Genomic DNA, 54693 nt, shown 5'->3' on the forward strand with positions numbered 1-54693 from the left:
GCGGCCTGGATCGAGGGCGCCACCGAGCAGACGGCCCTGGGGGACATCGGCGCGGTCCTCTCGACGGTGGCCACCGCCGCGGGCGACGTCCTCACCCGCGAGGTCCTGCTCCAGCTGCCGCCCGGCTACGACCTCCTCTTCGGCCACCCCCAACCCTCCTGACCACACCCTCCTGACGTTCACCCCTCCTGACGTTCACCCCTCCCGACCCTCGACCCAGCTGTCCCCGCCCCTGATCGCCGTTCCGGCCCTTCGAAGAGAAAGGCATCCACAGCCATGTACGACCAGCCTCGACCCGACCGGCCCACCCCCGCCATGACGTTCGAGCAGATGCTGGAACGCGTGCGCTACGAAGGCGCCTACCCCACCCGCGAACGCGCGGAAGAAGCCGTCCGCACCGTCCTGGGCGCCCTCGGCCGCCAGCTGACCGGTGACGAACGCGTCGACCTCGCGCAGTGCCTGCCCGTCGAGGCCGCCCTCCCTCTGGCCGCTCAGATCCCCGACGCTGAACAGCTCACCGGTTGGGGATTCGTGAAGGACCAGGCGGCCCGTACCGGCGTCAGCCCGGCGGTCGCACGCTGGGACACCGGCGCCGTCCTCGCCGTCGTCACGCGCCTGGCCGGCCCCGACCTCCTCGCCCGGATCCTCCGCCAGTTGCCCGACGGCTACGCCCTCCTCTTCGGCCAAGCCCAGCTGCGCCAGCGCGAGAACGCCGCCGCCTGACCGGCACCCGCGGCGCACCCGACCGTGCGAAACGGGGCCGGGCCGCTGTTGCGGTCCCGGCTCCGTCGCGGGAAGGCCGGTGCCTGAAAGTGTCCTTGATCTTTTCCTTGGCCTGTCGGGCAGCGCCCTTGGCCTGCTCCGCGTGGTCCTCGGCAGTCAGCCGCTCGTTGCCCGTCCGACGGCGAGCGGTCTCCTCCGGCTCATACCGAACCGGACTTCGATCGGGGAACACCCGCGGTCGCCCCCCCCGGCTGGCCCCGGGCCCGGCCCCGATCGGCTGCCCGGCCGGTTGCGGCCCTTCTGTATCCGCTGCGGCGGTGTCGTCCGGTATCACGGGGCGCCTGCGGCGTCGGGAGCCGCGGTCGGTCGATCTGGGGGACCTGGCTGGGGGGCCGCTGTGGGGATCTTGATGGCGGTGGTGCCCTGCACCGCCGAGCATGCCGAGCTCATCGTGACCAAAGCCGCCCGCACCGCGGGCGCGACACCCGCCCAAGCCGCGGCCGCGGTGACCGCCACATGTACCGGGGACACCGCGGTGCCCCCGGTACTCGAACGCGCCCTGCGTACCGAAATGGACGCCGCCCGCCGACCGCCGACCTACCCCGCGAACCTGCTCCTCCCACCCGCCGCGATCCCGCGCCAGCACCTGACCCACCGCGGGCCGCCCGCTGGCGCGCCCTAGCCGCCCCCAACGACCCCAGCCTGCGCGCGGTGCCGGCGGACGCCGCCCACACCCTGTGCGTCCTGATGGGCGAGCGCACCGTCCACGGCGCACTGACCACAGCCGAGGAGCGGGTGGCGCTGCACCGACTCGCTCCGGAGCGAACCCGGCACCTGCCTCGTAGCGTGTGCGCGCGGACACGGGCCTCGGGCACCTATGCCCTTCTCCGATACGAGCACAAAGCTGAACACTTCCTCGCCTTCGCCGGCATAGTCACAGCCCTCATCTGCCATCGCAGACTCGTCCGGGTGGACGGGCAGGAACAGTCAGCGTGAGGCCCCGACACCGGCGACCCAGACACCGAACGTCATGATCTCCGGCTCGGTCCCGGCTTTCACCGAGACGCTCTGCACGTCGTCCAGACCCGACCAGGCGATGGAGCCCGGCTCCCTGTCGGCCAGAAAGCCCTCGACGACCGGACCGAGGTCGTCGGAAGCCACATAGGTACCGCTGAACGGCAACGCATCCGGGGGCACAGAACCGGTCGAGCACCGAAGCTGCCCGGCCTGTTTGTCGTGCCACACGTAGAACGTCGCAACACCGGGAAAGCCCAGATCGCGAACGCGTTCCCGGATGGCAGCAGCAGTCCGCTCGAAGGCGGCCACCACCGCGGCGACGGACAACGAACTCCTGTCCTCGTCCGCCGTACTCAGCGACCAGGTGTTGGTCTCCCACTCCACCCGCCGGTCAGCCGGCTCCAGGACCAGGGGCTCGGCCGCCACCTCAGCTATCCACGTCAACAGCACCCCAGCAGTATCCTGCACAGCCCGACCCGAGAACCACCAAAAGAAACGACGTTTTAGGGCGCGGGGCCGGGTTGGTTCACGCGCGGGGTACGGAGCTGGAGCTAGCGTCGTGGGTGGCCAGGCGAGGGCGTGGCCCGGGGGAGTGAATACCGGCCACCTTCGTAGTGCCGGGGGCCGGGCGCGGGCCGCTCTACAGGGTGTGGGCGGTGGGCAGGCGGCACCCCAGGGGGGGAGGGGGGTGCCGCCTGTGCTCACCATCCCCGGTGGGCGTCCGCCCTTGGCCGCCGCACCGTCGTGACCCGTCTGCTCCGGGAACCCCACGCCAAACCTGCTGCGCGGGAATCTTTCTGACGAGCCGCCTGGCAGGTGGGAACTCGGTGGGCCCTATGGGGAGGGCGGGGGAGCGGGAGATGACACTGGCGGGTCTCCCACGCGTGCAGGACCCGGCCGGTGCCCGTAGTCACGGCCGGGCTCTGTCACGACCGCCGCTCGACCCGACTTCGAGGGCGCGGAGCCGGTCAGCAGTGAGGAGGCACCGAACGTGGTGCTGGTTCCGCCGATCACTGCGATGCTCGCGCAGGCCGCCGAGACGAACCCGCCCGCGCCCAGCAACCTGTCCACCCGGCGGGGCCGACCGCGGTGGAGATCGTCTCGGTAGTCACCGGCGAGGGCCCGGCCGCACTGGGTGGACGGGTTGCGGCTGGCTGCTGTACGTCTGTGACGACCATGAGGTCGAGGACGCCCGGGAGACGGCCATGACCGTCGGCCTGTAGTCAGCTGGCGAACTCGCGCAGCTGCCGCACGACGACCCCGCCCGCATCACCGCCTACACCACGCTACGCGCCTCGCACGCGGTGCCGGAGCGGAGCCCTCCCCTCCAGGGATGGGGTCAGGGCCTGCACGCCGGTCTCGAACGTCGCCGCGGCCCACCCGGCCGCGGCCCCTGCCTCTCCAGGCGGCTTCTTCGGCGCGCGACGGGCTGATGCCCGCAGCGCCTTGGTGACGCCGAGTTCGCCGAGCAGGCGTTGCTGCTCGAAGTTGAGCCGGTCCCAGCCGTGTCGTTGGGTGGAGAGCGGCGTCTGATGTCCTCGCCGTGCCGACTGCCCCCCCCGGGGGGTGATGTCCCGCAGCCGCGCCCCACCGGCGGGTGTGGGGAGGTAGGCGTAGTGCCGCTGGCAGTCGACGGTCCACCGAGCTCGCGCGGGTCCCAGTCGTAGTCGATGCGGCGAGTTCGCTGGCCCGGGTTGCGGTCGCCCTCGCAGCATCCTGGGGAGGCTCACGTGTGGTCCGCGCGACCGAGCCGACTCCTTCGGGGCTAGCCCGCGCCCGGCCCCTTCCGACATCGCCGCCCGGGCGGTACAGCGACGGGGCGGGGGCGACAGCCGAATGGCTGTCGCCCCCGCCCCGCGGTGGCGATGTACCCGTCCGTCAGAGGTGGTGCGGGCCTTCGTAGTAGCCGCCGACCTGGCGGTGGTAGTCCGCGTTACCCAGGTGCTTGTCCTTGTCGAACTCGGGAGCGTTCTTGATCTGCTCCTTCGTCCGGTCGACGTAGATCTTCTCGTCGGCCGCGTCGACCCGGGAGACCGTGCCCGCGGGCAGGAGGACTTCCTTGCCGAAGATCCACGGACCGGTGTCGACCACGATGTAGGCCGATCCGACCTCGTCGGAGTGCTTGTCGACCTTCCCGATGGAACCGTCCGTCGCCTCGACCTTGTAACCCGTCAGATCCGCACCGGCCAGGTGGCCGGACGTCCCGCGGTAACCCCACACATTTTCAGTCATGCGATAAACAACTCCTCCGGTCAACGGGAGGCGGAAGGGGGAAACAACTCCCTGCCGCTCTTGCCCTTTTTCCGTACTGCGTGCGCGGCGGGAACCTTGCTCCGCCAGATCTTCGCCTGCCCCGCATTCGGACCCGCACACACCCCGTTCGAATTGGATACCGGGACGGCCGTCGATCGTTGGAGGTGAGCAGGTTCCCTGCCGCGTCACGGCGACCGCCCCAGCGCTATACCGGCTACCCCCTATATTCGGTTTCACCCGGTATCGGCACATCAGGGTCAGCGCACGGCGGCACGCATGGCTGTGGCCTGCCATCCGCCAGTCGGGGGTGGCAGGCCACAGCCATACCGCATCTGAACTGCGTGAACATCAGGTGGCTACCAGCGATACCAGCGGCCGCTCCCGCCCTTCGGACGGGCCACGAAACCGACCAGCCACAGCACCAGGACCGCAATCGCGACCCACCAGAGAATCTTCAACGCGAAACCCGCACCGAAGAGAATCAGAACCAGCAGAAGAACAAGAAGCAGGGGAACCATAGTTATCAACCTCCGAAGCACCGCATGCCCCACCACACGCTGGACATGCACACGCAACTTACCTGTTTCTTATCGACGCAGGCGGGAACACGCATGCGCCAATCGGAGCACTCCCCAGCCCAGCCCGTCCGCATAGGGGGAAACCAGGGACCAGGCCGCCGATGCCCGCCTCTCTGCCACCTGCCATCCGACAGATCGGGCTCCTTGCGGTGGGGCAGGGCTGCGCGGCCCTCCTGATGGCGCCTGGCTCCACGCCACGTTTTCAAGCGGACCCTGCGCGGGCCGATCGCCAAGGTCGCATGGCAGGCCGTGCTCGGGGCAGTAGCCGGGTGACCGGTGCGAGCGGCTGCGTTGCACGTCGTACGCCGGTGCCGCCGTCACGGCGGTCGACGTGTCCTGGGTGGTTGCGCCGACCTGTGCCGGTCCATCGGCACGGTAGCTCCGAGCCAGGGGGACCGTAGTGGACGAGTGGGAGGTGGGTCCGTTGCTCGGTTCCGGCGTTACGTCAGCGAGCTGACGGGGTGCCCAGCGGGCGGACGAGCGGTCCCGGTCCTCGCCGAGCAGGTGGTCGAGGAGATCCTCGCCGGGCAGCCCGATCGCCCGGTGGACGGCGTGCATGGAGACGCGGTGTCCGGCCTGGCGCAACGCTTCCCACCAGGAGGTGATGTGCAGGTGGTCGGTGTCGGTGAGGGTGCCGTCGACGTCGAAGAGGGCCGCGCGGTTCATGGGTGACTCCGCACAGCTTCCGTAGTGCGGGCAGCGGTTCCGCTGTCGCTCACGGGAGGTAGCGGAAGGTGGGGCAGGTCACGTACGTCGTCAGCGCGATCAGGGGTGCTCGAAGATCACGGAGAAGCCGAATCCGGCCCGCTCCGCCCCACCATGGGGACACCAGATCGCGTGCACCTGCTGGCTCGATCATCATCGTGTACCCGATTCGCACCATACCCGGCGCCTTGCCGCGGACCGGGATCCGAAACCCCTCCCCGCACGTGCGTGATGGCTGTGGCCTGGCACCCTGCTCGACAGGGTGCCAGGCCACAGCCATCACGCGTGCGAGCCGTGCGCACGGCGGACAGACCCAGCTACCAGCGGTACCAGCGGCCGCTGCCTCCCTTCGGCCGGGCGACGAACCCGACCAGCCACAACACCAGGACTGCGATGGCGACCCACCAAAGGATCTTCAACGCGAAGCCCGCGCCGAAGAGGATCAGAACCAGCAGAAGTACGAGAAGAAGGGGAACCATGTCTACCGACCTCCAAGACCCGCATGCCCCATCACCCTGCGAACATGCACGGCCTGTTGTCGTCTCCGCGTGTGGAACGCGTTGGGATTCGTCGTCAGGATTCCCCCTCTCCCACTTCGCGCTCGCGGCTCTCGCGCCGCGTCGCGTCGGCCCGTTGCTTGAGTTCCTCGGGGCTCACGCCCCCGGCTCCCTCTCGGCCGGCTTCCGGACCGACGGAGCCTTGTCCAGGGCGGGCCGTGCGCTCTTGTTCTTCGCGCCCCTTACCCGGCTCCTGGTGCTTGTCCCGCATTCCACCCATGGGGGCCGCTCCTTCATGATGACCTTCATGTGATGATCGAAGGCGATCGGCGGGGCGCAGCGTCCGCAGGACGCCGGCCGTGGACGGCGTCGTGTGCCCGGGGCTGCGCCCCCAAGTTCCTCGCTTTGCGCGACTACCCCGCTCCTTCATGATCACCCCGCACCATGGCCGCCACACCGACCCACGGCGGAAAGCGGCTGCGGCCGACCTGGCCCGTGATCGGCTCGGCCTGAAGTGGCTGGGCCGGCGGCATCCCCGGCTGGCGGGATGGGACGGGCGTGACGCCTGCTGCGCGAGGTAGGCGTCGGACGAAAGCGCTCACTCAGCCGAGCCAGTGGACAGCACGCCCTGAGGCCGCTCCCGAGGATCCGGTGGCGATGCCCCGCCCCCGGGGCCAAGACACTGCGGCGGGGCCGGTCATCCGGCGAGGGCGGGCAGCACCTTCTCGCGGTAGGCGGTGAAGAAGGCCTCTTGGTCGGGGCCGATCTGTCCGACGTAGACCTCTTCGAAGCCCGCGTCCACGTAGGCCCGTACGGCGGTGACGTGTTCTTCGACGTCGTTGCCGCAGGGGACGTCCTGCGCGACCTGGTCGCGGGTGACGAGCTGGCTCGCCTGTTCGAAGTGGGCCGGCGTCGGGAGTATCTGGGCGAGTTCGCCCGGGAGGTGCTCCGTGGGCCAGATCCGGTGCGCGGTGTCCACGGCCCGGTCCCGGTCCGTGTCCCAGCACACCTTGAGGCCGCCGAGCACGGGCTTTCCTTCGCCGCCGGCGTCCCGGAAGCGGCCGATGGCGTCCTCGTCGGGGCCCATGGTGACGAACCCGTCGCCGATGCGGCCGGCGAGTTCCGCGGCCTTGGGGCCGAAGCCGGAGACGTGGATGGGCAGGCGCCCGTGGGGTGTGGTGTAGAGGCGGGCGTTGTCGACGGTGTAGTGCGGGCCGCGGTGGCTGACCTGACGGCCGGTGAAGAGTTCGCGCATCACCGCGACGGCTTCCTCCAGCATGTCGGCGCGTTCGTCGAAGGAGGGCCAGCGGTCGCCGAGGACGTGTTCGTTGAGTGCCTCGCCGGTACCCACGCCCAGCGCGAAGCGTCCCTCCAATAGCCGGCTGGAGGTGGCTGCGGCCTGGGCGGTCACGGCGGGGTGCAGGCGCACGGTGGGGCAGGTGACGAGGGTGGTCACCGGCAGGTCCACGGTCTGGGACAGGGCTCCGATCATCGACCAGACCAGTGGACTGTTGCCCTGGGCTTCGTTCCAGGGATGGAAGTGGTCGGAGATGGCGAGCCGGGTGAAACCGGCGTCGGAGGCCCGGCGGGCCTGCTCCAGCAGCTGGGCCGGGGTGAATTCCTCGCAGGCCAGGAAGTACCCGAACGACGACATGGACCTTGCACCTCCCAAGGGACGGACAACCCCCGGTCGGCAGCTGCCCGTGGCGCCGCGGGACAAACGTCGCGGCGGCCCGGCCGTTTGACGGCGAACCGTGCGGTAGGCGGTGCCAGGAGGTTCATCCAATACCCCAGACCAAGGAACGACACGGCATTCCGCCTTCTACGAGCGCTGTTCCAACCCGCTTTCGGCTGTCCGCGCGAGGGATGCGGCGCCGGACAAGGATCGGTTTTCAGCGCGTCGTACCGGGCACCCGCTCCGAGTAGGCGTAGGCGTAGGCAGAGGAGTGGACACGTGGGCAAGAAGCAATCTGCGGCGGGGCAGGCGAGGCGTCCCGATCGGGGGGACGCGGTGGACGAGCACGGCCGCCCGCCGGGCGTCCCGTCCCGGACGGGCACGGGGGATGGTCCGGCGGCCGACCCGGACCGTGTGGACCGCGCCCGTGGCGGCGCCGTGCCGCCCGGGCGGCGCCAGGAGACCGAACCGGTGGATCGGGCGGACGACCCTGCCCGGCGTGATGAGCCGGCCCGCGGGCAACCACGAAAGCGGGCGCGGCCGGGACAGGCAGCGGACCGCATTGGCGAAGGAGAGGACGACCAGGATGAAGGATGAAACCGTCAGGAAGACCGCCTTGGTGACGGAGGAGATCAAGAAAGCTGCTGGGGAGGCCGTACGGGCCGTACACCACGCTGCTCCCGCCGCCCTGGCCGAGGAGGGGACACAAGTGGCCCGGGTGGGGCACGCCGGGCGAGGGCCGGTCTTGGCCGTCGGCGCCGCATTGCTTGTCCTCCTGCTGGCGCGCCGCCGCCGTGAACGCCGATGAACGTCTCCGCTGTGGCGTACAAGCCGGTCGGGTTCGTGCTCGGAGCCGCCGGCGGCGCGATCGGCGCTGCCGTGTTCCGTCAGGCATGGAAAGCCGTGGAGGGCACGGGTGACGCACCCGATGCTACGGACGAGGAACGTACCTGGCGCGAGATCCTTCTCGCTGCGGCCATCCAGGGGGCGATCTTCGCCGTCGTCAAGGCGATCGTCGACCGCTCCGGCGCCGTCGCCGCCAGGCGCCTGACCGGAACCTGGCCCGGCTGAGACCGGCCCGCGCCCCGGTTCGTTTTCCCCGGCCGGGAACGGGCAGCCGCCAGGAAAGGCAAGGCGAGATCGGAGGCAGTCATGGATGAGCAAGGTGGTACTGGCGGCGTACCCGAGCACGATGTAGGGAGCTCACGGCCGGCCGGTCGGCGACACGCGCCCCGTGCTGACGAGGGGACCGCTGCGGCCGATACGGACGAGGCGAGCCGACTGGACCGGCCGGTACCCGCACCGGGCCCGGCGACGGGACGTCGGCGCTGGGTCGGCCCGGAGGGCCGGCGCGGCGCGGACGAGGAGAAGCGGAATGTGAACGATGAGTGAGGCGGCATCTGGGGCTACGGCTACTGGGCGCAGTCGCGCAATGAGCGGTGCACCGTCCCCCGCAAGGCCACCATCGCCGTAGAGGGAGCGAACGTCGCCACGGCAGGGGGAAGGAGAATAGCCGGCCGCGGTCCACGCCACCATGGCGCCACGACCGTTCGCCCCCAGGAGCAGTCCCCCTCACCGCCGGGGGTGGTCCGTGCGGAACAGGTGGCCCTCCGCCGGCCCGGTCGACCGCTACCACGAGCAGGGCGCGGCACCACGGCGTCAGGCCCGGAGCCTGCCGGCCGGCTGCTGTTCGACGACCGTGGCCAGGCGGGCCAGCATGCCTCGGTGCCGGAGCTGGAGGGCCGCCTCGCTGACCGGGTTGTGCAGGACCCCGCCGAGGCCGCGCAGGGGGTGTTCGTCGCAGATGACGAGGGTCTCCTCACCCCAGGGCCTGAGCTGGAGGAAGATCCGCGCCGTCCCGAGAGACTTGAAGGACGCCTCCAGCTCCAGCTCCCTGCCGGTCTCCCGGTGGCGGACGGTCGTGGTTCCCTGAGTGGACCAGGGGCCCAGCCGGATCGTGTAGCGCAACCGGGAGCCCGGTGCCGGCCAGTCGTGATCGAGAGGTGTGGACTCGGACGGGCCCACGACCCACTCCCCGTACAGCGTCGGATCTGCGAGCACGGCCCAGACCGCACCGGGGGGCCGGCGGATGAGTTGATGACGGACGGCCACGAGGACCCCTCCTGCTGTCGTCTCCTGCTGCCCTGGTGCACGGCTCGGCACCGCTCAGCACGGAATCGGCCGGGCGAAGAACATTGCCTGTCCCGTCCAGCTCGGCTCAGTGGCCGAGGGCGTTCTTGAGCTGCTGCTTGCTCATGGTCGAGCGGCCCTCGATCCCGCGCTTCTTGGCTTCCCGATACAGGTCGTCCTTGGTCCGCTCGGACGAGTTGCCGCCACTCCGGGACTTTTCGCCGCCGCGCTGTGAAGCGGACTTGCCCCGGGTCGAGGTGCTGCTCGCGGTCTTGCTCTCACCTGATCGGGCACGCTCCTTGTTCACGGTTCGGGCGGCCATCTCCGTGGCCCGTTCCTCCGACATTCCGCGCTTCTCTCCCGACTCTTTGATGTGCTCGTACTGGCGCTCGCGTTTGGCACCGGATCCTCGCGGCATGACGTCACCCTTCGTAGACGGTGCGGTGTCACGGTCATGGTGCGCGTACCCCGGTTGGGCCGCATCTCACGCGGTCTGCCGGGTCGGGTCACGGCCGGGCCTCGCCGGCTCAGGCGAGGAGCTTGCGGACGGCCTTCTCCACGACGCCCCTGGTGGCGGGCTGGCCGTACTCCACGTCCTTGCCCAGTCGGTCCAGAACGGGGGCGATGGTCGTGCCGCTCTCGAAGAGCTCGACGACCCGGGGGCTGATGTAGGAGGCACGGCACACCGTCGGTGTGTTGCCCAGGTAGTCGCTGACCTCACGGACGGCGCGCACGACGGCACGGTGCCTGCGCGTCGCTGATTCGCCGACGACCTCCGTGGAAACGGCGAGGGCCACGGAGGCGAGGACGGTGGCGTGCCACGTCCGGAAGTCCTTGGCCGTGAGGTCCGTGCCGGAGGCGCCCCGCAGGTACTCGTTCAGCTCGGCCGCCTGGACGTCGTGCCAGGCCCCGCCCCGCCAGTAGGCGAGGAGCTGGGGACCGTCCGCACGCCGCCGCAGGAGCGCCGCGATGACCGCGTACGCATCCGGGTCGACGAGGGTGAGGCTCTGGTCCTGCCCGGATTTGCCCCGGTAGCTGAAATGGATCTCTTGGCGGCCGCAGGTGACGTGCTCGCGCAACAAGGTGGTGAGGCCGTACGACTCGTGGTCGCGTCGGTACGCCTGCCCGCCGGCCCGGAAGAAGCCGAGGTCCAGCAGGCGTGCACCGCAGGCCAGTACACGATCGCGGCTCAGCCCGCGCCCGGCCAGGTCGCTCTCGATCTGCCGGCGCAGGCGGGGCAGCCGCGCGGAGACCGCCAGCACGTGCTCGTGTTTGGACGCCTCCTGCTGCTCCCGGAAGCGGGAGTGGTAGAGGTACTGGCGCCGGCCCGCGGCATCGGTGCCGATGGCTTGGACGTGCCCGTTCGGCCAGGGACAGATCCATACGTCCTCCCAGGCGGGCGGGATGACCAGGGCCCGGATCCGATCCCGGTCGGCCGCATCGGCCAAGGGCTTCCCGCGCGTGTCGACGTACCGGAATCCACGGCCGTGCCGGACCCGGCCGAAGCCCGGCCGCGCGGGGTCGCTCGTCCGCAGCCGCGCGGTCACCGGGCTCTTCCCTGCCCGCCCCGCCGGGCGGCGTCGCCCCCGCAACGGGAACCTGACACCTCAGGGCTCGACTTCGCCACGGCGGCCGCCTTCGTCTGCCGATCAGCAGGACCGGATGCCTCCACGGTAGGCCCGGCGCGACCGGCGCACCCCTCGGGTGCTCATGGGCACGCTGTGGGGCGTACCGCGCGGGTCGGGCCCGGAGCCGCTACACCGGTTCGGGGTCTGCCAGACGGGTGGTCCGCGGGGGCAGGGCAGGTGCCCGGCCGTGGGCAGGGCATATATGGGCAATGCCGCTGTCGTGGTACCCCCTGGGATTGGGCGCCGACCCGGATCCGCCGTGCTCGGTGTCGCCGACGGGGCGAACGAGAAAGGGGGCCGCCGTCCGCACAGCACTGTGCGCGGGCCTGGTGGGCGTGCTCATCGGTGGGTGCGGGGCACCGACGGCCAGGGTCGACGGGGCTCGGACCGCCGGCGACGCCTTCGAGCGGGCCCTGGCCTCCGGGGACGGGACATCCGCTTGTGGGCTCCTGGCACCCGAAACGCTCGGTCAGCTGGAGCAGGACGAGCGGAAGTCCTGCGCGGTGGCCATCGCGGCGCAAGGGCTGCCGAGGGCGGGTGCGGTGCGCGCGATCGAGGTGTACGGGCGGCAGGCCCTGTTGCGCCTCGACGGGGAGACGCTGTTCCTGTCGCAGTTCGCTGCGGGATGGAAGATCGTGGCGGCCGGCTGTACTCCTCAGCGGGAGCGACCCTACAAGTGCGCGCTGAAGGGCGGCTGAGGATGCGCTTCCTGTTCGTGACCTGCCTCGTCGTCGTGGTGGGCGGGCTCGCCTACTTCACTGCCATCGGGGCGATGCACCTATGAGCGACGACACGCGTGAGAAGCAGCGGCGGGGCGGGTTCTGGCGGGACAACAGCCTCACCCTGGCGTTCGGGACCGCCTTCCTCATGGTCCTGGCCGCACAGGCGCTCGTCGGACACGCCGAGTTCAACGACCAGCTCGCCATCGACGGCCTTCAGCGGATCGGCCTGGGCGAGTACGTCACGACCTCCGACTTCGCCGTCGACGTCACCGAGAACTGGCAGTCGGAGTTCCTGCAGTTCTCGCTCTACATCATCGGCACGGTGTGGCTGGTCCAGCGAGGTTCCCCCGAATCCAAGGAACTGCACAAGTCCGGTACCGAATCCGATCGGGAGCAGCGCCTGGGCGACCACGCGAAGGTGGACTCACCCCGCTGGGCCGGCACGAAGGACTGGCGCCAGCGGCTGTACTCCTCCTCGCTGGGCCTGGTCATGGCGCTCCTGTTCGCCGGGTCCTGGCTCGCCCAGTCAGTCTCCGGCACGGCGGCCTACGACGAGCAGCGGCTGCGGCAGCTCCAGGATCCCGTCGGCTGGGGCACGTATCTGACGCTGCCCGACTTTTGGAGCCGGACCCTGCAGAACTGGCAGTCCGAGCTGCTGGCGGTCGCGGCCATGGTCATCCTCTCCGTGTACCTGCGCCAGCGGGGCTCACCCGAATCCAAGCCCGTGGGCACCGCCCACACCTCGACCGGAGTCGAGGGCTGATGCCTGCGGTCCAGGTTGGTGCGGGGTCGGAGAAGGTCAGAGCTCTCCCGGATCCAGCTGTTCCAGGGGGTCGAGCGCCGGTCCCTGGAGGATGTCCCCGTCGATACCGAAACGGGAGCCGTGGCAGGGGCACTCCCACGTCCGTTCGGCGTTGTTGAAGGCGACGAGGCATCCCAGGTGGGTGCAGACGGCGGATACGGAGTGCAGCCCGCCCCGGTCGTCGCGGTGCACGGCGCAGGGCTTGCCGCCGGCCCTGACCACCGTCCCTTCGCCCGGCCGCAGGCTCGCCACGGGGCCGTTGCTGCCGCCGCCGAGCGTATCGAGGCGGTCCTTGACGAAGTGCTTCCCGGTGTCCCACTGGGCCTTGAGGAGCTCTGGGGCGGAGCGCAGCGCGGAGCCGACGCGTGCGGGATCGTACAGTCCGTCCCACGGGTCCTCTTCGCCGCCGACCAGCGAGGCGATGACCGTTCCGGCCAGGACCCCGCCCGTCATGCCCCAGCCGGCGAACCCCGTGGCGACGTAGACGTTCTCGCCACCGCCGGGCAGTCGGCCGATGAGCGGCAGCGCGTCCGTGACGCTGTTGTCCTGTGCCGCCCACCGGTGGGTGGTCGTGAAGCCGGGGAAGCGCTGCTCGGCCCAGGCCTGCAGCCGTGCGTACCCGGCTTCGGTGTCTTCCCCCTCGCCGGGCGTGAACGCCTCTCCCGTGACGATCAGGAGGCGGCTGCCGTCATCGAGCGGCGCCGTGCGGACCGACCGCTTGCCGCCCTCCTCGGTGATGTACATCCCCCGGGGGTCGAGGTCGGCGGGAACGGGGCCCGCGATCACGAGGTCGCGGTGCTGGCTCAGCCGGGCGGCGAGCAGGGCATGGTCGAAGACGGGGTGGTGGGTCGCCACCACGACGTGCCGGGCGGAGACGGTGGCACCCGATTCGGTGGTGAGACGGCAGGGATCGCCGTCGTCGAGGGCGGTCACGCGGGTGCCCTCGTGGATGCTGCCGCCGAGCGCGACGATGTCGTGGACGAGGCCGGACAGGTACTTGAGCGGATGGAACTGCGCCTGGCCCTCCACCCTCACGGCTCCGGCGACCGGGAACGGAAGACCCGTCTCGGTGACGAAGGAAGCGCTCAGGCCTGCTGCCCGGGCCGCCTCGGCCTCCGCGCGCAGGGCGTCCACCCCGCTGGGATCACGGCTGTACGTGTAGGCGGGGCGTCCCTCCAGTTCGCAGTCGATGCCGAGTTCCGCGGCCACGTCGGACACGTGACGCAACGCCGCGCTCTGGGAGGCGGCGTACCGGCGCGCGGCGTCTTCGCCGTGCTTGGTGCGGAGCGTGTCGTACACGGCGGTGTGCAGGGCGGTGACCTTTCCCGTCGTATGCCCGGTGACGCCTCCCGCGAGCCGATCCGCTTCCAGGACGACCACACTGAGCCCCGCGCGGGCGAGTTCCCATGCCGCGCTGAGCCCGACGATGCCACTGCCGATCACCGCCGCGTCAGCCTCCGCCGTCCCGGAGAGGGGAGCGAAGGACGGCATGTCGGCCGTCCGCATCCAGTACGAGCGGCCGTCGTTCGAAGGTCGGTTCATGTCCGGCGACTGCCCCCCGAGCGGCCACTGATGCGCGGACGTTCCCGTTGGTGACGAGCTGTGTCGGTCCGGGCACGGGGGTGGACACGTCCGGAGGTGACTGCTTGATCCGGACGACCCGGGGCACGTGCATCTGAGGAAGCAAGGTCGAGAGGGGCCTGCGGGAGGCGGCATGAGAGCGGCACGTGGTCATCGGCGAGCTCGCGCGGACGGCTCGCGCTCTGGCCGCCGAGGCCGGGAAGACGATGAGCGAGCCGGTGCTGCACGAGGGAGCACGCCCGGCCCTTGTAACCGGAGGCGGGCGGGCGGGCGGGCGGTGCGGACGCGCCGCGGGCGGGCTTCGGGGGCCTGCTCCGCCCGGTGGAGCTCTCGTGGTCGGGGCCGGTGGGCCGGCCGGAGGTGCGGCAGCACTTCCGGCCATTCGCCGAGCCGGGTGCGGGGGCGCGTCGATCGCGGGACCCGCACGAGCGGGCCCGCCCGGGGCCCGGCGCCAGCAGCAGGCTCACCCGCCCCGCCCCGCCCCGCCCCGCCCCGCCCCGCAGTCGAGCCCCCGACAGGCGTATCAGCCCGCTTCCAGCTCGTGCGGCATCGAGGACAGCGAGGGCGGTCGCCGCAGCACGAGGGCCCCGTGCGCGAGGTCCCGGCCGAGGCCGGAGCGCCCGACGCCGACTCCCGTTCTGCGACCCTTCCGCAGACCCGATCGGAATCCGAGAAGATGCTGCTCCAGCCCGGAGGCCGGACCCGCACCGGCCGCGCCGGCCGACCGAGCCGCCCCGGCGGACACAGCGCCGAGGATGGTGGTGCGCCACGTCCGGAAGCCCTTTGGCCGTGAGGTCCGTGCCGGAGCCGCTTCGCAGGTATTCGTTCAGCTCGGCCGCGCGGACCTCGTGCCGGGCCCCCGCCCCGCAGGTGGGCGGGGGACCGCATGCCGTCGTCACGTCGCCTCAGGGGCGGACCGGCCACCGCCCACCGCGTACGCCGCGGGCCGGGAGGGCCCGGGCTCCCGCCCCTTCAGCTCTGGCGGCCCGGGAGGATCTCCTTGACCTTGGCCACGGCGAACCCCCAGCCCTGTGATGCGGTCGGCCGTCCGGGGACGGCCACCTCCTCGGGGTTGGTGAGGACGTCGAGCACCACGGGGCCGGGCGTATCCAGTGCTCGGCGCACTCCGTCGTGCAGGTCGGCCGGGTCGGTGATCCGGATTCCCGTCAGGCCCAGGGCCGTCGCGACGGCCGCGAAGTCCGGATTGTCGAGCTCGGTTCCGAACTCGGGCAGGCCCGTCTGCTCCTGTTCCAGCTTGACCATGCCCAGTCGGCGGTTGTCGAAGACGACCAGCTTCACCGGCAGCCGGTGCGTCCTGATCGTCATCAGGTCGCCGAGGAGCATGCTCAGCCCGCCGTCCCCGCACAGGGCGATGACCTGCCGTTCGGGTGCCCACAGTTGGGCGCCGAGGGCCTGGGGCATGGCGTTGGCCATGGAGCCGAGGTTGTAGGAGCCGATCACGCGGCGGTCGGCGCGCATGGTAACGAAGCGGGAGAGCCAGACGGTGGCCATGCCCGTGTCGGAGGTGAACACGGCGTCGTCGTCGGCGTAGGCGTCGATGGCGGCGGCCAGTGCCTCGGGTCGGACCTCGTGGTCCCGGTTGTCCACGGCAGCGCGGAGCCGGCCGCTCCAGCGGCGCTCGTGCGCGGGATCCGCGAGTCGCTGTTGGCCCTCCTGCCACCGGACGAAGCGCTGGCGGGCGTCCTCCAGGTGGGCCCGGTCGGGAACCGGCTCCAGTAGCGGGAGCAGGGCTCGCAGCGTGGCGCCCACGTCGCCGGCGAGGCCCACGTCCACGGGGGTCCGGCGCCCCAGGTGGTCCTCCCGGGTGTCGATCTGGACGACTTCCACGTCCCGGGGGTACCACTCCCGGTACGGGAAGTCAGTTCCCAACATCAGCAGAGCGTCGCCGCTGTCGAGGGCGTGGACGGCGGCGGGGTTGCCGATGAGGCCGCTCTGGCCCACTTGGAAGGGGTTGTCGCCCTCGAACCCCTCCTTCGCCTTCAAGGTCAGCACCATGGGCGAGGCGAGGAGCTCAGCCAGCTCAAGGACCTCGGCGCGGGCACCGCGGGCGCCCTGCCCGACGAGGAGGGTCACCCGGGACGCCCGGTTCAGCAGCTCCGCGGCTCGCAGGAGGGCGGGCTCGTCCGGACGGGTGACGGCGCGGTCCAGGGCGAACCGCGTGGGGCGGTCCTCGCTCAGCTCACGGTCGCCCAGGTCGCCGGGGACGGTCAGGACCGCGACGCCGCCCCGGGTCACTGCGGCCCGCACGGCGGACTCCAGCAGGCGGGGCATCTGCTCCGGCGAGGTGACGGTGGCCCGGTAGACGGCGACGTCCCGAAAGAGGAGGTCGTTGTCGACCTCCTGGAAGTAGTCGCTGCCGATCTCGGCGAGGGGCACCTGACCGCAGATGGCGAGGACAGGGGCGTGGCTCTTGGCCGCGTCGTAGAGACCGTTCAGGAGGTGCACGGAGCCTGGCCCCACGGTTCCCATGCACACGCCGATGGTGCCGGACAGCTGGGACTGGGCGCCGGCGGCGAAGGCGGCGGCCTCCTCGTGCCGGCAACCGATCCACTGCGGGCCGTCGCTCGTGCGGATGGCCTCGGTCAGTGGGTTCAGGGCGTCCCCGACCACTCCGAAGACGTGTTGTACGCCCAGTTCCTCCAGTGCGTCCACGATCACGCGGGCGACGGTGCGTGCCACAGGGTGTCCCTTCTGTGAGGTCAGTGGGCCAGGTGTGTTGTCCCGGCAGGTCCGGTACGGGCGCGTCGGCGCGGGGACCGTGTCAGCTGGCGAAGCGGTCGGGATCGGCCGCCGCCCAATCGCCTGCCCACTCCTGCGGCGGAGATGCGAGCAGTTGCCCCGGGAGGAGCCACGTGTGCAGATCCGCGTACGAGCGGACGGTGTGCGGGTCCACGCGGTGCAGCAGCATGTGAGGGCGCAGGTCGCCCGGGCCCTCGACACCCATCGACGCCATGATCCGCAGGGCGCTCTCGACGGTGGACCGCTGGTAGCGGCGCACGCGCTCGGCCTTGTCGCCGACGACCAGCGCGCGGGCGCGCCGCTGGTCCTGGGTGGCGACGCCGACGGGACAGGTGTTGGTGTGGCAGCGCTGCGCCTGGATGCAACCGAGCGCGAACATCATGGCGCGGGCCGCGTTGGTGTAGTCGGCGCCCTGGAGGAGGCGCTTGACGAGGTCGCTGCCGGTGGCGACCTTGCCCGAGGCGCCGATCCGGAGGCGGTCGCGCAGCCCGGTGCCGACCAGCGCGTTGTGCACGGTGATCAGACCCTCGGTGAGCGGCAGGCCGACGTTGTCGGCGAATTCCATGGGCGCCGCTCCCGTACCGCCCTCCGCTCCGTCGACGACGATGAAGTCCGGGGTGGTGTCCTCCTCCACCATGGCTTTGCACACGGCGAGGAACTCGCGCCGCGAGCCGACGCACAGCTTGAACCCGACGGGTTTGCCGTCGGCGAGTTCGCGCATGCGGGCGATGAAGCGCACCAGCTCGCGTGGGGTGGAGTACACCCGGTGGTACGGCGGGGAGACGACGGTCTCCCCTTGCGACACCCCGCGGACCTCCGCGATCTCCGCGGTGACCTTGGCGCCCGGCAGGACCCCGCCGATACCGGGCTTCGCACCCTGACTGATCTTGAGGGACACACACTTGACCTGGGGATGTGCGGCCTTCTCGGCGAACTGGCGCTCGTCGAAACCGCCGTCCGCGGTGCGACACCCGAAGTATCCGGTGCCGACCTCCCACACCAGGTCGCCGCCCGGGCGCAGGTGGTGCTCGGACAGGCCGCCCTCACCGGTGTCGTGGGCGAAACCACCCAGTCGCGCACCGGTGTTCAGGGCCAGGACGGCGTTGGCGGACAGCGAACCGAAACTCATCGCCGACACGTTGAGCAGGGCCATGTCGTACGGCCGGGTGCACCCCGGCCCCCCGATCCGTACCCGGGGAGGGTCGGTGCGCACCGGCCGCGGCGCCATGGACGGGATGAGGTACTCGCTGCCGGGCCGGTAGAGGTCGAGCTCGGTGCCGAAGGGCTCCTCGGCGTCGGTGCCCTTGGCGCGCTCGTAGACGATGCTGCGGGTGTCGCGGTCGTAGGGGCGGCCGTCGACGTTCCGCTCGACGAAGTACTGCTGGACTTCCGGCCGCACCGCCTCCAGGGCGAACCGCAAGTGCCCCAGGACGGGATAGTTCCGAAGAACCGAGTGCCGCCGTTGCACCACGTCGTGCACGGCGACGAGCGCGATCAGGAGCAGGGGCCCGCCGGCGGCCCACCACCAGGGCGAGAGGAGAACGGCGGCGACCGATGTTCCCGCGGCCGTCGTGGTGAGCAGGGCTACCAGCAGAGTCTTCAGCACACTCCGCGTGTGTCCGGATTTCCGGCAGCCAACCCCGGACCCGCCCGTCCGCAGGTTCCGTGTGTCCGCGGCGGCGGCCTGCTCCCGCTCCGCCACGCCCCCGACCGCGGCCCTCAGGCAGGAGGGCGCCGCTCCGGCCGAGCCCGTGGTGCCCGCGCACCGTCAGAACACCGCGGGGCTCGTACGGAAGTCAGGCCACAGCACTAGCGATTCTCAGATCCGGGAACCGAATGGTCCGGGGTGTTCCATCGTTCCCTATGAGGGACACGTGTGCCCTATGGGGGATGGCGGTGGTGTGGTCGGGCAGGCTGCGCCGCGTCGGGTGGGGGCGCGTGCGCGGATGTGGTGCTGGCGGTAGAGCTCTCGGAGTTCGAGCGGATCGTGTTGTACGGGGTGGCGGGTACTCCCGGGCCGGAAGTACCCGCCGCCGGGGCACGACTACCCGCGCCCGTGAACGCCTGTGAGCGCGTGGTGGAGAAGACCCGCGCCACGCGACGTCCTCGACCCCATGCTCGTCCAGCCCGAGCTCGTCGCGGAGGTCAGCGCCGACACCTCCGTGGACCGCGGTGGCGTCTGGCGCCATCCGCTCCGCATACGTGCGCCTGCGCTGGGACGTGGCTGTCGAGGACGTGCCCCGGTTCGAGGGAACCGGGCCGCCGCAGCAGCAATGACCTGGACGGGCCGACGCGCGGAGTGCTGCAGGGTGTCGCCCGGGGGAGTGGGCGGGAGACTGCCGGTCATGGATGTGGAGTCGGTAGCGGTGGAGTTGTATGAGCTGCGGCCGTTGGAGTTCACCGCGGCTCGCGACGTGTTCGTGGCCCAGGCCCGTAAGGCGGGCGACAAGCAGCTGGCCGCCGCGATCGGAGCATTGCGCAAGCCGACCGTTGCGGTGTGGGCGGCCGGCCTGCTGGCCCGCCGCCGGCGCAACGAGGCGCACGGCCTGGTCCAGCTCGGTGAGGCGCTCCGCACCGCGCACCGCACGCTGGACGGCCAGCAGCTGCGGAAGCTGTCGCATGATCAGCACGTGGTCATCGGCGAGCTCGCGCGCACCGCGCGGGCCTTCACGGGATCTCCATCACGGAAGGTGTCGAGGGGTTCGGGCATCCTCGCCCAGTGCGGCGGTCAGCCCCAGCAGGGCGTGCCGCGTGAGGCCCGCAGGTCACCCGGCCGGACCTTCTGGCCACCCGGGTAGTGCCGACCGTCAGGCGGCGGGGCGGAGTCGAGGCCGAAGCGCGCGCACGGTGGCGTTGTCGGGTCCGGGTCCCGCGCGGTTCGGCAAGGTGCTGGAGGTGATGACCGGAGTGGTGGCTCGCTTCGATGTCCGTGAGGAAGCCAACGCACCCGAGAGCCTGACGCGGCAGGGCCTTGTGGCCGTGTCGCCGCGCGGCATCCCGGCCAGCCGGTCCGCCGGGCCCACCGCCAAGGGATTTTCCGGCCTGCCATGAAGGTGGACCGTCGAGAGAACCCTCATCAAGCGTTCCCTGCCAGTTTCCGCAGCCAAGAGTCCGGCCCGCTCGCAGCTCTGGGCTCTTGTCAGTAGCCGTTGTCTTTCCGGACTTGATCGGCGGGTTTCCGCTGGTCAGGCGTGAACTCCGTGGCATCGAGGAAGAGTCGGGCCGTCACGCCTGTCGGTTATGACACGGAGGTTGTCGATGGCTTCGGGCATGGGCTTGTTGGAGGCGCGCGAGACGGCCGCGCAAGTGCGGGTCGAAGGGCTCCGCGAGGAGGCGGAGGCGGTGCTGGAGCGGCGGGCCATCGCCCGCGTGGAGCTGGCCGAGGCCCTGTCCGGGCCGGAGCCGGAGCCGGAGACCGGCCACCCGCCGGAGTCGGCGCCGGCCGTTGCCGAGGCCCCGGTGGCGGGGTCGGTGGTGCCGCACTGGCGGGTGGGGCTGACGATGGAGGTGCTCGCGCCGGACTACCAGCGGCTGGTGGGCGTGCTGGAGGCGGAGGCGTGCGGGTCCGGGCTGCGGGCACGGGAGTTGGCCGCACGACTGGGCCTGGAAGCGGTGTCGGCGAAGGTCGAGGGGGTGCGGTCGAAGGTGTAGCGGCTGGTGGAGCGGGGCTGGCTGGCCGAGGAGCGTCCCGGGGTGTTCACGCCGAGACGGGCTGCCGGGTGACGTTTCGGTCCGGTGGCGGGCGAGGCGGCGTCCCATGAGCACGGTCATCGACCACAGGACGGCGGTTTCGCTGCTTTCGGGCCGGGTCTCGTAGTCCCGGGCAAGGCGCCGCGAGCGCATCAGCCAGCTCAGCATCCTCTCCACCACCCACCTGCGTGGAAACACCACGAACCCGCTCATTTCGTCGGTGCGTTTGACGATCTGAAGGGTGAGCCGCCCTGGACGAACCCTTGACCCACACTTCCCTTCGTACGACCGTCTCCAATGGTGCAACGTGAGGGGAGAAGGCCGGATTCCGGGGCTATGTGGACGTCCGGGTCCGTCAGGCGAGGTGGATCGTGAAGCGCCTCACGACCTTGGGGGTTGTGGCGATCGTGTCGGAGTGGACCCAGCCGCGAGCCTTCTTGTACTCCCCGGTGCCGCCAGTGATCGCGTTGTCGAAGGGACCCTGGTCGAGGTAGTTGAAGTACACCCCCTGCGTGGTGAGCTGGCCGCCCGGGAGGGTGTAGGTCACGACGCACTGCTCCGCTTCATCGGCGCCGCCCCGGGTGGTGGTGCAGGTGCCGTGGGTCTCGCCGACCTTGTTGTGCGCCTCGTCGAAGAGGTCCGAGCGGACGACGACTTGATCGCCTTGCGAGACGCTGCCGGGGGTGACGGGGAAGCGGGTCAGCTGCTGCACCTCGGCCAGGAGTGTGATGATCCGGGCCTTATCCCTGGCCTGGGCGGAACCGGTGTCCGTCGCGGCGGCTGCGACGGAGGTGCAGGCGAGGAGGGTGGCTAGCGTGGCCGTGCCGAGGCAGGCCGCTCTGATGGGGCGCATCATACGACTCCTGAGGTTGATATCCGGGAATGATCGGATGGTGAACTCTCATCCGATTTCGTTCGATTCCCTTCATACCCTCGACTCTGCCGCGCCGCGGGGCACCCCGGCACGAACCACCGGTACATCCAGCCGGTCGGACCAAAGTCAGGCGGCGGAGCTCGGCACGAAGGCGAGCGGCAGCTCCAGGGGCGATGCCGGGCCAAGAGCTCTGCGTCGGCGACGATCCCGCCCGTCGGCCCGTCGGCCCGTCGGCCCGTCGGCCCGTCGGCCCGTCGGCGGCGATGGCGCCCTCGCTGAGGATGACCGAGCGCGGGCAGAGCTCCAGGGTGTACGGCTGGTCGTGGGTGACCATCAGGGCGGTGACGTCCAGGGAGTGAGGCGTCCCCCGGAGTGTGGACACGGGGGTTCATGCTGCGAGTGTGAGTTTACGTTCTCGTTGGTGCTGTTGTGCGAACTCGGTGGGTGAGAGGTAGCCGAGTGAGCTGTGGTGCTGGCGGGCGTTGTAGTAGGTGAGCCACTGGAAGATCACTCCGTCGACGTGGCCGCCGCGGGCCGCCACCGCCATCGTGAGCGCGTCGATGACCAACTCGGTCCTCATACGGTGGCCATCGACCAGCCGAGCACCCGGCGCGAGCAGGCGTCCAAAACGCAGGCCAGGTACAGCCACGTGCCGCTGACCTGCCCGTAGGTGATGTCGCCGCACCACTTCTCGTCCAGGCCGGTGGCGGTGAAGTCGCGTCGGACCCGGTCCGGCGCGGGCGGCGCGAGCCGGTCGGGGACCGTAGTGCGCTTGCGCCGGCGCAGGTGCCGGCCCTCAAGCCCCTCTCGGCGCATCAGCCGTTCGACGCGCTCACGGTTGACCGTGGGTTCGAAGCCCCGCAACTCGGCATGGACCCGCCGGACACCATAGGTCCCCTCGTGGTCGGCGTGGATCTCGCGGATCTGGGCCACCAGCGCGTCGTCGCCGGCCTGCCGCGCCTCCCGGACCGCGGCGCCGGCTACCCACCGGTAGTAGCCCGACCGCGAGACCCGAAGAGCCTGGCATATCCGCTTCACACCGAAGACGGCGCGGTTGGCGGAGATGAAGTCCCAGCGGCGGGTCATGCCCTCATCTCCTTGGCGAAATACTGGGCCGCCCGCCGCAGGATCTCCCGTTCGAGCTCCCACTCCTTCTCGGCCTTGCGTAACCGGCCGTTCTCCGCCCGCAGCCGCGCCAGCTCCTCGTCCCGGCCCTCCACCGTCGCCTCCACAGACCCGGCCCGCCTGCTCGTCGGTCTGACGCACCCAGCTCCGCAGCGTCTCGCCGCTCACCCCGACATCCGCCGCGACCGACGAGTACGTGCGCTGGCCACCAGCGGCGCGATACAGCGCCACCGCATCGTTCCTGAACTCCTCCGGATACGGAGACCTACGTCCCACCAGGACACCTCTTCCTCGGACCATCAAGATCCATTGTCAGAGTGTCCACACAGGGGTCGCCTCAGTCACCGCCCGCCCCGGGATCGTGTACTCCTTCACCGAGCGCAACCTCAAGGCGGTCGGCTACCCGGTCTCGGGCCTCTACGTCCGTGATCTGCCCGCCCTCTTCAGCGAGGTCAGCGCGTACAAGACGGCCAAACGTCGCCCGTCCGATACGCATCGGCCGCGAGGCGCTGCGCTGCCTGCTCGCGCGCCGCGATGTGACGTTCCAGCGGACCAAGACGTGGAAGCAATCCAACGACCCGGACTTCGACGCCAAGCTGGACCGGATCGAGTACGCGCTGACCGATCGCCCCGATCGCCCCGATCGCCCCGATCGCCCCGATCGCACCTTCGCCTTCGACGAGTTCGGGCCGCTCGGCATCCGCCCGACCGGCGGGTCCTGTTGGGCCAAAGAGGGCAGGCCCGACCTCGATTGTCGGCGACCTGCCAGCGCACCCACGGGGTTCTCACGGCTGTTACTCGATCGGCGATGACGCGCTCTGGGGCATCAACCGGCGCCGCAAGGGCATTGCTCCGACCTGGGCCGCACTCAAGACCATGCGGTCAGCACGTCCCGACGGTGCCCCGATCTACGTGATCCTGGGCAACCTCTCCGCCCACAAGAACGCGCGCATCCTGCGCTGGGCAGCCCAGAACAAGGTCGAGCTGTGCTTCACGCCGACGAACACGTCCTGGGCACCCGATCGAGACGTACTTCGGACCACTTCGGCAGTTCACCCTCGCCAACTCCCATCACCCCAACCACACTGCCCGACACGGGAGTTGCACTGTTACCTGCGCTGGCGCAACCAGAATGCCCGGAGCCCCGATGTGCTGGCCGCACAGCGGCGCGAGGGTGCCCGCGTCCGCAGCGATACGGGCATCCGCTGGGGCGGACGTCTCCTCACCGCCCCAGCGCGCCAGTCGTCTCACACCGTCTTGATGCCGCCGCCCTCGACGACGTAATCGGCGCCGGTGACGCTCGCCGCGCGGTCCGAGACGAGAAACGCGACGACGGCCGCGACCTCGTCGGCCTCGACCATGCGGCCAGTGGTCATACCCATCGCCGCGGGCACCCCGGCCACGAAGTCGCGGTGCCCGACACCGTTCGCCTCTGCGAGGCGGGCGCCGAAGCCGTCGGCGTCCTCCCACATACCGGTACGCGTCGGACCGGGAGAGACGGTGTTCACACGCACACCCTGGGGGCCGAACTCCTCGGACAGCGCCTTGCCGAACGCGTTGAGACCCGCTTTCGCGACGCCGTACTCGATCGGGCCCGTGCCCGGCAGGCGCGCACTCATCGACGAGATGTTCACCACCGAACCGCGGCGCTCCAGGATGCTCGGCAGCAGCCGACGGGTGACCCGGACCGTGCCGAACAGGTTGACCTCGAAGCTCTGCGCCCACAGGGCGTCGTCGGTCGCGAGGAAGCCGTCCAGGGTAAACGTGTCACCGCCGCCCAGATTGTTGACCAGGATGTCCACGCCGCCAAGTTCCACGAGCGCCCGCACCCCCAACTCCTCGGCACCTTCCGACGTGCTCAGGTCGACCGCGACCGGGTGGGCGCCGGTCTCTTTCAGCTGGGCCGTGATCGTGCGGGCCGCACCCACCACGCGGACCCCCTCGGCGACGAGCTGCCTTGTGATCGCGAGGCCCACGCCTCGGCTGGCCCCGGTGACCACCGCGGTCTTCCCGGCGAGATCGAGCTCCATGTCAGACTCCTTGAATATATTTGAATCACAGGTACAAAATGAGGCCACAAAAAATGAGGACGGCATCGACCGGCGGTGTCGGACTACAGCGACCCCATCACCGCGTCCACGACCCGCCTCAACTGCGTGTCATCCACGGCGGTCTTCGCCAGCACCCGCATGCCGATCACTGTCGCGAGCAACCAGGCAGCCGTCGCCGCCGCGTCGCGGCCGCCGGCGATCTCGCCGGCCCGCTGACCTTCCTCAACGGTCGCCCGGAACGCACTCTCCGTACGCGCGAACATCTTGCGCACCGTGTCCGTCGTCTCGGCGTCCGAGGTGGCCAACTCGGCGGCGGTGTTGACCGCCATGCAGCCGCGCCGATGCGGGTCACCCAGGTCGAGCTCGACCAGTGCCTCCAGTGCACCCCTCAGTCGATCCTTCGCCGAACCGGGGTGATCGAGAAGCGCCTCCAGCCACGCGGCCTGTGAGTCGCGGTAGCGCGCAAGTGCCCGTTCGAACAATGCGTGCTTGCTGCCGAAGGTGTTGTACAGACTGCCCTTGCCGATGCCGATCTCGTCCACGAGGTCCTGCGGCGTCGTCGCCGCGTACCCCTTGCGCCAGAACACGCCCATCGCGCGCTCCACCGCCACGTCCGGATCGAACTGCTTCGGCCTGCCCATGGTGCCACCGTAACACCATTTTTGACCTTGAGGTCAAAAGTAAGTTGCATCTCGACGCCCACCGCCGACACATCCTGAGTGCCGACCCGGTGAAGGTTTCCGGCCACAGCACTAGTGACCTGAGTCAGAGATTCGTTGGGAGGCGACTTGGTCGAGGATCTCGTCGGCTGTCCTGGTCCAGATGAACGGTCTGGGGTGCTCGTTCCAGTCGGCGAGCCAGGTTCGGATGTCGTGTCTGAGTGCCTGGACGGAGCGGTGGACGCCACGCGTGAGCTTCCTCTGGGGCGGCGCGGCGAGCCACGGCTCGACCAGGTTGAGCCAGGATGCGCTGGTCGGAGTTGAAGTGCAGGTGGAACCGCGGACGGGCGTACACGAGCCAGGCACCGAGGCCGTCGGGCGGTTGCGCGAGAGCTCATCAGCGCGGGCATGGCCGCAGCTGCTTGGGCGGAGGGCTCCTGTCCGTTGAAGTAGCCGTATCGGCAGCCGGCACGCCTTCCTCGGAGACGACTCCCGCCTCCTGGTGACCTGCGGCAGCGGCTGCGGAACCGCGCTCGCGTGCCGGCGCTTGGGCGACGACCAGGTCACCAGCGTGGACGTGGACCCGTACCTGATCCACGCCGCGCGAGAGCGCCTGGCCGCGGCCGGCCACCGGCCGCACCTACAGGTCTGCGACGCGACGGGCGAGCTGCCCGGCGTCTACGACCGCATCGTCTCCACCGTCTCGGTGCCCACCATCCCCGCCTCGTGGCTGGGGGTACTCACCACCGGCGGCCGCCTGGTGACCACCCTGTCGGGCACCGGGCTGCTCATCGTCGTGGACAGGACCACCGACGGCGGCGCCACCAGCGTGATCGCTCCGGAGCACGCGGCCTTCATGAGGACCCGCCAGGGCGATGACTGCCACGCCGCGCCCGACAATGGCGAGCTGTGGGCCACCGCGCGGAAGGCCGACGGAGAAACCGTCACCACCGGCCGCTACCCGGTGATGCGGGTCAGCAGCATCTGGGACGTGCGCTCCACCCTCGAGCTCACCGTCCCCGACATCGAGCACCGCACGGAGACGGCCCCGGACGGCTCCCGCACCGCCTACATGCTGCACCCGGACGGCTCCTGGGCCAGGGCCAGGGCCAGGGCCAGGGCCACGGCACCGGGGCCCGGGAAGTACCCACCGTCCACCAGAGCGGCCCCCGTCGGCTGTGGGACGAACTGGACCGTATCCGAACCCGGCTCGTCATCGACGGTGATCTACCCGTGGCCGGCGCAGCGGTACGCATCGACCCGGACGGTACCTGGCACCTCAGCCGCAGCGGATGGTCCGCAACCATCCGCGCACCGTAGGCGTTGCAACCGCCCCGCACCGTCCTGCGCGCAGCACCCGCCGCTGGCCCTCCGTCCGGCAGCGTCTGCTGGTTCCGAGCCAGTCCGCCCCCAGCCACGTGGTGCCGGTGCGGGCGGAGTCCCGGGCCGCGGGGCCGGCTGCTGCCCGGGGCGGACGACCGCGGCGGGAGGCGGTGTCGCTGGATCTGCGTCACCCTCCCCACCGGCCTCAGCCACCCAACCGCACCCACCTGATCAAAATATGCAAGCCGGACGACGCTCGTCAGCTGCCGCGACCGGACACTCGCCCACGGTTTACGGACCTCTGTTCCCAGGCGTGGCGCACCGGGGAAGACACGGCCTTCCTCAGCCTTCCGGACGCTCGCATGATCGAGGCGACGACATGCGGCCCTTCTAGGGAGGAATGAGTCATGACGACGGAGTACACGGACCGGCCCCCCACACACGCAGCGAATACGTCCCCCGCGCCGTCGGGCGGACCGGAACGCCTTTTCTGCCTCGATGGCCGGCGGGCCGTGGTGATCGGCGCGGGTAGTGGCATCGGGGCGGCCAGCGCCCGGGCTCTCGCCGCGCATGGGGCCGCCGTGGTGTGCGCCGACGTCGACGTCGCCGCGGCCACCACGACCGCCACTGCCATCGGCGGCGAGCCCTATCTGCTGGATCTCCTCGATCGCGAGGCCGTACGGGCGGCTCCGGCCGCGCTGGGCGAGGTCGACGTGCTCGTCTTCACGCCGGCGACCAACGTTCGCAGGCGGTTGGTCGACTACTCCGACGCCGAGTTCGACGGGATCGTCGACCTCAACCTGCGGGCGCCGTTCGACCTCCTGCGCGCCTTCGGAGGGCCCATGGCCGCGCGCGGCCGCGGCTCGATCATCGGCGTCTCCTCGATCCGTGCTGTGACCGTCGAGCCCGGCCAGGGGATCTACTCCGCGACGAAGGCCGGCCTCGTGGCCCTGCTCCGTACGGCCGCCGCGGAGCTGGGTCCTCTGGGTGTACGGGTGAACGCGCTGGCCCCCGGGGTCGTCGAGTCGCCGATGACGACCTGGGTGCCCTCCGGTTCCGTGCGCTACGACGCCTACGCGGCGAAGACCGCGCTGGGCCGCTGGGCCCAGCCGGAGGAGATGGCGGGTGCGGTGGTGTTCCTGGCCTCCGACGCGTCGAGCTACGTGACCGGGAGCATGCTCACCGTCGACGGCGGGTGGACGGCCGTCGACGGTCGCTACGAACCCCCGGAGTGAGCGCCGGGGGTTCGGGGCGGGGCGAGGGTCGGTGGGCGGGGCCGGAGCGTCACTCGCCCGAGAACATGGCCTTCGCCATCGCCTGGCCGTCACCGATCGTGTCGATGACGACGAGGGGGTTCGAGTAGTCGCGCCAGTGGACGATCCGGCGGTCGCGGATCGTCACGATCGAGACGTAGTGCTGGTGGTAGGGCCTACCGGTGGTCACGCCGGTGCCGTGGCTGGCGTACTCCAGGATCACCACGCCCGGTGTGGTCGTCGTGTAGACCTTGGCGTCGCTCATGCGGTCGAGGGTGATGATGCGTCCGTAGCCGCGGAAGGAGTCGATGATCGTCTGGCGTCCGTGGAGTGCGGGTGGGGTGCCCGGGGGCGCGTAGAGGAACTCCATGACGACGTCGTCCGCGAACAGGTCGAAGTAGCGGTCGCCGTCGGCCACTCCCGCCAGACCGGCCAGGGACTCTTCGACGAGTTGGATGAAGGGGGCCAGGGCCTCGAATTCGGCGTAGTCGACCATCGTCTCTTCTCCTTGGTGAATCCTGGGCGCAGCCGTGGCTCGCCGCGCCGTCGTCTCAGACCTGGTTGTTCCACATGCGGAAGACGGTGCACTTGGCGTGCTCGTCGAAGGTCACGGTCCAGAGGTTGGCGAAGGTGCCGAGCTCCTTGTAGACGCCGGTGCCTCCGATGGCGGCGGTGTCTCCGTTGATCGTGAAGAGGGTCCACTCGAAGTCCCAGCCGCCCTGCTGCCAGGCCTCCCGGCTGCGCCAGCCCTTCACGATCTCCTCGCGGCCGATCCAGTGGGTTTCGTACGGCCACTCGTGGTACTCGGCGTCGTCGGCGAAGAGGGACGCGATGTCGTCCTGTGCGTTGCTGCGCCAGGCGCGCTCGTAAGCGGCCACCCATTTCTCGACTTGCTTCTTCGTGGGCACGTTCGGCTCCTTCCTCGATGTGGGATGTCAGGTGGTGGGCAGCGGGGCGGTGCCAGCGCCGCCACGTCGCACCGTGATGGTCCGCGGGGTGGTGAATTCGAGCAGGCCCTCGGATCCGCTCTCCGAGCCGAAACCGGATTGTTTGTGACCCGCGAAGGTGACGTCCGGGGTGAGGTGCTGGACCTCGTTGATCCACACCGTCCCGGCGTCCAGGCGCTGTCCGACGGCCAGGGCCGCTTCTGGGTCGGCCGACCAGACAGAGGCGCCGAGTCCGTACTCGCCCGCGTTGGCCCGGGTGACGGCGTCCTCGATGTCATCGAACGGGAGCAGTGGCAGGACCGGGCCGAACTGCTCCTCCTGGACGATGCGCGAGTCCTCCGGGGGGTTGTCCACGAGGGTCAGCGGCACGAAGTAGCCGGGCCGGCCGCCGTTCTCGTCCTGGATTTGGTGCTGATCCTGCGGCGGGCCGCCTAGGGCGAAGGTGTGGCCGTGTGCCCGCGAGTCGTGGAGGAGGTCGAGGACCCGGTCGTACTGCGGGCGGTTCTGGACCGGGCCGAGGCGTACGCCCGCTTCGGTGCCGGGGCCGGTCCGTACCGTGGCGGCGTAGGCGACCATGGCCCGCTTCAGCGGCTCGTAGACGTCGCGGTGGATATAGAGGCGTTTGATCGCGAGGCAGACCTGACCGCTGTTGGCGAAGGCTCCCCAGAACAGCTTCTCTGCCACGGCCTCTACGTCGACGTCCGGGAGGACGATGGCGGGGTCGTTGCCACCGAGTTCCAGGGTCACCCGGGTCAGCGTGGGGGCTGCGCCGGCCATGACCTGGCGGCCGGTCCGGGTGGAGCCGGTGTAGCTGATCATGTCGATGCCGGGGTGCGCGGTCATCCGCGGCCCGAGTTCGGCGCCGCCCGATACGACATTGAGCACGCCGGGCGGCAGCACGTCGCGCAGGATCTCGCCGACCCGCAGTGAGACCAGCGGGGTGAAGGGGGACGGCTTCCACACCACGGTGTTGCCCGCGAGCAGCGCCGGGGCGAGCTTGAATCCGGCGTTGCCCACGGGGTAGTTCCACGGCACGATCGCCCCGACGACGCCCAGGGGGATCCGCCGGGTGACAGAGAGCCGCTCCGCGCTGTCCTCGTTGACCGTTTCCGGCAGGGACAACGAGGCCGTCCCGCGCAGCCAGTAGCCGAAGCCCAGGATCTCGCCCGCGGCGTCGTCCAGGCTCTTGCCCTGCTCGCGGGTGAGGAGGTGCTTGAGGGGTTCGAGCTGCGCTTCGACGGCATCGGCGACCGCCAGGACGAGCCCCCGGCGCTCCTCGAACGGGGTCGCCGACCATCCGGAGAGTGCCGCCCGCGCCGCTGTCACGGCCTGGTCGAGCTGCTCGGGCGAGCAGACGGGCGCGCGTCCCGCGATCGTCTCGTCGGCCGGGTCGAGCACGTCGTACATGCTCGCTCCCGCCACCGCCTCGCCCGCGATCGTCATGGTGAAGCCGGTAGTCATGGAAATCTCCTGGTGCGGTGGTGAATGGTGCCGAAGCGCGGCAGCCCGGCGGACGGCCTACCGGCCCGGCACCGGACCCTCGGACCGGCCCCACGGGCCGGTTCCGGTATCCGGCCGCCGTCCCGCGGTCGCGGGGACGGCACACCACCGACTATCCGTTGCTCGCCATGTACCAGGAAGGCCAGGTCTGCCTAGGAGTGCCACACCCTGGAACGATTGCCCGGATTCCACCGGAAGCCGCTGGGGGCTCCAAGCCATCGGGGCCACGAGGGCGACGCCCGGCCGGCCCTGCCCTGCGGGCTCGCGGTGCGGGCCGGGCAGCGGCGTACGATGCGAGGATGAGCGACCAGGAGCTGGGCGAGTTCCTCCGTGCACGTCGCGCTCGGGTGAGTCCCGCGGACGTGGGGATGGCCACGTCCGGCACGCGCCGCGTGGCCGGGCTGCGGCGCGAGGAGGTCGCCGTCCTGGCCGGGGTCAGCGCCGACTACTACGCCCGCCTCGAACAGGGCCGGGAGACCAACCCCTCCGGGCAGGTCATCGACGCCATCGCGAACGCCCTGCGGCTGGGGACCGACGCCCGCTGGCACGCCTACCGGCTGGCCGGTCTGCTCCCGAAAACGGCGCCCGCCGCGCCGCACACCCCTGTGCACCCGGCCCTCCTCCAGCTGATGGACGCCTTCCCCACGGCCGTGGCCTACGTCATCAACCACCGCCTGGAGGTCCTCGCCTCCAACGCACTGGCCGACGCCCTGCTCTCGCCTCTGGCCGACCCGCGCCGCATGGTCCGCTCCCTCTTCCACGACCCGGCGGCCCGCGAACTGTTCGCCGACTGGGAGACCGTCGCACGCGACTCCGTCGAGGCCCTGCGCCTGGCCGCCGGACAGGAACGCCGCGATCCCGAGATCGCCGCACTGGTACGGGAACTCCTGGCCGACAGCCCCGAGTTCGCCGCCCTGTGGCAGGACCACAGCGTCAGCGGACTGGGCCGCAAGACCAAGGTCTTCAACCACCCCGACGTCGGCCGGATCACCCTCACCTACCAGGCGTTCGACGTACAGGACGCTTCCGGCCAGTACCTCCTGGTCGGCACGGCCGAGACCGGAAGTACGGACGCGGACTCCCTCGCACTCCTGGGGCCCCTCCACGCGGCGGGCCGCCGCAACGGCGCCCGCCCGGGCGCGGGCTGACCGTACCGGTTCAAGCCAGGTCAACGCCAGGGGCAGGATCACGCCTTCGGGGGTCTCGCGCTCGTCCGTGCGCTCGGGTGGCTACGCTGACTGGCCGGTGGCGCTCGAACCAGTCGGGGAGCGCAGCCGTCGATGTGGAGGACGGCCCCGAACCGTCCGCCGCCCGTGTGGCCCCCGCCGACAGGTCGGGGCCTCCCGGCGGCTGCCCGTGGTGACCGACCCGACCTTCCCCGCTCTTCACGTGGGCCTGCGGCAGGCCCCGCCCACCCCGGGGTCGAACACGGCCGGGCACGTGCCGGACGCAGACACAAGTAGTCCGGACTGACGAGCATTCACATGCGGCTGACCAGTGCGAATGATCAATGGTGCAACGTAGCGCCGCTCTCGGGCACCGGCTGACGGGTGCCCGGGGGCTCGCACACATCCCGGACGGGGCTCCGCCCCACAGGAGGTCACACCGCGTGAAGACTTTCAAGAACCGCCTGTACGCAGCCGCAGCAGCCGCCGCTCTCGGAGCAGCCCTAGCGGCCGGAGCATCCGCTCCGGCCGCCGTGGCAGCCCCCTTGGACAGCTGCCGTGACGTGGTCGTCCGGACCAAGGTCGACCTGAACAACGCCGGCGCCCCGACGAGTGCCAACGGCTGGCAGGCAGTCCGTGATGCCGCACAGAGGTTCGTCAGCAGCCACCCCTTTGACAGCCCGGCCAAGGAGGCGCTCCAGCGCGACGTCAACGCCCTCAACGCCCTGTGCGCCCCGTAGCAGGGCGCTGAGCACCCCACCCACGTCAAACGGAAACGAGCGTTTGCGTTACGCGCGCTCGGGGTGCTACGTTTTCAACGTAACGAAAACGTACGTTTTCGCTTGATGGTCCGAGTCGGCATCGCGCCATCCGCGGCCGCCGCATCGGACGGTGAGGAGCGCACGATGTCGAAGTCGTCAACCCGTCCCGCCCTTCCCTGCCGGACGGACGTCCTGATCTCGGGCGCCGGCCCCACGGGGCTGGCGCTCGCGGCGAGCCTGCGCCAGCTGGGCGTCGACCACGTACTGCTCGATAGCCATGACGCTGTCCGGCCGGGCTCAAGGGCCGCGGCCGTACAGCCGCGCACCCTGGAGTACCTGGACCGGATCGGCGTCGGCGCCACCTTGGTGGAAGGGGGCAGGAAGGGGGGCGGGTTCTGCCTGCACGACGGTGAACGGCCGCTGCTGCGGGTCTCGTACGACGCTCTGGACACGCCCCACCCGTACGTCCTGCTCGCCTCCCAGCAGACCACCGAAGAGCATCTGGCGCGGCGGCTGGAGGCTCTCGGCGGCTCCGTGTACCGCGAGCACCGTCTCCTCGGTTTCACCGCGGACCATCCGGGGGTCACCGCGACGGTCGCCGGGCCGGACGGGGTGCTGCGGGCGGTGAGCGCCCGGTACCTGGTCGGCTGCGACGGGCTGCACAGCACCGTGCGCACCGCCGCCGGGATCGGCTTTCCCGGGGAGGCGCCGGAGCAGTTGTTCGCGCTCGCCGACGTACGCCTGAAGCCCGGGCCGAGGGTGGCGGCGCACGAGGACACCACCTTCTTCCTCTCCGAGGCCGGGCTGCTGCTCCTGTCCCCGCTCGCCCAGGGCCTGCACCGCCTCGTCGCGCCGGTGCCCGCCGGCTCCTGCGCGCCCGATGCGGGCGACATCGAAGACCTGCTGGCCCGGCGCGGTCCGGCGGACGGGTGGGCGCGGGTCGAGGAAGTCGTGGAGGCGTCGACCTACCGGACGCAGGAGCGGGTGGCCGAACGCTTCCGCGCCGGCCCGGTGTTCCTGGCCGGCGACGCGGCCCACACGCACAGCCCGGCGGGCGGCCAGGGCATGAACACCGGCATCCAGGACGCCGGGAACCTGGCCTGGAAACTCCACGCCGTACTCACCGGCACTGCCCCCGACGCACTGCTGGACAGCTACCACGACGAGCGGTGGCCGGTCGCCGCCAGGCTCATCGCCTTCACCGGCCAGTTCGCCCGGGCCGCCACCCTCACCGACCCTGCCATGGGCCGCCTGCGTAACTCCCTGCTGGCCGCCGCCGCAGCGGCGCCGGGCATCACCGACTGGCTGGCCCGCTCCCTCGCCCAGCTCGACATCGGCTACAGCAGCGAGCCCGACCAGGGCACACCGCGCCCCGGCACCCGCGTCCCGCCGTCGGACGTCCCCGCGGACGGCCTGCGCTGGACCCTCGCCCTGCCCGGCTCCAGTGCACCCACACAGCACCCCCGCGACCTGGGAATGCGGCACGGGCCGCTGACCGTCCGGCACGTCGCCGGCCTGACGACCACGCTCCTCGTACGCCCCGACGGCTACCTGGCCGCCGCCGGAGTCCCGGCCGACCCGTACGACACCGCCGCCCGCCTCGGCCAGTACCTCCCGCAGTCGCGGTAACCCCCTTCGGCACAGCTCCAGTTCAAGGAGACACCGACATGACCACCTCCCGCACCACCTCGCCCACCCTCATCCGCCACGTCGCCGTCTTCGACGGCACCCGGCTCCACCCCGCGCAGGACGTGCTGATCGACGGCCCCACCATCGCCGCCCTCGGCCCCCGCCTGGACGCACCAGACCGAGCCACGGTCCTCGACGGCACCGGCCGCACCCTGCTGCCCGGCCTGATCGACTCCCACACCCACACCACCGAAACCTCTCAGCTGCGCCAGGCCCTGCTGTTCGGCATCACCACCGAACTCGACATGGGCGGCGCTCCCGAGACCGCCCGCCGGATGCGGGCCGCCGCCGACGCGCGCGACGACCTGGCCGACGTACGGGTCGCCACCACCGGCGCCACCGCGCCCGGCGGCCACCCCTGCCAGCTGGTCGACATCGGAATGCTGGAACCCTTCCCCACCGTGGCCGGGGCGGACGACGCCGACGCGTTCGTCGCCGCGCGGGCCGCCGAGGGAGCGGACCACCTCAAGATCTTCATCGAGGACGGCACCGCCATCGGCAAGCCGATGCCCCTCATGTCCACGCAGACGGTCACCGCGCTGGTCCGGGCGGCCCACGAGCGCGGGCTGCGGACCGTCGCCCACACCCTGACCCGCACCGCCGCCCTCCAGGCGATCGACTGCGGCATCGACGGCCTGGCCCACTCACCCGCCGACGGCCCCAGCGACCAGGCCCTGATCGAGGCAGCGGCCGAAAAGGGCGTGTTCGTCATGCCCACCCTGACCGCACTCACCGGCATGACCCACACCCCGGCCGAGTACGCACTCGCCGACGACCCCCGACTGCGCCCCTACGCCGACCCGCAATGGCTGGCCGACCTGGACAAGATCCGCACCACCGAACCCGGCCAGCGGGTAGGGCCCATCGGAGTCGACCCCCGGCACGCCGCTGACGCCGCCCTACGGATGTTCCGCCTCGGCGTGCCCCTGCTCGCGGGCACCGACGGCACCGGCGGCACGGGCCACCCCACCACCCACGGCATCAGCTACCACGGCGAACTCGCCCTGCTCGTCGCCGCCGGCCTCACCCCCACCCAGGCCCTGACCGCCGCCACCGCCGCACCCGCCACCGCATTCGGCCTCACCGACCGCGGACGCGTCGCCCCCGGACTGCGGGCCGACCTGCTGCTCGTAGACGGCGACCCCACCCGCGACATCACCGCACTGCGCGACATCACCGCCCTGTGGCGCCGCGGAACACCCGTCGACCGCTCGGCCCCCCGCGCCGCACAGCCCGAGGAGTGACCCCATGAACCCCGCCGCATCTCCCACGCCCTCGGGCATCCACCACGTCAAGCTTCCCGTCACCGACCTGGAACGCAGCGCACACTGGTACACCGAAGTGCTGGGCGCCCGCCGCCTGACGGACCTGGACCACCGCCGCCCCGACGGCACCCTCTTCGCCGTCATCCTCGACGCCCCGGGCCTGGGCACCCACCTCGAACTGCGGCTCGACCCGGCAACCGCCAGCGCCCTCAAGGGGTACGACTTCCTCACCCTGGCCGTCGCCGACCGCACCGCCCTGGACACCTGGATGACGCACCTGGACACCCTCGGCGTCCTCCACTCCCCGCCGGTCGTGGCCCTGGCGGGCTGGCTCCTGGTCGTCCCCGACCCCGACGGCCAGCGCCTGCGCTTCTACACCACCACGCACCACGGACTGGACCCCGCACGCGTGGAGTACGACTCGCCCTGGCTCAGCACCGGCCCCGCACCCAGCACCGCCCCCAGCGCCGAACCGGCACCCCGCATCATGACCACGATCACCGCACGGCCCGGCGCGGACCGCGAACTGGAGAACCTGCTCAGGGAGTTCGCCGATACGACCCGCCGCGAGGACGGGTGCCTTGCCTTCCGGGTACACCGCACCCCACAGGCACCCGACACCTTCATCGTCTACGAGGAATGGACCGGCCAGCAGGCACTGGACGCCCACCGCGCAACGATCCACATGAACAGCTTCCGCACCCGTGCCACACAACTGGCGGCCTCGCCGCCACATACGCGGACACTCGTGCCGTGCCCCGAACACTGACCCCGCACGCGGGCACCGAAAAGCACCCCTGCACCCTCGCCTGGACCGGTTCAGGGTCACCCGGGAAGAAGAAGTCCAGCGCGGACGCCTTTCACACGAAGGTGTTCGACCAGGCCGTGCTCCTCGGCGTCGCACACCGTCACAGGTCAGCAAACAGCCCTGCGAACGGTCCGTGAGCCGGCGTGACCGACCACCCAGCGGCCGTCCGACGAGACCATGTGCTTGGGACGTGACCGAGGAGCGTGCACGCAGAGATTGCCTTCATGCTGGTACTACCGAGACCCTGAAAGGACCCCATTCCCAGCTCAGAAAGCACTACTGCCTTTCCGATCATGATTCGGGCACAGCTGCGGGCGTGCGGCACGGGCTAGTGGCGGCTGCGGTTCGTGGTGTGGTCGTCCAGTTGTGCGGACCACTGGAGGAGGAAGCGCAGCGCTTCCTGGGAGGGGGAGTGCGGTGGGGCCGTGTAGGCGACCAGTTGCTGGTCGGGCTGTGTGTCGACGCCGAATTGCTGGACGTCGAGGGTCACGGTGCCGATGACCGGGTGGCGGTAGGTCTTGGTGAGCTGCCTGGGCCCGCGGACCTGGTGGCTTGCCCACCAGGTCCGGAAGTCCGGATCCCGGACCGTCAGTTCGCCGACCAGGTCGGTGAGCACCCGGTCGTCGGGGTTGCGTCCGGCCTCCATCCGCAGGACCGCGACGCACTCGCGGGCGGCGCGTGGCCCGCGGCGAGTGCGTGCAGAGCTTCCAGGTCTTCCCCGACACCGGCGAGCAGGCTCGCGCCCTGGGCGGGAAGCACGGCTTCGAGGGCTTCGAGCACTACCGCACCAACCGCGCCCGGCACCCGCGCTCGGCCCAGTTTCTCACCTGGTCCAGCGTCGACCGCCAGGTCGGCTTCGATGCCTTCCGCTTTGTCGACCTGATCGCGCCCTGCCCGCTGCTGATGATCGTAGGAAGAGAAGCGGTCACCTCTTGGATGACAGTAGAAGCGTTCCAGAACGCCCGCAGCCCCAAGGAACTGCACTGGATCGACGGAGCCAGCCACGTCGACCTCTACGACAAAGAGCTGTACGTCGGCCCCGCAGTCTCCAAGCTCACCGACTTCTTCAGGACCCACCTGGCCAAGGCCCAGTAGACCGGCCGTCCTGAGCGCCACAGCGCAGCGGCGGCCACGAGGCAGCCTGCAGCGGCGTCCCTGGCATGAGTGCGGGGATGCACCCGGAAGCGGCCATCATCACGGTCTTCAGCCGCGCTATGACCGCCGCCGCCAGATCGAACGGCGTGGCCGAAGCCGTCGGCCATTGGGTGAAGGGCCTCGGCAGCGTGTCCGCCGCGTTCCTGGCGCGGCGGGCAGCTGAGCCGGTCGCCCTTCCGGCCATCAGGCGCTGAGCACCCGGCCCGACCGCCCGTGAGCGTGCCGAGCGCCGCACGGTCGGCGCCGCACCAGCCGTGCCCATCAGGAGGACGGTGCGGTGCCGATCGCCGCGGCCAGGGACGAGAGGCCGCCGATCAGCTGCTCCGCGCTGACGGGTGTCACCAGGTGGCGGCTGACCAGCAGTCCGGGCATGAGCGTCATCAGGATGGTCGCGACCTGCTCCGGGTCGGCCGTGGAGGGCAGGCACCCTTCCTCGCGCCAGCGCAGGGCCAGTTCCGCGAGGCTCCCGCGCACGGCCAGGTAGAAGGTCCTGGTGCGCTCCTCCAGTTCCGGGCTGCGCAGTGCCTCGCCCCACGCCTGGATCGCGATGCGGGTCAGATCGTACGGCTTGCCCTCGCCTCGGTCGCGGGCTTCCCCCGCCATCGCTTCCAGGACCTCGGCCGGTGACGGGGTGGGGCGCCTTTCCAGTAGCTGCCCGAACATGTCCCGTACCAGGGTCAGGGCCTCGTCCGCGGCGGCGTCGATGAGGTCGTCCTTGCTGCGGAAGTACCGGTAGACGGCGCTGGAGGACATGCCCGTCGCGGCGATGACGTCGTCCATCGAGGTGGCGTGGAAGCCGTCGCGGGAGAAGCAGCTCCACGCGCTCGTGAGGATGTGACGGCGCCGCTTCTCCATGGTCTCTTCGTTCAGTCTGGGCACCTCCTCACCCTAAACCGAAACGATGGTTTTCGTTAAGAGGGCGGGGGTGCCGGTCGCGTCAGAACGCGGCGGACCCTCGCGCAAGAAGACCGGACGCGTACGCATTCACGCGGACCCTCCGGAGACCCTAGCCTCGCGGGGAGAACCGGACCCGACCACGACACCGTCGCCCTTCCGCAGGCCGCCACCGCTGCGCACCGGCTTCTTCTCGATCCCCGCACGGGCGCCGTCACCCCGCCGTGCGAACGCACACCCCCGGGACCAGGAACGTGAACGTGAACGTGAAGACGAACCACACCTCCACCCCCACCGCGTCAGGCGGGATCGCCGTCGCCCCGCGGCGGCTGCCCCTGCTGGGACACTCGCTCGCGCTGCTGCGCGATCCCATCGGAGTGCTCCAATCGATCCGGCCCTTGGGCGACCTGGTCGAGCTCCGGGTCGGGACGCTGCGCGTGTACGCCGTGAACTCACCCGTTCTCCTGAAGGAGATGCTGGTCACCGACGCCGTCTCCTACGAGAAGGGCCGCTACTTCCAGAAGTCCCGCCCCTTCCTCGGCAACGGACTGCCCAACTCCGAAGGCGACTTCCACCGGCGCCAGCGACGCCTGATGATCCCTGCGTTCCACCGCGAGAAGCTCAAGGCGTACACCGATGTCATGCGGCTGAGCGCGACGACGTACGCCGAGGCATGGACACCGGACGGCGCGGTCGACGTGGGCACCGAGATGTACGCGATCGGTAGCGAGGCCGTGACCAGGGCCCTGTTCGGCAGCGCGCCGGGCAACGAGGAGGTGCGCCTGATCCGGCGCTGGCTGCCCACCTACGTGCACGAACTGATGCGCCGCGTCCTCTCTCCCGTGGACTGGCTCGACCGACTTCCGACCCCCGGCAACCGTCGCTTCGAGGAATCGGGCGTGCGGCTGCGCACGGTCGTCGACCGGCTGATCCGCGAACGCCTCCACGACGGCCAACCCCGCGAAGACCTCCTCGGCATGCTGATGGCCGCCCGCGATCCGGACACCGGTGAGCCGATGAGCCCGGACCAGCTCCACGACGAGGTCATGACGGTCATGGCCGCCGGGATCGAGACCGCCTCGACCAGCCTCACCTGGCTCTTCCACGAAGTCGGCTCGCGACCTGAGATCGAGCGCAGGCTCCACGCCGAGCTGGACGAGGTCCTCGGATCGCGGCCGGTCACCTTCGACGACCTGCCGAAGCTGGTCTTCACCCAGAACCTCGTCCGCGAGACGCTCCGGCTGCGCAGTCCTGCCTGGATCCTCATGCGCCAGGCCGCACGGCCCGGCGTCCTCCTGGGCGGAGTGGAGATTCCCGACGGAACCGAGCTGCTGTTCAGTCCGCTGACCCTCCACCGCGACCCCGAGCTCTACCCGAACCCGATGGAGTTCGACCCGGACCGGTGGCTGACCGCCGACCCGCGCGGCTGGGCCTTCCTGCCCTTCGGCGCCGGTCCCCGCAAATGCATCGGGGACCACTTCGCCCTCACCGAGATGGCCACCGTCGTGGCCACCATCGCCTCCCGCTGGAGACTGCGCCCCCTCTCCCCGCAGGCCCCACGCGAAGTACCCGGCGCCGTTCTTGTACCCAGCCTGCTGCTCATGTCCCCGCAACCCCGCCAAGCACACAACCAGCGCGCTGACCAGGGACACGGCGCCGGCATCCGGATTCCCTTTCCCGCCCGCATCAGCCCCGACGCCCCGCGTGCGGCCGCCGAACACCTCCAGTGGCCCCGCTCCTTCGGTCTGCTCCCCACCGACCAGGCCGCCGAACGCCACGCCCTCGCCCACTACGCGGAACTCGCCGCCCGCTTCCACCCGGCCGCGACCGGAGCCGACCTGGACCTCGGCGTCGACCAGATGAGCTGGTTCTTCTGCTTCGACGACGCCTTCGACGGCCCGGCCGGCTCCCACCCCGGCCCAGCCCGCCTCTTCGTCGACGCGGTCGCCCACGCCCTGGACCACGTACCTGCCCCGGACGCACCACCCCTCGTCCGCGCCTTCCGGGACCTGTGGCTGCGCAGCAGCGAAGGGATGTCGCCGACCTGGCGCGGCCGCGCCGCGGCTCACTGGCGCGCTTACCTGTACGGGCACGTCCAAGAGGCGGCCAACCGACACCACGGCGCCGCGATCACCACGGCGGAGCACCTGCGCCTGCGCTGCGACACCATCGGCGTGCAGCCCACGCTCGACCTCGCCGAGCGGATCGGCCACTACGAACTGCCCGCCGCGCTCTTCGGCTCCGACGCCGTCGCCACACTGCGCACCCTGGCCGCCGAGATCGACTCCCTCCACAACGACGTCTACTCGCTGGCCAAGGAAGAAGCGGGCTCCGATCCGCACAACCTGCTCCTCATCCTGCGGCGCGAGCACGGCTCCGACCACGACACGACCTTCGCGACCGTGCTCAGCATGCTCCACGCCCGCCTCAACCGATTCCGCACCGTCGAGGACGAACTGTCCGCTCCCGACAGCGCGGCGGACCTCGCGCCCCTCGACCGCACCGTCCTTGACCGCTACATCCATGACGCCCTGCACCCGGTCATGCGCGCCCCCTACGACTGGGCACCCCGCTCCAGCCGCTACACCTAACCCCACCTGCTCGTTCACCGGCCCGCGCTGCCGGGCGGACTCAGGGGACGCGAATGGACTCAGGGGCCCGGCGGGCGGGCCCCTGTCGGGAATGCCTGACCCGTTACGACTGGCACCGGCGTCAGCCTGGCGTTGTCCGTACGCACGAAACACCGGTAGTGACGCGGGGCCATACCGGTGGTCCGCTTGAAGGCGTTGCTGAAGGCACTCTCCGACGCGTACCCGAGGGCCGAGGCGAGTTCACTCACCGGTGTGTCCTCTCGCCACAGGCTGCGCCGGGCCAGTCGCATGCGCCAGTTGTAGAGGTACGTCAGGGGCGGCGCTCCCGCGACGGTCTTGAACCGGTCGGCGAAGGTGGTCCGTGACATGGATGTGGCCCGTGCCAGTTCGACCAGGGTCCACTGGCGGGCCGGGTCGCCGTGCATGAGCCTGAGCGCCGGGGCGATCTGTTCGTCGGCCAGCGCCCGCAACCAGCCGGCCGGGAAAGTGTCCGCTTCCGCGAGGTACGTCCGCAGCACTTGAACGAAAAGGAGCTGGGCCAGGTGATCGGCCACGAAGGAGGCCCCTGGCCGGTCCTCGCGCATCTCGTGGAAAGCCTGGTGGAGGAGCCAGCAGACGGCAGGAGCCTCGACGGATCCCGCCCTCATGTGTATCAGGGGCGGCAAGGCTCCAAGGAGTAAGTCCTTGCCCGCGACTTCGAGTTCGACGTGGCCGCTGAGAGCCGTGACGTCCCGGACTCCTGGCGGCCCTGTGTGGTGGTAGGGCTCCACAGTCGCCTTCAAGAGCGGCAGGGCCTCCACCGGGGCCAGATCCGGATCACTCGCCAAGACGTACCGGCGATCCCCAGCGAGGATCACCACATCACCCGCCCGCAGGATCTGCGGCTCATCGATGCCGTCCATCACCAGCCAGGTGACGCCCTCAAGGACCGCGTGGACCTTGAGCCGCCCTGGTGGTGGGAACGACAGAGCCCACGCACCCGCATATGTGAAACCCCGCGTCAGCACGCAGCGTGCGCCCGCCAGTTCGAGGGTCTCGGCAATCGGATCACCCCAGCCCGGCGGGCGCGGAGGTGGCGGAGGCAGAACGTCCATGACGCGACTCTCTCGGAAGCCCTTGCCAAGGGCAAACAACCCTCGCCCACCACCAGGCCCTGAGACCAGAGGCCGGACAGCCACCGTGCCAGGGGCCCCAGCTCCCCATCCCCGTCAGCACCGACCCGCCCGCACCTCACCATCTCCCCGACAAGCCGACCCCAGGGCGCGGCGCGCTTTCACCCGGAAGGGGGAGAGGCGCCCGCCTCCCAACACACTCCGCCAGCGCCCGCGGGGGCGTCAGTGGACGCAGACTTCAGTCGCCGTCCGTCCTGCGCGATCCCCTGGTCCGTGAACGCTTCACGCCGTTCGTCACCGCGGCCGACTGGGCGCTGGCCGAGCACCGGATCCGCGAAGCGTCCCTGCTCCTGGGCCGCACCGGGCAGGACGAAGGCGCGCGCTACGTCGCCGCCTTCGGCGACCTTCTCGCTGTCGCTGTCGCTGTCGCTGTCGCTGTCGCTGTCGCTGTCGCCGTCGCCGCCGCCCACGCCCCGGCCCTCGTACGTGACCGCGTACAAGCGGCGGCCGACGCGTGTCGAGCAGGCCGCCCGCGCCCCCGGCGCTTGTTCCTTGGAGGGCCGCGCGCGGGCCGGATGGCGCGCCTCGACCCGGGCACTGGAGCGGGCATCGCGCGCGGCCCGGGGCGGGCGGCGCCGCGGTTGTACTCACGCTGCTGCTCGCGCTCGTGGAGGCGGTGGAGGCCGCCGGCGAAGCCGCCGTGCTGCTGCGGGAGGACCGTCGCGCCGCCCCCGACGGCGAAGCCGCGGACCGGTCGGGTGGTGCGCACCGCCGGCCGTGGCCTGCTCGGGACTACGCCCGTTACCGGTTCACCGGTCCGGCCACGCCCGGATCCCGGACGGCCGGGGCCGTCCCGTACGCGCTGCCCCTCACCCGAGGGAGCCTTCTGCCGATGACGTACCCGCCCCAACCCGAGCCGTTAGCCGAAGCCCTCGGGGAGGCCGCGCACACCGCTGCGATGGCCTACCGGCTGATGATGACCATCGCCGACGCCGTGCGCCGCGCCACCCGGAAGCGCCTGATGGGCAAGGAGGGAGGAGCTCGGCGAGGACGCGGCCACGATGGCCCGGGTTGGTCGGCCGACCAACTGCGCGGCGTCCTCGGCGACGACATCCTGGCCGCGTTGATGCGGGGTGCGGACTGGCCGCAGTTGGCCCGTCAGCTCGTCGGCCTCCAGCAGTCCGGAGTCGACCTCGGCACGCTCCTGCCGCAGATGGGCCGCATGACCGCGGGCGTCCACCAGGCCGTCGCCGCGAACCTCGCGCGGGCGAACGCGGCGGGCACCGACTGGTGGGCCAACCTCCTGGAGGCGACACTGCCCGAGGGCCTGGTCCGCGACGCGATCCTCGCCTCCCCGGCCTGGCCGGACATTGCGGCCGCGATGGGCCACCTCGACGCCCGCGTGGTGGGGCGCGTGCGCGGGCGTGGTCTTGGCGGCGGGAGGCTGGTGGGCGGACTGGTCCGGGTATCTGGTGACCGGGCTCGTCCTGTTGCTGATGGCCGGCGCCGTGGTCGTGACCGAGGCTTGGCGATCCGGAGCTCTGGGGCGGGCACGCACCGCACCGTCCACCCCGCACGACGACGCGCGCCCGCGGGCGCGTCCACCGGAGGAGAAGGCGGACCAGGAGCGCTCGCTGCGCCTGCTGCAGGCAATCGACGGCGCCGCCGAGACCGGGATGGCGGGGGGCTGTCGGAGTTCGAGCGCATCGTGCTCTATGGGGTGGTGGAACTCCCGGGCCGGGAGTACCCGCCGCCGGGGCACGACTACCCGCGCCCGTGAACGCGCGGGAGCGCGCGGTGGAGGAGGACCTGACGTCACAAGGAGTGGGGAGCGCGATGTCCGAGACGGGTATCCGGCGCGAGCCGGCCGTGGTGGCTTTCGAGCTGCTGGAGGCGGCGGCGTTGGACGAGGCCGCCCGTGCGGGCGGCGCTGAGCTGGCACCGAAGTGGGGGATGCGCCGGTCCCTGACGGCCGCGCTGGAGCACTGGCACGACGCGGGGTCGCTGCGCGAGGACTCCCTGCTGCTGGTGGAGCACCTCGCCGTCGAGCTGACCGCCTACCGCTACCAACAACTCGGCGACCAGGCAGCGGTCCAGCTCTGGCTGGCCGAGTTCGGCGACGAAGTCGTCCGCGCCCAGCAGCACCTCCACCCGGCCGGGTCGACCGCGGTGGAGATCCTCGCGGTGCTCATCGGCGAAGGCCCGGCCGCGCGCGGCCGGGACAAACTGCGGTTGGCGCGGATCGGCGGCCCGTACCTGCTGTACGTCCGCGACGACCATCAGGTCGAGGACGCCCGCGAGATGGCCCTGACCTTCGGCATGTGGGCGGCCTCGGAACTCGCGCAGCTGCTGTACGACGACCTCGTCCGCATAACGGCCTACACCGCCACCCGCGCCGCGCACGCGGCTTCCTCCGGTGGCCCAGCAGTCCCCGGCGTGGACCTGGGTGGCCGACCGACCGACACCTATCCCGTGCTCGACCAGCCACGCCGGCGGCTCCGGCGCCGCCGGCTCGCTCATGCCGCCCCCCGCTCCACCGGAGGGAGCGCGCGGGCCGCACGGCGCAGCGCTACGGCGCCCGTGCGCTGGGCGGCGGGGGAGTTCCAGTACGGGTGGGTGTGCAGGCTCTGGGAGAGGGCGATGAGCCGACGCCGCTGCGAAGTCGTTCCGGCGGCGGCGGGAGTCTGGGCGAGATCGGCGTAGGCGGCCAGCCACGCCCGCTGGAGGGCGAGCAGGTCATCGGGGAAGCGGAATGGTGCTCTCACCCCTCCATTGCAACATGTGTTCGATTTTCTCGGGAAGTCTGCCGCTCGGCCTTTTCGGCCGCTGCGCGGCGGGGGCGGGCGGGGTGATGCAGAGGTCGGAGTCGGGCTCTGCCATGCGCCGCTCCTGTCCGGTATCGGTTACCTCTGTGCCGGACCCATGAAAATCTGTGCCCGCTGGAGTAGACATTGGCCAGTGGCGTGGCTATGGTTTCTTACGTAGCTCAGAGAGATCGCAGGGCCTGGCAGAACCAACTGCCGGGCAAGTAATACCCGCAGTACCAGTGGTTGCAGTGTGTAGGACGGTGCGGTGGTGGAGTTCCGAAGCCAGGTGATTGCAGGACGGCGACGGGACTGACGACCGGACCGGGTGGCCCGCAGTGATCAGGGGCCGCCGCGAGCAGTACCGCAGTGGCAGTACCCGCAGTAAGTGCAGTTGAGCAGCACCCAGCAGTGAAGTTGAGTGGAGTGGTACCTCGGTGAAGGCGTCGGCTGCGGGCGCGCGCACCCGGGAGGTTCGGCAGTGGGGTTCTAAGCCAGAGCAGACGCAGGATGGGCGACGGGGCTGGCTGTCGAAACGGCGCTTTGACAGGCCACCAGCAGTACGCAACACAGCAGTACAAGCAGTTCGCAGTATCAGCAGTGCGCAGTTCCCGTTTGGTAAGTGCTCGATCCAGAGGGAAAGAACGGAGGAGCCGAGCATCATCAGGATCGCCCGGGCGGAAGTCTTGAGTCCGGGTACCGCAGGACATCGGTAGTGAGGTGGTCTCCGGTCACGCATTCGCGATCCCCGCACCCCGACGAAGTACAGGTCGGGTAGGCGGAAACAGAAGGCCGGCGCAGTACCAGGGCCGGCAGATGGTGTAGCAGTTCCTTCGGGGCCCTGGTGCCATAGGCACCAGGGCCCCTCCGCGTGTTCAACAGAGAGGTGTGATGACCGCAGACGATTCGTTCGGCCGTCTCGATGACGACGACTACCCCGCCTACACCATGGGCCGGGCCGCCGACATGCTCGGTGTGCCCCAGAGCTTCCTGCGCGCGATCGGAGAGCACCGCCTGATCACCCCGCTCCGCTCACCGGGTGGACACCGCCGCTACTCCCGCTACCAACTGCGCATCGCCGCCCGAGCCCGCGAGCTCGTCGACCAGGGCACCCCTATCGAGGCTGCCTGCCGGATCGTCATCCTCGAAGACCAGCTCGAGGAGGCCCAGCGGATCAATGCTGAGTACCGCCGTCGCGGAGTGGCGAACCCGTCAGCCGCGGCCTGAGGAGGAGGGATTCGATGGATCGCGTTGCACCAGGGGCCCTGCGGGAGCCGGGGAGGCTGCCGTCTCCTCGGCGGGCCACCTGCACGGTGGCCTCGGTCGGCAGTGACGGCTTGGTCAGTCTCGCTGGGGAACTCGACTTGGAGGCCGTGCCCGCCATTCGCGACGCGGTCCGCGACTGTCTCCAGGGTCGGCCCGCGCTCCTGCGCATGGACATCGGTGCGGTGTCCTTCTGTGACTGCTCCGGGATCGGCGCCCTGGTGTGGGCGAAGGGCGAAGCGGCTCGCGCCGGGATCGGGTTTCACCTCAGCGGCTCTCCCCAGCCGATCGTCGCCCGTGTCCTGGCCGTGACCGGTGCGGATACCCAACTGGGGCTGATGCCTGTGCCGGCTGAGTGGCACGGTGAGCGCCGGGACAGCGAGTGGCCGTATCCGGTCCGAATCGGCGCGGGAGCCGATCGCCGTCACGGCCTCGGGAATGTCCCGCACCCCTGCGTCGGGGGCGGGAGGGGATCCGAGCGAGCCGACCAGCCCGGCCGGAATGCGGGGGCATACGCCAGGCGTTGATCGCCTTCCCATGCGCGAGCACGGCCGCGAGGGCTACGTGACCGGTCAGCTGCTGCGGATCAGCCTGCTCAGCGGCGCCACCGAGTGCATCAACGCCGGACATCCCTGGCCGCTGCGGATGCGCGACGGCGCGGTAACCCAGATCGTTCCGGAAATCGATCTGCCGTTCGGCGTCCTCAGCCCCCGTGACTACCGGGTGCAGTCACTTGACCTGCGGCCCGGCGACCGACTGGTGATGCTGACGGACGGCATGCTGGAACGCAACGCCGACACCGTGGACCTGTCCAAGCTCATCGTCCGCACCCGCGACCCGCATCCCCGGGAAGCCGCCACCGGCGCCAACCTCACCGACGCCTCACTCCCCTCCACCACAGGGACCAGCCCCGAACGGTGACCCGCTCGACCGTGCCTCTACGGCAGAGCGCGGCGCCAGGAGCGTGTCGTGTCCCGGTTTCCTCTGGTGACTGGCCGTTGTGGGCGTGTAGCGTTTGAGCCAGCTGTCGTGGTTCGGAAGTTCCCTGTGCCCACGCCTCAGGCGTGGGTGTTTTGCTGTGCTGTGCCGCAGGAACCAGGGCGATCACCTCCGCCTTCCGCATCGTGCGGGAGGCGTTCATCGACTGGAAGGCATGGATATGGCTACGGGAACTGTGAAGTGGTTCAACGCGGAGAAGGGCTTCGGCTTCATCGCCCAGGAAGGCGGCGGCCCGGATGTGTTCGCCCACTACTCGGCGATCAACGCCTCTGGGTTCCGTGAGCTCCAGGAGGGCCAGGTCGTGACGTTCGACGTCACCCAGGGCCAGAAGGGCCCCCAGGCGGAGAACATCACCCCGGCCTGACCCCCCAACTCCCGGGGCCCGCCCCGGTGCCGGCAGGCACCAGGAGCGCCGGGACACCCGTGCGCACTCCGTACCCGTCCGTGGAGCGGCGGTCGGCCGGACGTCGCCCGGGCGCTTCCGAGAGCTGAGGCGTACACGATCAGGGCCGCGCGACCGCGCGGCCCTGATCCGTCTCACGCACGACCTCGCCCCCTGCTGGGCGCAGGGCGATATGCCGGGCTGGCCGACGAGGTGGGGGAGGGCCGCAGGTCTTCCTGGTGCGGGCGAGGCCGTCGCGTGCCCCCGCCACGTCCTCGGGCCTGGAGAGGATGGCGCCGGAGAGTCTTCCCGGCGCGGCCCGGGAGGGCACGATGCCGGTCGTCCGGCCTTGACTTCGCGTTGTTCGGCGAGGCCGGGGCAAAGCTGGTGGCTGCGTAGGTGAGATCTGGGTTCTGGCACAGATCTTGGGGAGTCGTCACGGAGTGTTATCACGATGTTCGATTGCGAGGAGACGGTTCGCGTGAGACCGCGTACGCCTTGTCGTCCGACGAACAGATTTGACGCTCCATCAGATTCCTGTCGCCCGCTGCTGCGGCGGGTTGTGGCCGGTGATGGTGCTGGTCATGCAGACCGATGCACCGTTCTGGGACTTGCTGGTGTTCGAGGGGATCGACGAGGTGGACGTCGAGGCGGTTACGGCCGCGTTCGGCACGGTCGAGGTGGTGGCGAGAGGCCGCGCGCCCGGGGCGGCGTGTCCGGGCTGCGGGTGCTTCTCGGGCCGGGTCCACGACCGGTACCAGCGCAGGCTGAAGGACCTTCCGCTCGCTGAGCAGGGCTTTGTGATCCGGTTGACGGTCCGGCGCTTCATCTGCGGGTCGGCTGACTGCCCGCGCCGGACGTTCGCCGAGCCGTTCTCCCGGCTCGCCGCCCCGCACGCACGGTTCACGACCCGGCTCAACCAAGCCCTGGAGCGGGTGGGTCTCGCGCTGGCCGGGCGGGCCGGCGCTCGGCTGGCTGCCCAGTTGGGCTTCCGCGCGGGAAGGATGACCTTGCTACGCAGGGTCATGGCATTGCCCGACCCACTGTTCGACACACCGCGTGTGCTGGGCGTGGACGACTTCGCGATCCGCCGCGGCCAGACCTACTCCACCGTCTTGACCAGCGTCGAAGACCATCGCGTGGTCGACGTGCTCCCGTCCCGTGAAGCCGAGCCGCTGGCCGCCTGGCTGATCCGCCACCCCGGCGTGGAGATCATCTGCCGGGACCGGGCGGGCGCCTACGCCGAAGGTGCCCGCCGCGGGGCCCCCGACGCCCTGCAGGTCGCCGACCGGTTCCATCTGTGGCAGGGCCTCGGCCGGGCCGTGGAGACCTGTGTCGCCGCCCATCGCAGCTGTCTGCGTAATCCTTCGTTCAGCGGGCTGTTGGCGGAGGCCACCCGACTGGCTGCCGGTCGGCCGCAGGACGACCCGGCACCCCTCGGCCGGCGGGCCGAGCGAAAGAAGGCAGCGCATGCCTTGGTCCACGAGCTCCTCGCTCAAGGTCACTCGCGCCGGGCGATCGCCCGGCACCTGGGCTGGGGCCTCAACACCGTGCTCCGGTACGCGAACGCCGCTCACTGGCAGGACACCTTCCGTGAGAACCGGCCCCGGCCCAGCAGACTCGACGCCTACAAGCCCTACCTGGAGCAACGCTTCGCCGAGGGCTGCACCAGCGTCACACAACTGCACGGCGAGCTGCTTGCCGAGCACGCCCCGGTCACCTACGGCATGGTCCGCGCGCACATCGCGACCTTGCGCAATGCTCCGCCCACGGCGCCGCCCCGGCCGCCGACGGTGCGACAGGTGACCGGCTGGCTCACCCGTCACCCCGCCACCTTGACCGAGGAGGACAGCACCGCTCTGAAAGACGTTCTGACCCGCTGCCCCGAGCTGGCCACGGCCGCCGGACACGTCCGCGACTTCGGCGAGATACTCAGCAGCCGGCTCGGCCACACGCTCCCCGCCTGGATCGACGCAGTCGATACCAGCCAGCTACCCGGCCTCACCGGCTTCGCAATCCACCTGCTCAGAGACCTCGACGCCGTGACAGCCGGACTCACCCTGGACTGGAGCTCGGGCAGTATCGAGGGCGCCGTGAACCGCATCAAGAAGATCAAGAGGCAGCTCTACGGTCGAGCCGGATTCGAACTGCTCCGCAAGATGATCTTGCTCCAGTAGATCCTCGCGCCGACGCGGGGCTATCGCTGGCCGACACGTCCGAGGTCAGAGTTCGGTCGTCCAGATCCCCACAGGGTGCTCACTGGGCGGCAACCACAGCTGAGGCTGTGACTCGCGACGCCCCTCCTGAACCTGTTCTTCCCAATGGAAGCGGTCGTCCGCGTCGGGCCACGCTACTTGCAACACAGGGAAAGGCGGTCGTCGGTAGAACCCGATGGCCCGCCCGAAGAAGGTCCGGTACCAGCGGAGATCCACATTCCTGAGCGCAACTTGCTGACCCTCGATAACGTCAGGATGCCTCTGGCCGCCAGCCACTACAGCACCTGCGGCGACCTTCGCTCCGAGCCGGTTGAGCATGCGGTGCATGGCGTGGACATCGAGTCCGAACATGGCTAGTTCAGGTGCGCCGTGAGTGTGGGCGAGGCCGATCGTATAGGCGAACCCAGGACCGATCTCGTCCTCGGGAACCATCACGACGTGCCATCCGTGCTGCTGGACGTTCTCGATGATCGTCAGATCCACGCGGTCCGCTTCGTCTCGATCTCCGTAGTCGTGGCAGAGGACGCAGCGGCACTGGAACGGATCAACGGTCATGCACGGAGGCTACGCGGCGAGCGTTCGAGTCAGGCAGCCGGGCTTCGCGGCGGCCCCCCTATCGAACGACACTGTAACCCTCTGTAATGGCTCCCCAAGATCTGTGCCAGAACCGAGAAGTAGCAGCGACCTGCGCCCACCTCAGGGGCGAACGGCCCGGACGTGGTCGGCTGAGAGATGGAGTTCGTACGGCAGGCAGCAGTCGGAGCAGAGGGTCGCGACAAGGGTTCCACAGGCGCACAGCTGGTTCATTCCGCCATCCGGGGTCGCTCCGCAGCAGGCGGCGGATGCGTGCTGCAGCTCCAGGCCGCGGGCGTCGTCCGGGTTGATGACGATGTTGTTTCGCGGGCCCTGCGACACCAAGGGCTTCCCATCCACGTTCCAGTGGCCTCCGTGGCGCGGCATCACCGGGCCGGGCACCTGGGCGACGACCAAGGGCCCGCCGTACGGCTCCGTCTCGATCGCGTAGCAGCCTGATGGCACGGTCGCTGGCGACGGACCAGGCTCATCGGCGTCCCACCAAGCGTAGTAGGGAGCCTCGGGAACCTCGGGCAGCCGTGTGAGTGGCCCCGTCAGACGGGCTCTGCATGCTGCGCACACGAACACCACCGCTTCAGCCTCTGCGGCCCCGTCGGTGATGTCAGCAGGCAGAGTGGACTGCCGGTGCTCCGGCTTGCCAACGCTTCGATTTTGGTCTCGCTGATCGTGCATTCGCTGACCGTACGCGGCACGCTGCCAGGCACGGAGTCCGCCCCGGCAGATCGGCACACGACACCCTTCCGAGGCAAGCAATCAGGTGCTGCTGAAGTTCGGCTACATCGTTTGACGGTGTGAGGTCCCGTGAGATCTTGGACAGCCTGGCTCCAGGAGATGCTGGACGTCATCAGGAGATGTTCTTCAAACGGCGATCAGTCCCGGGTGTGAGCGGTCGCCCTGAACTGTGTGACTGGCTCGTCGGTGGTCCGGGCGTGTGTGGTCAGCTCGACATCTCCGTCGATGCGCGGAAGACGGTGTCCTCGATCAGGATGACCACGGTCTTTCCAGCGTGGCTGCGGCCGACCCGCAGCCGTTGGCCGGCCAGGTGGGAGGCGAGTTTGACCGCACGCCGCTGAGGCCGACGTCGCCGTCCCGGCCGACGATCCGGTCGACCTCGACCACTGCGAGGGGTGGCGCTGTCGAACCTGTCGCCAGGGCGGCTGCAGCGGGGTTCGGGGCCGGCGATCCGCCCGCCGCGCTTCACGAGAGCTTTCAAGTCTGTGGGTGTGAACCGAGAAGGGCGGGTCCGCAGGAGTTCGCTGTCGAGGAAGACGTGAATGCCGGGGTGGTCGGCCCACAGGGTCACCGTGCGTCCGCCGAGGGCCGCGGGGAACTTCATCTGCTGGCCGCCAGGCGTACCGGCCGATCGCCTACCCCTTGTCCCGGTCCGGGGCGGCGGATCGCCTATCCCTTGTCCGGGTCGGACCCGGTCGGCCGGAGACCCCTTGACCAGTTCTGGGGGCTGCACGTTACCCCTTGACTACATTGGCAACCGGAGCGTTTCCCCTGGACAGAGGTGGTCTCGGCCGCCCATCAGGTCGCGGCGAAGGGGGTGTGTAATAAGGAGCCGCCTCGCCTGCGGGACAGCTAAAGGCCAGGACCGCAGGGTCGCCAGGAAGCAGAGCCCCAGTTCGAAGAGCACGAACGAGTCGTCGCACGGGCTTCCTTCTGCTCCTGGTTTGCCAGGGTGGTGACCGGGATGACGATGCGTTGCGCGACCTGCACGAGCAGCGAGGCCATCTGCGGCTCGGCATCGGCGAACTCGGTAGCGGCCTGTGTGTCGTCGGCTTCGATCGCCCGGAGGTAGTTGAAGGCGCTCATCACCGCGCGCGGGGTCATCGGGGCGAGCGGTGCGGTGACGGTGTTCTCGGGCATGACAGCTCCTCACGTGCGGCCGCCGCGCTGATCGCGGTGGCCTCAAGAGGAGCCTTCAATGGCGACCCTGTGGACAGAGCCCGGCCGCTGAGGGGTGAGAACCCCCCTGCGGTTTGACCTCTCGCAGCGTAGGTAGAGCGTTCTCACCGAAGGTTGACCGTGCCCGGGACGATCCTTGATCGTAGTGGCCTGTTACTGGCTGAACTGGAGACGTGATGATGCAGCATTTTGTTCGACCCGAGGGAGCCCCGCCCGTGAACGGCTATAGCCACGCGGTGGTATTCACGGGAGCTGTCGTAGCGGTCTCAGGCCAGGTCCCGGTGGATGGCCAAGGCCGACTGGTGGGTGAAGGCGATGCCGAGGCGCAGGTGCGCCAGGTATACGCGAACCTGACCACGGCCCTTGAGGCTGCGGGTTCGACCCTCGAACACGTGGTCAAACTGACCGTCTACCTGACCGATCTGCAGGATCTTCCGGCGTTCCGCCGGGTACGGGACGAGCACCAAAACCCTGCGCACCCCCCGGCCTGCTCGCTTGTTCAGGTGGTCGGACTGGTACACCCCGCATTCCGGGTCGAGATCGAGGCATGGGCTGTAGTACCGACTAGCTCATGAAGTAGCGGCGCCGGCCAGCGCTCAACCTTCGCTGCAAGAGGTCACGGTTGATCACAATGCGGTCGCGGCGGAGAAGTTCTTGAAGGCCGGCGTCACACGAAGGCCCAGAACCGGACCTGTAGAGAGTGAGTGGCGGGATAGGCCCGCCCCACCCTCCAGGAGCACCCTGTGGCGAGCACCGCAGACGAGCCCGAGCAGCCCCTTGACCAGGCCACAAAGCCCCCCCCGATGCCCCCTTCATCCCCCCTCCGCGCCCCGACGTCAAGGTCCGGGCGTTTCCGCAGGTCAGACCCGGCGTACGGAAGGCCGTCGCAGGTCCGACAACCCTCTCGTCCGAAGGAGTCCTCAGCACCGGAGGACTTCGACCGAGCCTCAACGTCGGGAACTGCTGCAAGCGCTGGGGATCTTCCAGCGGGCTACGCCCGACCAGCCGTCGAAGCTGACCCGACCGGACAACCGGCACGACAAGCTCGTACGGGCCAACCTTCTGGATCTGGAGGACCACCAGCTGGTGAGGATCGAAACGGTCCGGGACGACCAGCGGCAGGTGTGGGTGCTGACGAAGCGCGGCCACGGCGAGGCGAGGAAGCTGCTGGAGCCGAAGGGCATACGGGTCTCGGTGCTGCGCGAGGAGAAGTACGACCCGGACACGGGGAGCTGCTCGGCACCGGATACGACGACCACGCCGCGGCGGTCACCTCGCCGGCCGCCGAGCTCCACCGTGCCGGGATCGGTCACCGGCTCGGGTTCCAGACCGAGATCGGGTACCGGCTGGGCGACGGCTTCGTGCAGCTGGCGGACCTGGTGGTGAGGGCGCCGGCGGCCGGGGTGCCGGCGCTGCTGCTGGAGATCGACCGCCGCACCGAGGACGCCTACCAGCTGGTGCAGAAGCTGCGCCGGTACTGGGAGTGGGGCCGGCTGTTGCCGTCGGACGCGGACAAGCGCACCGTGGACCTGGTCCGCTCCCGCCCGGAGGCGATCGAGGACGTCGACCACGAGAAGCGGCTGTGGCGCCGGCTCTACCCGCCGACCGGCCGGGAGGGTCTGCCTCCGGTGGCGTTCGTGTTCGCGGACACCACGGAGGTGAAGGTCGCCAACACGGTCGCCGTGCTGGAGGAGGCCGGCCGCCGCTACTGGGCGTCGCGCCGGTACGACACCTTCCACCGGAGGATCACCGCGCGGGACTACGGGCAGGCGGTACCCGTTCTCGTGACCACCCTGGAGCAGCTCCAGGAGCACGGTGCCGACGGGGCGGTGTGGCGGAGGCTGGGACGGCCGGCGAGCAGACGCTGACGGTCGCCCTCGACAACCCCGACGGCGAGACCCTCTACCGCGGCCAAGCCGCCCGCGTCGACGCGCACGAGCAACAACGCCGGGTCGCGGAGCGGGAGGCGCAGCGGCCTGTGTGCGAGCGGTGCGGGCGGAAGTTCACCGACGAGCGCTGGGAGGAGACCACCGTGCGCGGCGGCGCCTGGGCGACCGGGAACCTGGCCGTGTGCGGGACCTGTCATGCCGACGACGTCGCCCGCGAGGAAGCCGCCCGCCGTCAGGCCACCGTGCCGCCGCTGGAGGAGGACCAGGAGCCGGCCAGGCCCAGCCGCAGCTTCTTCCGGCGCCGCGGCTGACCGCGACGCACACTGGGCAAGCCCAAGGGAAGCCTGGGCAAACCACCCCGAGCACCGGCTTGCCCACCCCGCCGGACGGAGGAGACGGCATCGGTCACGTTCAGCCCTGGATGTTCCGGCGAGGCCGCAGCTGGCCGATGACCGGTCACCGGCGCGGAGGGAGTTGCACGGGTCGGCCACGGCGCTGACGTGCTCTTTGACCGATCGCGGGCGGCGGATTGGTCGTGCTCGGGCAGCTGACCGGTCATGGCGCCCTGCTGGGCAAGCCCCTCGCAGGGAGGGCCTGCCCAGCGTCCGGGCCGTAGGACGGGACGCCTTCCAAGGTCGTGGGCATCACCGTCTGGGACCCGGCGGCCCGGAGCTGGCCGGAACGCTCTCGCCGGCCGTGCA

At 70.5% G+C, this 54693-nt stretch carries 55 protein-coding genes and 7 pseudogenes (1 of these 62 running past the window's edge); 33 read left to right on the forward strand and 29 right to left on the reverse strand.

What is annotated here, in order from left to right; translation table 11 throughout:
* The 4 genes from ACIBEA_RS16390 to ACIBEA_RS16405 all read left to right on the forward strand — a co-directional run.
* A protein-coding gene (locus ACIBEA_RS16390; RefSeq protein WP_399261323.1) for a DUF2267 domain-containing protein crosses the window boundary here: on the forward strand, positions 1-162 show its 3' portion. The gene continues 234 nt to the left of window position 1, outside the view; only the last 162 of its 396 coding nucleotides appear in the window; the start codon falls outside the window, past its left edge; it ends in the stop codon at positions 160-162.
* Positions 163-276: 114 nt separating this feature from the next.
* Positions 277-723 carry a DUF2267 domain-containing protein gene (locus ACIBEA_RS16395; RefSeq protein WP_399261325.1) on the forward strand — a complete coding sequence of 149 codons (447 nt, stop codon included), beginning with the start codon at positions 277-279 and terminating at the stop codon, positions 721-723.
* Positions 724-1120: 397 nt separating this feature from the next.
* On the forward strand, positions 1121-1405 hold the full coding sequence (locus ACIBEA_RS16400) for a hypothetical protein (protein WP_399261327.1): 285 nt from the start codon (positions 1121-1123) through the stop codon (positions 1403-1405).
* Between the two features lie 29 nt (positions 1406-1434).
* Positions 1435-1719, forward strand: a complete 285-nt coding sequence (locus tag ACIBEA_RS16405) for a DUF5133 domain-containing protein (protein WP_399261329.1) — start codon at positions 1435-1437, stop codon at positions 1717-1719.
* Here the strand turns inward: ACIBEA_RS16405 and ACIBEA_RS16410 are convergent.
* From ACIBEA_RS16410 to ACIBEA_RS16435, 6 genes and pseudogenes are all read right to left on the reverse strand, one after another.
* Positions 1711-2166 carry a hypothetical protein gene (locus tag ACIBEA_RS16410; protein WP_399261331.1) on the reverse strand — a complete coding sequence of 152 codons (456 nt, stop codon included), beginning with the start codon at positions 2164-2166 and terminating at the stop codon, positions 1711-1713. The two genes, ACIBEA_RS16405 and ACIBEA_RS16410, sit on opposite strands and share 9 nt — an antisense overlap.
* Positions 2167-3618: 1452 nt before the next feature.
* Positions 3619-3972 carry a PRC-barrel domain-containing protein gene (locus ACIBEA_RS16415; RefSeq protein ID WP_399261333.1) on the reverse strand — a complete coding sequence of 118 codons (354 nt, stop codon included), beginning with the start codon at positions 3970-3972 and terminating at the stop codon, positions 3619-3621.
* Between the two features lie 377 nt (positions 3973-4349).
* Positions 4350-4511 (reverse strand): hydrophobic protein, encoded by a 162-nt coding sequence (locus ACIBEA_RS16420; protein ID WP_385773101.1) that lies wholly within the window; start codon positions 4509-4511, stop codon positions 4350-4352.
* A 540-nt stretch (positions 4512-5051) separates the two neighbouring features.
* Positions 5052-5237, reverse strand: a pseudogene (locus ACIBEA_RS16425) (HAD hydrolase-like protein); the annotation flags it as partial.
* Positions 5238-5593: 356 nt separating this feature from the next.
* Positions 5594-5755: a hydrophobic protein gene (locus ACIBEA_RS16430; RefSeq protein ID WP_385773101.1), complete on the reverse strand. Its 162-nt coding sequence runs from the start codon at positions 5753-5755 to the stop codon at positions 5594-5596.
* A 715-nt stretch (positions 5756-6470) separates the two neighbouring features.
* A complete protein-coding gene (locus tag ACIBEA_RS16435) occupies positions 6471-7427 on the reverse strand; it encodes a TIGR03557 family F420-dependent LLM class oxidoreductase (RefSeq protein WP_399261335.1) in 957 nt (318 codons plus the stop codon).
* Positions 7428-8034: 607 nt separating this feature from the next.
* Between ACIBEA_RS16435 and ACIBEA_RS16440 the strand changes: the two genes are divergently transcribed.
* Together ACIBEA_RS16440 and ACIBEA_RS16445 are read left to right on the forward strand one after the other, a co-directional pair.
* The gene (locus ACIBEA_RS16440) at positions 8035-8256 is read left to right on the forward strand and encodes a hypothetical protein (RefSeq protein WP_399261337.1); all 222 of its coding nucleotides are present in this window, start codon (positions 8035-8037) and stop codon (positions 8254-8256) included.
* On the forward strand, positions 8253-8519 hold the full coding sequence (locus ACIBEA_RS16445) for a DUF4235 domain-containing protein (protein WP_399261339.1): 267 nt from the start codon (positions 8253-8255) through the stop codon (positions 8517-8519). The genes ACIBEA_RS16440 and ACIBEA_RS16445 overlap by 4 nt, the downstream gene beginning before the upstream one ends.
* A 588-nt stretch (positions 8520-9107) precedes the next feature.
* Here ACIBEA_RS16445 and ACIBEA_RS16450 read toward each other — a convergent pair.
* From ACIBEA_RS16450 to ACIBEA_RS16460, 3 genes are all read right to left on the reverse strand, one after another.
* A complete protein-coding gene (locus ACIBEA_RS16450; protein WP_399261341.1) occupies positions 9108-9509 on the reverse strand; it encodes an SRPBCC family protein in 402 nt (133 codons plus the stop codon).
* Between the two features lie 157 nt (positions 9510-9666).
* Positions 9667-9996 carry a plasmid stabilization protein gene (locus tag ACIBEA_RS16455; RefSeq protein ID WP_399261343.1) on the reverse strand — a complete coding sequence of 110 codons (330 nt, stop codon included), beginning with the start codon at positions 9994-9996 and terminating at the stop codon, positions 9667-9669.
* A 109-nt stretch (positions 9997-10105) separates the two neighbouring features.
* Positions 10106-11125, reverse strand: coding sequence for a DNA topoisomerase IB (locus ACIBEA_RS16460; protein ID WP_399261345.1), 1020 nt, complete (start codon positions 11123-11125; stop codon positions 10106-10108).
* A gap of 410 nt (positions 11126-11535) precedes the next feature.
* On the opposite strand from ACIBEA_RS16460, the gene ACIBEA_RS16465 reads away from it, so the two are divergent.
* Positions 11536-11904, forward strand: coding sequence for a hypothetical protein (locus ACIBEA_RS16465; protein ID WP_399261347.1), 369 nt, complete (start codon positions 11536-11538; stop codon positions 11902-11904).
* Between the two features lie 82 nt (positions 11905-11986).
* The gene (locus ACIBEA_RS16470; protein WP_399261349.1) at positions 11987-12691 is read left to right on the forward strand and encodes a DUF6766 family protein; all 705 of its coding nucleotides are present in this window, start codon (positions 11987-11989) and stop codon (positions 12689-12691) included.
* A 36-nt stretch (positions 12692-12727) separates the two neighbouring features.
* Here the strand turns inward: ACIBEA_RS16470 and ACIBEA_RS16475 are convergent, their stop codons facing one another.
* From ACIBEA_RS16475 to ACIBEA_RS16485, 3 genes are all read right to left on the reverse strand, one after another.
* On the reverse strand, positions 12728-14272 hold the full coding sequence (locus ACIBEA_RS16475; protein ID WP_399261351.1) for an FAD-dependent oxidoreductase: 1545 nt from the start codon (positions 14270-14272) through the stop codon (positions 12728-12730).
* Between the two features lie 1011 nt (positions 14273-15283).
* On the reverse strand, positions 15284-17011 hold the full coding sequence (locus ACIBEA_RS16480) for a thiamine pyrophosphate-dependent enzyme (RefSeq protein ID WP_399261353.1): 1728 nt from the start codon (positions 17009-17011) through the stop codon (positions 15284-15286).
* 82 nt (positions 17012-17093) lie between these two features.
* Positions 17094-18677: an FMN-binding glutamate synthase family protein gene (locus tag ACIBEA_RS16485; RefSeq protein WP_399261355.1), complete on the reverse strand. Its 1584-nt coding sequence runs from the start codon at positions 18675-18677 to the stop codon at positions 17094-17096.
* 739 nt (positions 18678-19416) lie between these two features.
* Between ACIBEA_RS16485 and ACIBEA_RS16490 the strand changes: the two genes are divergently transcribed.
* The 3 genes from ACIBEA_RS16490 to ACIBEA_RS16500 all read left to right on the forward strand — a co-directional run bounded on the left by ACIBEA_RS16490 (position 19417) and on the right by ACIBEA_RS16500 (position 20722).
* On the forward strand, positions 19417-19869 hold the full coding sequence (locus ACIBEA_RS16490) for a hypothetical protein (RefSeq protein WP_399261357.1): 453 nt from the start codon (positions 19417-19419) through the stop codon (positions 19867-19869).
* Positions 19870-19969: 100 nt separating this feature from the next.
* On the forward strand, positions 19970-20122 hold the full coding sequence (locus tag ACIBEA_RS16495; protein ID WP_399261358.1) for a hypothetical protein: 153 nt from the start codon (positions 19970-19972) through the stop codon (positions 20120-20122).
* 207 nt (positions 20123-20329) lie between these two features.
* The gene (locus ACIBEA_RS16500; protein WP_399261360.1) at positions 20330-20722 is read left to right on the forward strand and encodes a hypothetical protein; all 393 of its coding nucleotides are present in this window, start codon (positions 20330-20332) and stop codon (positions 20720-20722) included.
* A gap of 394 nt (positions 20723-21116) precedes the next feature.
* Here ACIBEA_RS16500 and ACIBEA_RS16505 read toward each other — a convergent pair whose 3' ends face one another.
* The 4 genes and pseudogenes from ACIBEA_RS16505 to ACIBEA_RS16520 form a co-directional block, all read right to left on the reverse strand.
* The gene (locus ACIBEA_RS16505) at positions 21117-21614 is read right to left on the reverse strand and encodes a hypothetical protein (RefSeq protein WP_399261362.1); all 498 of its coding nucleotides are present in this window, start codon (positions 21612-21614) and stop codon (positions 21117-21119) included.
* A 229-nt stretch (positions 21615-21843) separates the two neighbouring features.
* A pseudogene (locus ACIBEA_RS16510) lies at positions 21844-21990 on the reverse strand (cobalt ABC transporter ATP-binding protein); the annotation flags it as partial.
* Between the two features lie 33 nt (positions 21991-22023).
* A complete protein-coding gene (locus ACIBEA_RS16515) occupies positions 22024-22215 on the reverse strand; it encodes a hypothetical protein (protein WP_399261364.1) in 192 nt (63 codons plus the stop codon).
* Positions 22212-23060, reverse strand: a complete 849-nt coding sequence (locus ACIBEA_RS16520; protein WP_399261366.1) for an IS3 family transposase — start codon at positions 23058-23060, stop codon at positions 22212-22214. The genes ACIBEA_RS16515 and ACIBEA_RS16520 overlap by 4 nt, the downstream gene beginning before the upstream one ends.
* Positions 23061-23091: 31 nt before the next feature.
* Between ACIBEA_RS16520 and ACIBEA_RS16525 the strand changes: the two are divergent.
* Together ACIBEA_RS16525 and ACIBEA_RS16530 are read left to right on the forward strand one after the other, a co-directional pair.
* Positions 23092-23238, forward strand: a pseudogene (locus ACIBEA_RS16525) (hydrolase); the annotation flags it as partial.
* Positions 23228-24044 (forward strand): annotated as a pseudogene (locus tag ACIBEA_RS16530) (transposase); the annotation flags it as partial. The pseudogenes ACIBEA_RS16525 and ACIBEA_RS16530, both read left to right, overlap by 11 nt.
* Here ACIBEA_RS16530 and ACIBEA_RS16535 read toward each other — a convergent pair.
* From ACIBEA_RS16535 to ACIBEA_RS16545, 3 genes and pseudogenes are all read right to left on the reverse strand, one after another.
* Positions 24008-24790: an oxidoreductase gene (locus ACIBEA_RS16535; protein WP_399261368.1), complete on the reverse strand. Its 783-nt coding sequence runs from the start codon at positions 24788-24790 to the stop codon at positions 24008-24010. The pseudogene ACIBEA_RS16530 and the gene ACIBEA_RS16535 sit on opposite strands and share 37 nt — an antisense overlap.
* Positions 24791-24873: 83 nt before the next feature.
* The gene (locus ACIBEA_RS16540) at positions 24874-25452 is read right to left on the reverse strand and encodes a TetR/AcrR family transcriptional regulator (protein WP_399261370.1); all 579 of its coding nucleotides are present in this window, start codon (positions 25450-25452) and stop codon (positions 24874-24876) included.
* A 111-nt stretch (positions 25453-25563) separates the two neighbouring features.
* Positions 25564-25831: pseudogene (locus ACIBEA_RS16545) on the reverse strand (IS630 family transposase); the annotation flags it as partial.
* Between the two features lie 141 nt (positions 25832-25972).
* Here ACIBEA_RS16545 and ACIBEA_RS16550 point away from each other — a divergent pair.
* Together ACIBEA_RS16550 and ACIBEA_RS16555 are read left to right on the forward strand one after the other, a co-directional pair.
* Positions 25973-27187, forward strand: coding sequence for a hypothetical protein (locus ACIBEA_RS16550; protein WP_399261372.1), 1215 nt, complete (start codon positions 25973-25975; stop codon positions 27185-27187).
* Between the two features lie 13 nt (positions 27188-27200).
* A complete protein-coding gene (locus tag ACIBEA_RS16555) occupies positions 27201-28028 on the forward strand; it encodes an SDR family NAD(P)-dependent oxidoreductase (RefSeq protein WP_399261374.1) in 828 nt (275 codons plus the stop codon).
* A gap of 49 nt (positions 28029-28077) precedes the next feature.
* Here the strand turns inward: ACIBEA_RS16555 and ACIBEA_RS16560 are convergent, their stop codons facing one another.
* From ACIBEA_RS16560 to ACIBEA_RS16570, 3 genes are read right to left on the reverse strand one after another with little or no spacing between them, the layout of a single operon-like run.
* Positions 28078-28542, reverse strand: coding sequence for a nuclear transport factor 2 family protein (locus tag ACIBEA_RS16560; RefSeq protein WP_399261375.1), 465 nt, complete (start codon positions 28540-28542; stop codon positions 28078-28080).
* 55 nt (positions 28543-28597) lie between these two features.
* On the reverse strand, positions 28598-28954 hold the full coding sequence (locus ACIBEA_RS16565) for a nuclear transport factor 2 family protein (protein ID WP_399261377.1): 357 nt from the start codon (positions 28952-28954) through the stop codon (positions 28598-28600).
* Between the two features lie 27 nt (positions 28955-28981).
* A complete protein-coding gene (locus ACIBEA_RS16570; protein ID WP_399261379.1) occupies positions 28982-30454 on the reverse strand; it encodes an aldehyde dehydrogenase family protein in 1473 nt (490 codons plus the stop codon).
* Between the two features lie 338 nt (positions 30455-30792).
* Between ACIBEA_RS16570 and ACIBEA_RS16575 the strand changes: the two genes are divergently transcribed.
* The 5 genes from ACIBEA_RS16575 to ACIBEA_RS16595 all read left to right on the forward strand — a co-directional run bounded on the left by ACIBEA_RS16575 (position 30793) and on the right by ACIBEA_RS16595 (position 36143).
* Positions 30793-31641 carry a helix-turn-helix transcriptional regulator gene (locus tag ACIBEA_RS16575; protein WP_399261381.1) on the forward strand — a complete coding sequence of 283 codons (849 nt, stop codon included), beginning with the start codon at positions 30793-30795 and terminating at the stop codon, positions 31639-31641.
* A 461-nt stretch (positions 31642-32102) separates the two neighbouring features.
* Positions 32103-32399: a hypothetical protein gene (locus tag ACIBEA_RS16580; RefSeq protein ID WP_399261383.1), complete on the forward strand. Its 297-nt coding sequence runs from the start codon at positions 32103-32105 to the stop codon at positions 32397-32399.
* A 165-nt stretch (positions 32400-32564) separates the two neighbouring features.
* Positions 32565-34049, forward strand: coding sequence for an FAD-dependent monooxygenase (locus tag ACIBEA_RS16585; protein WP_399261385.1), 1485 nt, complete (start codon positions 32565-32567; stop codon positions 34047-34049).
* A 38-nt stretch (positions 34050-34087) separates the two neighbouring features.
* Complete coding sequence (locus ACIBEA_RS16590) at positions 34088-35353, forward strand: amidohydrolase family protein (RefSeq protein WP_399261387.1); 1266 nt, start codon at positions 34088-34090, stop codon at positions 35351-35353.
* Between the two features lie 4 nt (positions 35354-35357).
* On the forward strand, positions 35358-36143 hold the full coding sequence (locus ACIBEA_RS16595; protein WP_399261389.1) for an antibiotic biosynthesis monooxygenase: 786 nt from the start codon (positions 35358-35360) through the stop codon (positions 36141-36143).
* A 367-nt stretch (positions 36144-36510) separates the two neighbouring features.
* Here the strand turns inward: ACIBEA_RS16595 and ACIBEA_RS16600 are convergent.
* Positions 36511-36879, reverse strand: a pseudogene (locus tag ACIBEA_RS16600) (hypothetical protein); the annotation flags it as partial.
* Between ACIBEA_RS16600 and ACIBEA_RS16605 the strand changes: the two are divergent.
* A complete protein-coding gene (locus ACIBEA_RS16605) occupies positions 36879-37277 on the forward strand; it encodes an alpha/beta hydrolase (RefSeq protein ID WP_399261391.1) in 399 nt (132 codons plus the stop codon). The pseudogene ACIBEA_RS16600 and the gene ACIBEA_RS16605 sit on opposite strands and share 1 nt — an antisense overlap.
* A 77-nt stretch (positions 37278-37354) precedes the next feature.
* Positions 37355-37531, forward strand: a complete 177-nt coding sequence (locus ACIBEA_RS16610; protein ID WP_399261393.1) for a hypothetical protein — start codon at positions 37355-37357, stop codon at positions 37529-37531.
* 67 nt (positions 37532-37598) lie between these two features.
* Here ACIBEA_RS16610 and ACIBEA_RS16615 read toward each other — a convergent pair whose 3' ends face one another.
* A complete protein-coding gene (locus ACIBEA_RS16615) occupies positions 37599-38216 on the reverse strand; it encodes a TetR/AcrR family transcriptional regulator (protein ID WP_399261395.1) in 618 nt (205 codons plus the stop codon).
* A gap of 275 nt (positions 38217-38491) precedes the next feature.
* Here ACIBEA_RS16615 and ACIBEA_RS16620 point away from each other — a divergent pair, with 275 nt between their 5' ends.
* The gene (locus ACIBEA_RS16620; protein WP_399261397.1) at positions 38492-40822 is read left to right on the forward strand and encodes a cytochrome P450; all 2331 of its coding nucleotides are present in this window, start codon (positions 38492-38494) and stop codon (positions 40820-40822) included.
* A 59-nt stretch (positions 40823-40881) separates the two neighbouring features.
* On the opposite strand, the gene ACIBEA_RS16625 is transcribed toward ACIBEA_RS16620, so the two are convergent.
* Both ACIBEA_RS16625 and ACIBEA_RS16630 read right to left on the reverse strand, forming a co-directional pair.
* Positions 40882-41916: an AraC family transcriptional regulator gene (locus ACIBEA_RS16625; protein ID WP_399261399.1), complete on the reverse strand. Its 1035-nt coding sequence runs from the start codon at positions 41914-41916 to the stop codon at positions 40882-40884.
* Between the two features lie 179 nt (positions 41917-42095).
* On the reverse strand, positions 42096-42434 hold the full coding sequence (locus ACIBEA_RS16630; protein ID WP_399261401.1) for a hypothetical protein: 339 nt from the start codon (positions 42432-42434) through the stop codon (positions 42096-42098).
* Between the two features lie 167 nt (positions 42435-42601).
* On the opposite strand from ACIBEA_RS16630, the gene ACIBEA_RS16635 reads away from it, so the two are divergent.
* From ACIBEA_RS16635 to ACIBEA_RS16665, 7 genes and pseudogenes are all read left to right on the forward strand, one after another.
* Positions 42602-43714, forward strand: a complete 1113-nt coding sequence (locus tag ACIBEA_RS16635; RefSeq protein WP_399261403.1) for a hypothetical protein — start codon at positions 42602-42604, stop codon at positions 43712-43714.
* A gap of 56 nt (positions 43715-43770) precedes the next feature.
* Positions 43771-44637: a hypothetical protein gene (locus tag ACIBEA_RS16640; RefSeq protein ID WP_399261405.1), complete on the forward strand. Its 867-nt coding sequence runs from the start codon at positions 43771-43773 to the stop codon at positions 44635-44637.
* Positions 44638-45629: 992 nt separating this feature from the next.
* A complete protein-coding gene (locus tag ACIBEA_RS16645; protein ID WP_399261407.1) occupies positions 45630-45965 on the forward strand; it encodes a MerR family transcriptional regulator in 336 nt (111 codons plus the stop codon).
* A 14-nt stretch (positions 45966-45979) separates the two neighbouring features.
* Complete coding sequence (locus tag ACIBEA_RS16650) at positions 45980-46528, forward strand: STAS domain-containing protein (protein WP_399261409.1); 549 nt, start codon at positions 45980-45982, stop codon at positions 46526-46528.
* A 10-nt stretch (positions 46529-46538) separates the two neighbouring features.
* A pseudogene (locus ACIBEA_RS16655) lies at positions 46539-46922 on the forward strand (PP2C family protein-serine/threonine phosphatase); the annotation flags it as partial.
* 238 nt (positions 46923-47160) lie between these two features.
* Positions 47161-47364 carry a cold-shock protein gene (locus ACIBEA_RS16660; protein ID WP_382991187.1) on the forward strand — a complete coding sequence of 68 codons (204 nt, stop codon included), beginning with the start codon at positions 47161-47163 and terminating at the stop codon, positions 47362-47364.
* A 590-nt stretch (positions 47365-47954) separates the two neighbouring features.
* A complete protein-coding gene (locus ACIBEA_RS16665) occupies positions 47955-49559 on the forward strand; it encodes an ISL3 family transposase (protein WP_399261456.1) in 1605 nt (534 codons plus the stop codon).
* A 45-nt stretch (positions 49560-49604) separates the two neighbouring features.
* Here the strand turns inward: ACIBEA_RS16665 and ACIBEA_RS16670 are convergent, their stop codons facing one another.
* The 3 genes from ACIBEA_RS16670 to ACIBEA_RS16680 form a co-directional block, all read right to left on the reverse strand.
* Entirely contained in the window at positions 49605-50153 is a 549-nt protein-coding gene (locus ACIBEA_RS16670; protein ID WP_399261411.1) for a DUF4262 domain-containing protein, read from the reverse strand.
* 141 nt (positions 50154-50294) lie between these two features.
* Positions 50295-50864: a hypothetical protein gene (locus ACIBEA_RS16675; RefSeq protein WP_399261413.1), complete on the reverse strand. Its 570-nt coding sequence runs from the start codon at positions 50862-50864 to the stop codon at positions 50295-50297.
* 912 nt (positions 50865-51776) lie between these two features.
* Positions 51777-52064 (reverse strand): hypothetical protein, encoded by a 288-nt coding sequence (locus tag ACIBEA_RS16680; protein ID WP_399261415.1) that lies wholly within the window; start codon positions 52062-52064, stop codon positions 51777-51779.
* A gap of 218 nt (positions 52065-52282) precedes the next feature.
* On the opposite strand from ACIBEA_RS16680, the gene ACIBEA_RS16685 reads away from it, so the two are divergent.
* From ACIBEA_RS16685 to ACIBEA_RS16695, 3 genes are all read left to right on the forward strand, one after another.
* Positions 52283-52678, forward strand: a complete 396-nt coding sequence (locus ACIBEA_RS16685) for a RidA family protein (RefSeq protein ID WP_399261458.1) — start codon at positions 52283-52285, stop codon at positions 52676-52678.
* A gap of 549 nt (positions 52679-53227) precedes the next feature.
* On the forward strand, positions 53228-53971 hold the full coding sequence (locus ACIBEA_RS16690; RefSeq protein WP_399261417.1) for a hypothetical protein: 744 nt from the start codon (positions 53228-53230) through the stop codon (positions 53969-53971).
* Positions 53935-54303, forward strand: coding sequence for a hypothetical protein (locus ACIBEA_RS16695; protein ID WP_399261418.1), 369 nt, complete (start codon positions 53935-53937; stop codon positions 54301-54303). The genes ACIBEA_RS16690 and ACIBEA_RS16695 overlap by 37 nt, the downstream gene beginning before the upstream one ends.
* Positions 54304-54693: the final 390 nt, after the last annotated feature.

Origin of the sequence: Streptomyces sp. NPDC051555 (genome assembly GCF_044454405.1) — a bacterium.
In the GTDB taxonomy this organism is placed as follows: domain Bacteria; phylum Actinomycetota; class Actinomycetes; order Streptomycetales; family Streptomycetaceae; genus Streptomyces.

Coding starts and splice junctions, on each gene's coding strand:
- ACIBEA_RS16555 (WP_399261374.1), top strand. CDS start 27,201: ATGACGACGGAGTACACGGACCGGCCCCCCACACACGCAGCGAATACG.
- ACIBEA_RS16505 (WP_399261362.1), bottom strand. CDS start 21,614: ATGCGCCCCATCAGAGCGGCCTGCCTCGGCACGGCCACGCTAGCCACC.
- ACIBEA_RS16430 (WP_385773101.1), bottom strand. CDS start 5,755: ATGGTTCCCCTTCTTCTCGTACTTCTGCTGGTTCTGATCCTCTTCGGC.
- ACIBEA_RS16685 (WP_399261458.1), top strand. CDS start 52,283: ATGCAGCATTTTGTTCGACCCGAGGGAGCCCCGCCCGTGAACGGCTAT.
- ACIBEA_RS16650 (WP_399261409.1), top strand. CDS start 45,980: ATGGATCGCGTTGCACCAGGGGCCCTGCGGGAGCCGGGGAGGCTGCCG.
- ACIBEA_RS16595 (WP_399261389.1), top strand. CDS start 35,358: ATGAACCCCGCCGCATCTCCCACGCCCTCGGGCATCCACCACGTCAAG.
- ACIBEA_RS16520 (WP_399261366.1), bottom strand. CDS start 23,060: ATGGTCCGAGGAAGAGGTGTCCTGGTGGGACGTAGGTCTCCGTATCCG.
- ACIBEA_RS16645 (WP_399261407.1), top strand. CDS start 45,630: ATGACCGCAGACGATTCGTTCGGCCGTCTCGATGACGACGACTACCCC.
- ACIBEA_RS16625 (WP_399261399.1), bottom strand. CDS start 41,916: ATGGACGTTCTGCCTCCGCCACCTCCGCGCCCGCCGGGCTGGGGTGAT.
- ACIBEA_RS16585 (WP_399261385.1), top strand. CDS start 32,565: ATGTCGAAGTCGTCAACCCGTCCCGCCCTTCCCTGCCGGACGGACGTC.
- ACIBEA_RS16440 (WP_399261337.1), top strand. CDS start 8,035: ATGAAGGATGAAACCGTCAGGAAGACCGCCTTGGTGACGGAGGAGATC.
- ACIBEA_RS16475 (WP_399261351.1), bottom strand. CDS start 14,272: ATGAACCGACCTTCGAACGACGGCCGCTCGTACTGGATGCGGACGGCC.
- ACIBEA_RS16455 (WP_399261343.1), bottom strand. CDS start 9,996: ATGCCGCGAGGATCCGGTGCCAAACGCGAGCGCCAGTACGAGCACATC.
- ACIBEA_RS16675 (WP_399261413.1), bottom strand. CDS start 50,864: ATGCACGATCAGCGAGACCAAAATCGAAGCGTTGGCAAGCCGGAGCAC.
- ACIBEA_RS16515 (WP_399261364.1), bottom strand. CDS start 22,215: ATGAGGACCGAGTTGGTCATCGACGCGCTCACGATGGCGGTGGCGGCC.
- ACIBEA_RS16680 (WP_399261415.1), bottom strand. CDS start 52,064: ATGCCCGAGAACACCGTCACCGCACCGCTCGCCCCGATGACCCCGCGC.
- ACIBEA_RS16535 (WP_399261368.1), bottom strand. CDS start 24,790: ATGGAGCTCGATCTCGCCGGGAAGACCGCGGTGGTCACCGGGGCCAGC.
- ACIBEA_RS16395 (WP_399261325.1), top strand. CDS start 277: ATGTACGACCAGCCTCGACCCGACCGGCCCACCCCCGCCATGACGTTC.
- ACIBEA_RS16420 (WP_385773101.1), bottom strand. CDS start 4,511: ATGGTTCCCCTGCTTCTTGTTCTTCTGCTGGTTCTGATTCTCTTCGGT.
- ACIBEA_RS16540 (WP_399261370.1), bottom strand. CDS start 25,452: ATGGGCAGGCCGAAGCAGTTCGATCCGGACGTGGCGGTGGAGCGCGCG.
- ACIBEA_RS16470 (WP_399261349.1), top strand. CDS start 11,987: ATGAGCGACGACACGCGTGAGAAGCAGCGGCGGGGCGGGTTCTGGCGG.
- ACIBEA_RS16415 (WP_399261333.1), bottom strand. CDS start 3,972: ATGACTGAAAATGTGTGGGGTTACCGCGGGACGTCCGGCCACCTGGCC.
- ACIBEA_RS16500 (WP_399261360.1), top strand. CDS start 20,330: ATGGCTTCGGGCATGGGCTTGTTGGAGGCGCGCGAGACGGCCGCGCAA.
- ACIBEA_RS16640 (WP_399261405.1), top strand. CDS start 43,771: ATGTCCGAGACGGGTATCCGGCGCGAGCCGGCCGTGGTGGCTTTCGAG.
- ACIBEA_RS16490 (WP_399261357.1), top strand. CDS start 19,417: ATGGATGTGGAGTCGGTAGCGGTGGAGTTGTATGAGCTGCGGCCGTTG.
- ACIBEA_RS16560 (WP_399261375.1), bottom strand. CDS start 28,542: ATGGTCGACTACGCCGAATTCGAGGCCCTGGCCCCCTTCATCCAACTC.
- ACIBEA_RS16495 (WP_399261358.1), top strand. CDS start 19,970: ATGACCGGAGTGGTGGCTCGCTTCGATGTCCGTGAGGAAGCCAACGCA.
- ACIBEA_RS16435 (WP_399261335.1), bottom strand. CDS start 7,427: ATGTCGTCGTTCGGGTACTTCCTGGCCTGCGAGGAATTCACCCCGGCC.
- ACIBEA_RS16660 (WP_382991187.1), top strand. CDS start 47,161: ATGGCTACGGGAACTGTGAAGTGGTTCAACGCGGAGAAGGGCTTCGGC.
- ACIBEA_RS16670 (WP_399261411.1), bottom strand. CDS start 50,153: ATGACCGTTGATCCGTTCCAGTGCCGCTGCGTCCTCTGCCACGACTAC.
- ACIBEA_RS16575 (WP_399261381.1), top strand. CDS start 30,793: ATGAGCGACCAGGAGCTGGGCGAGTTCCTCCGTGCACGTCGCGCTCGG.
- ACIBEA_RS16445 (WP_399261339.1), top strand. CDS start 8,253: ATGAACGTCTCCGCTGTGGCGTACAAGCCGGTCGGGTTCGTGCTCGGA.
- ACIBEA_RS16570 (WP_399261379.1), bottom strand. CDS start 30,454: ATGACTACCGGCTTCACCATGACGATCGCGGGCGAGGCGGTGGCGGGA.
- ACIBEA_RS16610 (WP_399261393.1), top strand. CDS start 37,355: ATGCACCCGGAAGCGGCCATCATCACGGTCTTCAGCCGCGCTATGACC.
- ACIBEA_RS16590 (WP_399261387.1), top strand. CDS start 34,088: ATGACCACCTCCCGCACCACCTCGCCCACCCTCATCCGCCACGTCGCC.
- ACIBEA_RS16665 (WP_399261456.1), top strand. CDS start 47,955: ATGGTGCTGGTCATGCAGACCGATGCACCGTTCTGGGACTTGCTGGTG.